Source organism: Pantoea sp. BJ2, assembly GCF_040255075.1.
In the GTDB taxonomy this organism is placed as follows: domain Bacteria; phylum Pseudomonadota; class Gammaproteobacteria; order Enterobacterales; family Enterobacteriaceae; genus Pantoea; species Pantoea leporis.
This window is the reverse complement of the sequence record NZ_CP158294.1, coordinates 173,015-230,685: the sequence shown is the minus strand read 5'-3', so window position 1 is coordinate 230,685 and position 57,671 is coordinate 173,015. Positions and strand designations below refer to the sequence as shown.

Genomic DNA, 57,671 nt, shown 5'->3' with positions numbered 1-57,671 from the left:
GTTAAATTTATTTAATAGAATATAATGTAAAACATGCTTATTTATTTAGTGAGGTCTTTGCCTGCGGTTATGATCAGAAATGGGTGCTCTTCTGGGCTAATATGGATCTCCTCATATGCAATTATTGCAACTTTAATTTCGAAATCAGCTATCAGATGACTTAAGTCTGCATCGTAACGCTGAATATCATCCCCGGTAAACCCGGATTAAATCCATACGTCTGATATATCAATTAATAATAATTCAACTTCTGCTCCCGCTTGAATAATAACCTCGCCTGATAGGTAAATGTCTTTTTACGCGCTTTTCAAGAGAAGGTGTGTAGCATGAGTGCAGGATTTGACCGCAGAAAAGGGTGATGAATAAGCAGATTACACGTTCAACGCTTTGCCTGCGCGTAAACAACATGCACATGAGCTGAACAGCTTTAATTTTATAAACTTTTTAGAACAGAATGGCCTGAATTAAGGGGGAGCAGACTGTACAGTAACGTCATGGCCAGTGGCTCTCTGATAAAAACCCGCTACAAGACTTAATTATCCAGTAATGATACCATGGTCAACGGCCAGCAAAGCTGAGTGAATTCTGAATTCATTGACCAGCATGTTAATGAATTTTTAAAGTAATTGGGACGATATGCACAATAGAATTAATACAGCGAGCAGGGGGAAGTGAGGGCTGGAGATTAAGCCAGTACAGTGGCTGATTTTTACCTCTTATTTCTCCGAAACTCGTGTTCGTAAATTCCGCCAGTGACAGGATTATAACCTTTACAACTTGCACTGAGCTGGGCAGAGTGCGTGATATTTCTGTTGATTAAAGACCGCCCTTTTTATCACAGATTCAGTCACGGGCATCGAAGGGCGGTCATCTGCAGCGAACTGATGGATTTATCAATCAGTAAAGAGTCGCACTGTAAGTGTTCCAGAAATATCACCTGCCGCGACTGACTCTCTGGTTTTTACATAAGTTAACGAATAGGGCAGCAAACTTTGATTTAAACCTCGTTCAAGTTTAACCTTTTCATTGGGCCTGATGCATTGACCAGCCGTTTGATCATAAACACAAATTGCCACTCCCGTTTCTTTTCCTTTAGATGGAACAATGAAAGCGCCATCACTGGTAAGGGTCGCACTTGTGAAGTCGATGTAGCTATTTTGCGTACCATTGGTAGTGACTTTGATACCCATAGATTCCGCATGCGATGCTACAGGTTGATTTATTCCCGTAAAGGCTGGAGCGTAGATTGCTTTCAGAGACACCGAACGGTTAAATGTCACGATATCTGCAGGAAAAGCCTCAAGTTTTCCGGTAATATAGACTGTTAATATGACTGCTCTGTCTGATTTTCGAAGGATGCGAAATAGCGGCTCACGATTCCATTCAGTTTTAGTCGGTTTATTTACGAGAAATTTAGCGCCAACTCCCATGCTAATTATTTTTTCTATTGAGGTAATGGAGAGGGGATGGCTCCCACGCCATGTCTGGGTATTGAATTGACTATTTATCCATCTGTAACTCACCGGGTAATCCACTTGCCAAGAATCTGGTATAGTTCCATTAACTCTTTCAAAAACAATGTCACATTTTTTATCCACCGGATTGAATAAAATTTCGCGTATCGGCTCGATGCTAAAGACTGACCATTCACCCAAATAATAGTAACCCGTTATGGTTCTTTCTATGGAAGTTTCTTTCCCGTTACTGCAGTCAGCCTTAACATTCGCGCTAACTACTAATCCCATTAGCGTGAGCATACTGAAGAATATTTTGGGTGCAACTTTGAGAGGATGCAGTAGATTCGTTATACATTTCATTTAATTTTACTCAAGTTGTTGAATTTCAAAAAACGCACGCGACCTATGTAGACAGGATTAAACACGACGGTCATTAACCTGATGTTATTTTTTACTTAATCCCGACGCCATAAACTAAAGCTCGTAAGTTTTGGTATTGTCTTATGGAGAGAAAGGCATGATGCGATATGCCGGGCCATACCGCCCGGCTTTTCTCCGTTATCTGCAGTTAAGCTCGGCCATGCGCAGTCTGGCGCCCTCATCCTGCTTTTTGAGCGTGACGGGCGCTTCACATTGCTGTCCGGATTCTTTGCCCCATGACACCTTCACGCGCGATGTCCCCTTCACTCCACTAAGGTAGACCTCACCCTCACTACCTACGATGCTATTGCTTACCACCTCGTCAGATTGACCTGACATAAGCGTTGCCATTGCTCCAAACGGTACCGGTTTTCCGTTATGTCGCAGGGTGGCCAGTACGCGTGCACCCACGGTCGGTTTAAAGTCAGCCAGTACCAGGGCGCCGTAAGTAGGGATCACCACCTGGGAAGTCTGCTCGATGTCCACGTTGTCTGGCAGACTCATGGTGTCAATGCTGACATTATTACGGCGATAGGGGGTGATATACGGAGTTGCTGTATAACCACGCCAGTCAGTTTTAACGCCCGTCTGATTTAGCACGCTGACACCCCCTGCCTCCGGAGCCCGTACCAGCGCTGCCGTATTGCCCAGCGACTGGGCGAGCGTAACGCCATAAGGGTGAGCAATCACTGATCCACTCATACCGGCACTAGCCTGACGACCGTTACCGTCATAGCTGTAGCTGGCATTGAGGTTGGCGAGCGGAGCATTCCAGCTTGCGTACGCTGAGCCGCTATTACCTTCACCTTTATTCGCCCAGCCTTCCTGTACGTTCCAGTTGAGGCTTCTGTCTTCAAGCGCCTGACCGCTCAGGCCAACCTGATGACGGCTGCGTCCCTCATTATCGTGATAGGCCGAGTAAGTGGCACGGCTGTTACTGAGCCAGTTGCTAAGCGGTATTGATACGCTGGCGTAGACGCTGCGGTCCGCTTCAAACTGCGGATAACGCGAGTCATTGAGGCTGATATTGAAATACAGGTTGCTGAACTCAAATGAATACCCGAGCGACATAGTACGTTCACTGCCAGACTCTCCCCAGTAATCCTGCTGATAAGCAGTAAAGGAGAGTGAGCCGTAATCGCCGAGTTGCTGACTGACCTGGGCCTGCAGCCGGTTACGTTTATTGTGCGTGCGTCGCCAGTAGTCAAACGGGTCGTCTTCATCAAATGTTGTCCCCTGTGGCAACCGCTGAGCAGCCTCAGTAAAGTCATAATAACCCGATGTAGAATAGCGATAGCCTGCCAGAACGAACGAGGTGCCGCTTTGTAAAATGTCTTTATTGTACTGTGCGCGTACTGACTGACCTGAACGCGCGGGACCGCCATCTAACTGGGTGTTTGCATGCGTAACGTCGAGGGACAAAGAGCCAAATCTGCCAAGCCCCTGACCCGCTCCAAGCATCGCCGATTTATAGTCCTGTGCAGCGATGGCTCCGCCGTAGACTGTCGTACCATCCAGGATGCCATATTGCAGCGTACCCTGCAGAAAGCCAGGTTCTCGAACGCTATCAGACCACGCACGGTATTTGCCGCCGGTTAATGAAAATCTCAACCGGCCTTCACGCTGCATACCGGGCACCGCGGAGAAGGGCTGAACAAAATTCGTCTGTGATCCATTCGCCTCTTTTACCGTGATATCGAGAGTGCCACTGCTTGCTGTAGGATAAATGTCCCTGATCTCAAACGGGCCGGGTGCGACGGATGTTGTATAAATAACTGTCCCATTTTGTCTGACCGTAACCGTAGCATTTGAACGAGCTATTCCCCGCACTACGGGCGCAAAACCGCGCAGGCTGTCCGGTAGCATGCTGTCATCAGAGGTAAGCTGTATACCGCGATATTGTATACTGTCGAACAAATCACCTGGCGTTGAAGAATCCCCGAGCGTGAGTCGCGCATCCCACGGCGCAATGTCGTGAAAGGCGTACGTATTCATGCTTCGCCAGTCGTTGACTGTTTTTTCCCGGACGATGCGTCTGCCATTTTCGTCGTAATATGGCTGCTGACCGGTGTTACGCGTGAATGATGAGTTGTTACGAAGCCGCCATCCACCTAAATTCAGGCCACTATCCAGGCGCAGAAAGAGATTGCTGTAATCACTGTCTGCCTCATTACGCCAGTTATTGTTGTAATTGAGGTTGTAGTTAACCATTGCGGCAGGAATGCCGTTATCGCGTAAGGCCGGATCGACAAAGTCGCGTGCACGAAAACGCAGTACAGCCTGCGGGATACTGATATCAAGCCGTGTGATGTTGTAGTCAAACGACGTTGTAATGCCGCTGATGTAACTGGCGGGATCCGTGATAACACTGTCAGCAGGCATAGCGGTCAGTTCAGCTGACGCTTCGGGCTTTAATCCCAGCGACATCCAGTAGCCAGTAGTGAATTCTGGCACGAGCGTATTATCGCGGCTGACAAAGGTCACATTGCTGGTTTCAATGTAATCGCCATTGACGTAAATGTCTGTTCGGTATTTTCCCGGAGGCTGTGTTCCATCATTGAACGCACTCAGATCAGCAACAGCTTGTGTACCTTCAAGGCTGGATAAGGCTGCAGGGTTAAACCATTCGCCTTCAGCAGATATAGCCGTGCCTGACAGGGCGAGTGAGCCGAGCATGCATCCCCGGGCAATCTGACGGGAGATGAAAAGTGATAGGGGTGTGAGCCTTGGCGTCCCCTGCGCTTTACAGGACATGATTTATTCTCATTTAATTGCGAAAGGATTTAGCCGGCGCTGCTCACTGAGCTGGTCATACCGCCACCGTCGTTAATGGCATTCCAGGTAAGGGTTCCGCGCGTTTTTGATTCAATGCGGATTTCACCATCTTTGCCGTTAATGGCAGGGGGGACCGTAATCGACTTATCAATTTTTTTATCGCCAGACATGAGCGTGCCGATTGAGATGTAATACGGTGTGCTGTTTTTCATTACGATAATGTCACCCTCGCGGGAGACTTTTAATTCCCGATAAGCCACTGCTGCTTTTTCACTTGTTAACGCGGCTGGACGATAAATGAGCTTGATAATGTTCTGGAAACTGATCTCAAGTGCGTTCGATGAGCTTTCTTTTTGGGTGCTGGGAATCGCCCTGACATTAATCAAAAAAATACTTTCCCGGTCTGAGGGCAATGCAGCCAGATCAGTGACCGTGAGACGCAGGCGGTTGGATTTACCCGACGCGAGTTTAAACAGGGGCGGAGTGAATACAAATGGCGTTTTAGATTTATTCGCTTCGTCAAAATTACTGACCCATGACTGAATTAGAAACGCTTTTTCTGCCGCACCTTCATCTGGCGCGTTTCTTACTTCAAGAGCGGTTTCTTTATCTTTTTCGTTATAAATGACACGCGTTGCACCAAGGCTTACGCCGGCGGTCGCGGTTTGAATGCTCGCCATAAATAGGGCGCATAAGATGAGTTTATTAAACAGGCGCATGTTCTTTGACCACTTGCAGCAAAAAAATAAACACCCGCGCAACAAAGCACGGGTGATATGAGAGGGTGATTACTTGTAAAGAATATTGACGACAGCTTGTCCTTTCAGATCACCGTTGTTTATGGTTTCTGCTGTCGCAACGGGCTTAGCCCAGAACTTCATTTCAATGTTCCCGCCCTGATCTACCGCCACTGGCTTAGATTCCGTGTTGAGATCGATTTTGGTGGTTTTATCTGCTTCATAAATAGCGAAAGCGACACCTTCTGCACCGTCGGTTGCGGTGTTAGCTATCAGGGTTTTATCTGTGCTGTCTGCCTGTCCATCAAATGTTGCGGTGGCCTGAGAAATTGATTCGCACCCAGAAAGTTTGATGGAGAACGGCACTTCGGCGCCCGGAGTACCAACACCTTTAAAGCTATCTGCTGCAATCAGGCCGAAGTTAACTTCCTGATCGCCACCGCTGCTTACGTCACAGGTTGTTGCGGTCACTTTGCCGGTGAAGGTAATAGTGGCATCCTGAACAGCAAAAGCACTGTTACCAACGGAGCTAAGAATAATCGCTGCAGCTAAGATAGATTTTTTCATCATTTAGATAATTTCCATTCAAATAAAAGTGGATAACGAGCCGTCAGTCATTCTTTGCATGGAGCAAAGAAATAAGCTCTAAAGTCAGACCAGGTCTGATACTTAAATTGTAACGTTTGCGCAAAAAATAAAACGGTTGAATATAAACAACGGGTGTAGAGTGTTGAATAAATAAACATGTCTGCGAAACGTTGCGGCGCATATTACAAATCCGGAGTATCCACTTCAAGGTTAAGGTTTGTTATTTAATCAGAAATCACGGTAACTAAGGGAGGGTTGTAGCGTGTTTTTATATTAAAATTGGCGTAATTTGCCGGGGTTTGTTATTTCATGCTTTCTAAGATCCCCTAATTTTTTAATGTACCATTATGGTTCTTTTGGCACGTGTTTGGCTGTGTTGTCAGTGACTTAATGCCTCATGTCGGATTCGGAGAAGGGGCAGATCTGCGCTGTTAAAATGGTGGTTTAATGGCTTGTTAGTTATTAATTAATTTTCGGAGTGATGGGTTTACTGATATGTATAAACACCACAAAGAAACCTTTCAGGCAGTCAGAATTTACAAAAGAGATTAGCTTTAAATCTGATAGCGCTTTCGCACTCAGAAAATCCTGTGATGAACCGTACACTGATTGCTATTCTTGATCTCACTGTCAAGGGGGCAGGAATATCGGGGGGCGACGGTTTACAGGACGCCGTCGTATTCCTGAATACGCTCATACCATAGCACGAGGATGAAGTATAATTATGCTGATCATCTGTAAATATCACTTTTAATAAAGGTAAAATCAACGGGCTAAAAATGAGAATGAATCGCCACGGGTTTAACAGACACCTCAGAGTCATTTAAGATGACTTAAAGAGAGGTGCCCATGAGCGGTAAGCGTTATCCTGAAGAGTTTAAAATTGAAGCAGTCAAACAGGTTGTTGATCGTGGTCATTCTGTTTCCAGCGTTGCAACACGTCTCGATATCACCACCCACAGCCTTTACGCCTGGATAAAGAATTACGGTCCGGATTCTTCCACTAATAATGAACAGTCAGATGCTCAGGCCGAGATCCGTCGTCTTCAGAAAAAGTTAAAGCGGGTTACCGACGAAAGGGACATATTAAAAAAAGCCGCGGCGTACTTCGCAAAGCTGTCCGACTGAGGTACGCCTTTATCCGCGAACAGCCGTTGCTGGCCTGTTCGTTTGCTCTGTCGGGTTCTGGATGTCCATCCGAGTGGATTTTATTTCTGGCTTCAGCAGCCACATTCACAGCGTCACCAGGCAGACCACATGCTGACCGGGCAGATCAAACAGTTCTGTCTTGAGTCTGGCTGTGTCTAGGGTTATCGCAAGATCCATCTCGATCTGCGTGATACCGGGCAGCCGTGCGGAGTGAACCGGGTCTGGCGGCTGATGAAGCGTGCCGGAATAAAAGCTCAGGTTGGGTACCGTAGCCCACGGTCACGTAAAGGCGAAACCAGCATCGTGGCACCCAACAGGCTCCAGCGGCAGTTCAATCCTGACTCACCGGATGAGTGTTGGGTGACGGACATAACCTACATCCGAACCCACGAAGGCTGGCTGTATCTGGCCGTGGTGGTTGACCTGTTTTCCCGAAAAGTTATCGGCTGGTCAATGCAACCCCGCATGACATAAGAGATTGTCCTGAACGCATTACTTATGGCGGTATGGAGGCGTAATCCTCAAAAACAGGTACTGGTTCACTCTGTCAGGGCAGTCAGTACACGAGCCATGAGTGGCCGTCGTTTCTGAAATCACACGGTCTTGAAGGCAGCATGAGTCGTCGGGGTAACTGCCACGACAACGCGGTTGCGGAAAGCTTTTTCCAGCAACTGAAACGCGAACGGATTAAGAAAAAAATCTCCGGAACGAGAGACGAAGCCAGAAGCGATATTTTTGATTACATCGAAATGTTTTATAACAGTAAGCGTCGGCATGGTTCTAGCGAGCAGATGCCACCGACTGAATATGAAAACTTATATTATCAACGACTCAGAAGTGTCTAGATTATCCGTGGCGATTCAGTGAACAGATTTAGCCGACGCTAATGAATTATGTGTATAGTTATTAAAACTGATGACGAATCATCTTAAACTGTATTGAAAGTCAGACTGCAATACCCGGCTCTGTTCAGCCTAAAAGCATTAAACAGGATCTGATGAACGGCCATCTCAGAGAACCGACCGCAATACACAAATTTCAGCAGCGCTACGTTATCTGAGGTTCGTAAATCTGACATGGCCTTGAGTTAAGTATACAAAACGTGATCCGGGCGAATGAAAATGGCAAGAAGGTATAAAAAACATGAAATATCTTTGGTTTGTTTGTCAATGATTTTTATTCAAATTGTTCATTGGCATTAAGCAATGTTGGGCATAGGTATAAATTCACATTGCCGCACTTTTAATTAGCAATCATTCATAACATGCAACACCACTTTATGACACCGAAGGTGAAATGAATCCAAGAAGTGGTCAGCCTCTTAGCATGCGTGGAATGAATCTCTATGAACGCAAATGGTGACATTTTGCACAGGGCACCCTCCATATGAGTTACTTTCGTTTGCAGTTTATTATCGTTGACTTACCATATTTTGTTAATTGGTAGGTGAAGCGTCATGTGCTGATTGTAATGAATGAACTTAGTTCAGTGATGATGTTTTTTTGAATCACCAATATTTGCATTCTTATTTGCCTTAATTGACGGTTGGCGTAATGAAATAATACCATTTATAAGTGTTTTTAAGCATGGGGCTTCCTCGGGTATTTGCGGAAAGTTCTGGTTTTACAGTCGTTACCAACACGCTGCAGTAAGAGGGTTGTAGCTTTGTGCGGTCCTGTTAATTCGTTAATATTCCCTCTGACAAACTTAGCGCCTTAAAAATAAGAGACGAGTTGCTATAAAAAGAGAGCTTACTGTGTTTAATTGATGTTTAAATAACATTGTCTGGTGTTGTTTTTTTCTTTAAAGGCATTACCATTCGCATCGTTAAACCGTACTTTAACTTGGTGATGTATTCCGGTCGTCAGAAGATGTAAAGGGCGACAGGTATAGAGCGCGTTTAATTCAGACAGGTAAAGCGTTGACATGAACCTCCTTTAATTAACAGGTGATTATCTGCAATGTTATTGCTTGATTAATTTCAGGTGGGCGTTTTGAGCAAAATCGTCTGGTCACACTATATTTGAATAGGAATATGAACATGTTTAAAAAAATTATGTTATCAGCAGCAATCGTCGCAGCCATGGGCACAACTGCTGTTCAGGCAGCAACCAGCGGAACTATCAGTTTTGAAGGATCAATTGTAGACGCTACCTGTACAGTGGATACAAGTGCCAATATTACGCAAACCGTGAATCTAGGTAAACAAGATGCCGGTGATTTTGATGGTGTAGGCACAACGGTGGGTCAGACACCGTTCTCCATTTCTTTAACCGATTGTAATACAGACATTGATGGCGCCAGCGTTACATTCTCAGGTGATGCCACTACTGATGGCACCCTCACTACAGATAATACGACCGTTGGCGTGGAGATCACTCAAGAAGATGGAACTACCGTGATTCCAATTAATCAGGCATCTGCTGTAATTTCTAAAAGTCCTGACAACAGTATTCTTCTTAACTTTAACGCAGCATATAAGGCTCTGGCAGCTACTGTCACTTCCGGTCAAGCAAATGCGCAGGCAACTGCAACTGTGAATTATAATTAATACCTTCACTCTCCCGGAATTACTTTCGGGAGAGTTATCAATTGGCATTTCACCGGTGAGATAAAAATGCGCCTTTTAAAAATGATTATTTTACTCATTGCATTGATTGCAAACATACAGGTCGCCAGGGCAGGAATTAACCTGAGTGGCACGCGGGTGGTTTACAGTGAAGGCAATAAAGAGGTGGCTGTTGCCGTTAATAATACGAATAAAAATGATGAAGGCAATGGCGTAGGCAATTTTTTGATCCAGCCATGGCTTGAACGCTGGCAGGCCGGTGACGAAACAGGTAGCCCTTCAGGTTCTCCGGTGAAAGACAAATCAACATTTATTGTAACGCCTACTCTTTTTACGCTTAAACCAGGTGAATCGAATAATCTTCGGATTACTGCGGTAAATACGCAAAGCCTTCCAAAAGATAGAGAAAGTGTTTTCTGGCTTAATGTGCTGGCTATTCCGGCCACGCCCAAGAATAACAATGGGAATACGTTCCAGATAAACGTTAATACACGTATAAAACTCATTTACCGACCTTCATCCCTTAGTGCAAAAGATGCTGCCGCTGCATATCAGCAGGTAAAGGTTTCGCGTGAGGGGCGCGATATATTACTGGCTAACCCCACTGCTTTTTATATCTCCATCAGCAAGCTGACAGTGGGAAGTAAAAAAATCGAATATCCCGTCACACTTGCACCGGGAGGTACTGTGCGCATTAAAAATACCACGCCCGGAACCATTTCCTGGAATGCTCTGGATGATTATGGCGCAATCACCTCTACTGTATCCCGGTAGGTTAAGCCCTGAAATAATAAGGAACGACAATGCCTAATAAAACTCAGGATTTACCGCGCCCTGCGCCGCTCTCTTTATTCGTTGCGCGACAGTTTGCTCGTAGCTGCATTTTATGTGGTCTCTCCCTTATAGGAACTACGCAGGCAGATACCGAATTGTGGTTTAACCCCGCGGCCTTATCAGGAGGCAGTGGTGATAAGCAAGCCGTGGCCGATCTGAGCGCGTTCAACGACGGTACGCAGCCACCGGGTGTCTACCATTCGGAAATTTATGTCAACGGCGCGTTTATTGGTGCTCGTGATGTGACGTATGTCAAAGCGGGCAAAACGCTGGCGCCGGCTTTTACTGCGGGTTACTGGCGTGAACTGGGCATCAGCCCGAAAGCCTCTGCAGCTCTTGAAGCGATGCCAGACGACAGCATCGTTGATGACCCGTCGAAATTTATACCGGATCTGACCACCGCCTTTACGTACAACCGTATGCGTCTGGATATCAGTATTCCTCAGTCGGCATTACGTTTTCGTGCCCGCGACTACATCAGTCCGAGCATGCGTGATGATGGCTTGCCATCTGCGATGGTTACTTATGGTCTGAATTACAATAACAGCTGGCGTGATCAGGCGGACAGCGATTACAGCAACCTGTTCCTGCGTCTTGGTAGCGGTATTAATCTGGGGGGCTGGCGCTTGCGTAATGATTCGACTTTTACGCGCAATACAGGCGATCAACCGTCCTATGACAATGATGGCAATCGTATTGTCCGTCAGAAAACCGAAACACGCTGGCAGAGCCTGAATACCTATGCGTATCATGATATTGCGCCGCTGGATGCGCGTTTGACTTTGGGCGACTCTTCTACGCCGGGCGACCTTTTTGACAGTATCACTTACCGCGGTGTGCGCCTGACATCTGACGATGGTATGTTACCTGACAGTATGCGCGGCTTTGCGCCCGTCGTGAGAGGGGTGGCACGTTCTAACGCACTAATTACCGTGCGCCAGAATGGGGCAGTAATTTATAAAACCAATGTTGCCCCGGGCCCGTTTGTAATACGTGACATTTATCCCACTGCGAACAGCGGAAACCTTGACGTCAGCATTCAGGAAACGGATGGCACGGTAACGAGCTTTACTCAGGCGTTTTCAGCGGTACCGGGCATGCAGCGCGAAGGACAGATGCGCTTTTCTCTGACGGGAGGTAAATATCGCGCTTATTCCGATACCACGCGTGAACCTTCTTTTATACAAGGCACACTGCAGTATGGCCTGTTTGATGGCACGTCGGTTTATGGCGGCGTTATTGGCGCAGAGGATTACAAATCTGGCATGCTGGGTCTCGGGCAGGGACTGGGCGAATTTGGTTCCGTGTCGCTTGATGTAACGCACGCCAGCACGCACCTTGATGGCGGGCCATCCCGTACAGGCCAGTCTTACCGCGCGCAATACAGTAAAGACCTTCTTCAGAGCGGTACGTCATTTGTGCTGGCAGGTTACCGCTATTCAACGGAAGGTTACTACAGCTTCAGTGACGCTGCCCAAAGGCTGCCTGCAGGAGCGGCCTATGATGATAATGACCCTTATGACTACTGGCGTCGCACGCACACCAAGCGTAACCGTCTGCAGGCTCAGATCAGCCAGCAGCTCGGCGACTATGGCTCGCTTTATGTCTCTGCCTACAAGCAGGATTACTGGGGTGAGTCAGGCACTGAGCGCACCACGTCGCTTGGGTATTCAGTTGGTATTAATGACATTTACTACAGCCTGACGCTGAACGATTCGCGCTATCCGCAGTTTAAACCTGACCGTAGTGCATATTTCAACGTGTCGGTGCCGCTTGACCGCTGGCTGAGTAAAACCCGTGTGAGCTACTCACTTTACAGTGACAACGACGGACGTACGCGTAACCAGGTGGGTCTTAACGGTACGGCACTGAAGAATGGAACCCTTGACTGGAACGTGCAGGAAGGCTGGGCGAATAAAGGGGAAGGAAACAGCGGTTCGGCAGGTGCGACCTGGTACACACCTGTGGCAAATGTGCTTGGTAGTTATGGATATGACGGCAATGGCCGTACAGCCTCAATTGGTCTTAACGGCAGCGTAACGGCGCACCCTTATGGTGTCACGCTGTCTCAGCCTGTGGGTGAGACAGCGACCCTGATTCGTGCACCAGGCGCAGCCGGGGTAGAGATTCAGAACCAGCGCGGTGTCAAAACGGACGGGCGTGGTTATGCGATTGTGCCGTATGCGAGTGCTTATCACCGTAACCGCATTGACCTTAACACCACCAGCCTGCCGGATAATGTCGACGTCCCGCTGTCCTCGCAGTTGGTAATCCCGACATACGGCGCGCTGGTACTGGCCGACTTCAAACCGAACGTCGGGGCGCGTGTACTGGCCACATTGACGCATCGTGGTAAGCCGGTACCGTTCGGCGCAACTGCAAGTCTCTTATCCGGTGATGAGGCCGCAGCAAATTCAGGCATCGTGGCTGAAGACGGTCAGCTTTATCTGAGTGGCGTCAAAGACCAGGGCGACCGTGTGAAAGTTAGCTGGGGTAAAGGCGCTGATGAACAGTGTGTGGCTCCGCTGCAACTTGCCGGAACGGATGAGCAGGCGCGTATACGCACCCTGAACGCGGTGTGTCAATAAGTCTTTAACCGGAGCTAAGATAAGCTATGGCTGCGAATGGACTTATCTTCATCATAAATGAGGAAGGACTAATGATGAATTACTTTAAGAGACACAATAAAACGCATTTTTTTGCGGTGTTGATGCTTATGGGACTCAGTGGAGCTCAAAAAGGTTGGGCAGATTGTGTCAGCTCTAGTATGACCAAATCTTTAATTGGCTCATATGGCGATATCGTTGGCCCTCCAAATACAGTTGTGACGGCTGTTGTAAATTCTGCTCAACCAAGGATTAGAGTTGCAAATACGGGTACATGTTGGTTAAGAACGACTATAGGCGCTGGACCAGTTGGTAGTTATTACATTTTATACACAACAGAGCCAAACGGTCCCGTTAAGTCTTTTTTCACCAGCAATGGCCTTGGAGTTGATATCAAAGCTTATGAAATTGTTGGCGTGAGAACTGACAATGGAATTATTACCTTTCGCTCTCCTGCAGCCGGAGAACAAGGTAGTTTTACTTGGGTTACACTATCTAAAGTAGAATCTCCCGTTTCACTAATATATGATGGTTATATAGACGGGCATTATGCTGTTGTTGCGGGTAATATCGACAGTCTCAACGAAACCATCACCTTGCCACAGGTGTCATCTACAGAGTTTAACGGTAAGGGGTCCGTTATAAGGGACAAAGCACAGACATTGGGACTTTCTGTGACTACAGTAGCAACGACCAATATTTCCCTGCGCCTGACGGGGAACATTGATAACGCCGGACTATTTATTCCTAATGAAGGCGAAAATACTGGCGTGGGTGTGTGCATTCTGAACACCGATAGTAATAACTGTATCAATGCGAATGAACCTATACGGTTAGCTAATAACCTGAAGCAAGAGCTCCTTAATTATTCACTGGCCTATGTTCAACGGGATGAGACGGTCAAATCTGGAAATATCCGAGGTCAGATCACCTTAAGCATAGTTAATCAATAGCGGTAAACCGGTAGATTCGCGGGCGTGAAGGTTACGAATTTGACCGCAGCTAATTAGGTCGTCGATCCCATTTCGGGCGGCTAGATTAGTCTGCGCTATTAGTGTTTAAAATATCTTTTAAATGTATAACCTATTGATGGTGTACCGATATAAATATTCACGCGCTTGCTCAATACCTTAAACGGTATTTATTAGATAATGTTTAGGTGGATGAAGGTGTTTCGAATCGATGAGCCTAAAAATTATAATCAGCCTTAAATACAGCTAATGGCAAGTCAAAAAAAAACTTTTTCTTGCCGGAGCACGAATGATTCCCCAATTTAAAGTGTGAGGACAAACAATATGTTGATTTTTTTCGAGGGGCGCGTGAAGAAAACACTAATGTTGTTATCATTATTTGCGGGGGGGGGGCCTGCGATGGTGTTGGCGGACTGCATACCTTCTGCGGGTTCAGGACTTGTAACAGTAGGTAGTTTTGGCGTTATTAGCGGCCCTCCCGGGGGCACTATAACTGCTACACTTTCCTCAACACCGCGTCAGGATTTTATTGCAAGAAATGGAGGATGTAACTTCACCGCTAGACTGATTTCAGGAACCCCTTTTTATCTTTTCTACACGGTGGGAGAAGGAGGTCCTGTGTTATCAAGGTTGATTGGTTTTTCAGCGACGTCTGTTCAGGCAAACGCAATTATTGGAGTAGGGTCAACTGCAGCATCTCTTGGTGGGCAGTACACATTTACTGCTCCTCAAACTGGAGGTATAAATAATTATACGTTGGCAGAATTTGAAAGCACACCAGATAATCCTGGAGGTGTCTTCCGCTATGAACCTATTATTAATGGTAATTACACAGTGATCGTGGGAAACATTGACAGCCTAAATTCAAGCATCAACTTGCCGCAGGTATCACCAAAAGAATTTAATGGTAAAGGGTCTGTTCTAAGAGATAAGGCTCAACCTTTGGGGCTTTCTGTCACCACCATATCTACGACCGATGTTTCAATTCGTTTATCAGGGAACATCGACAATGAGGGATATTTTATTCCTAATACCGGCTCAGAAACAGGTGTGGGTGTTTGTATCCTGAACACGGATACTAACAACTGCATCAATGCTAGAAATGGAATCCGGTTGGAAAACAACCTGACACAACAGCCACTTCCTTATTCTCTGGCATATGTCCAGCGTGGTGAAACTGTGAACAGCGGTGTCATAAATGGCCAGATCGTATTAACAATGACTAATCAGTAGCCATTTTAAGCAAAATAGTTTCTTTATGGACCAGTTACATTCTAGTAGCCTTTTTGAACGGCGGCTTGTTTGCTTCTGAACTATATAGTAAGGACTCTTGCAATGAATTATAGCGGGCTAGAGAAGGCTACCATTATTAATTCTTTATGTAGTCAACCATAAAGTTAGTTTTGAGTTGCTATATTGAAATATACTTGCATCTTATTCCGCAGAGCAATGGTATATATTGAAAATGTGCAAATTTTGACGTTTTATTTCATGATTATTTTGAATGCCTTCGGGTTATGTGAGATTACCTTAAATGCTTTTGATTAGGCTCGGTAAATAACTAACAATAAAGTGGTTTTTATCGCTGCAGTGGAGTTTTGAGATTAAGAATTGGTCAGTTGGGTTCTAAACCAGAGGAAATGCAGTTAATCTTGCTGCTCAAGATAAAACGTTACGTTGCGAATTTATAGCTTTTCTTATGAATTTCGCGCGCCATAAACATGATGTCAGGGATTTGCACCCCTGTATCAGAGCAGACTGAATAATAAAATATTTAGTCGATCCGCGCCCGTTTTCAATGGCGGGTCGGCTGGGGGACGCTTCTGCCTCGCCAGTTGCTTTGACTGGTAGTGCAAACCCCGTTCGATTCGCCACCCAAGGAGCATTCCATGCACGACGAGCAGCGTACTGAACAGGTGTTTGTGACCGGTACCGATAATGTCATACAAGTACCTGTAGCGGCGACACCTCCCCCTTGTAATGTTCAGTCCGGGGAGATCGTGAACACTTGTTCGGGGAAGTGGTAGATACTTACAACTAAGGCATAAGAACCCGTTTATGGAGTCGCTTATGCCCTGGGATGCGAGAGATACCATGTCATTACGTATTGAGTTTGTTCTGCCCGCCTCGCAAGACGGGGCGAAAATCCGCGAGCTGTGCCGCCGCTACGGCATTTCTCCCGCCACCGCCTATAAGTGGCTTCGCCGCTGGGCTGAGGAAGGGCCGTCCGGTCTTCAGGACCGCTCACGCACGCCCCATCATTCCCCCGGCAGGTCGCCCGACGACATCACTGACCTGCTGCGTATGGCGCATGAGCTTCATCAGCGCTGGGGAGCACGCAAGATTAAGCGCTGGCTCGAATAACGCGGACACCGCATGCCTGCCTTCAGCACCGTCCATAATCTGATGGCCCGCCACGGCCTGCTGCCGGGACTGGCTCCGGGTATTCCAGCCACGGGGCGGTTTGAACACGCGGCCCCCAACCAGCTCTGGCAGATGGATTTTAAGGGCCACTTTCCCTTTGACGGCGGCCGCTGCCATCCGCTGACCCTGCTGGACGACCATTCCCGGTTCTCGCTGTGCCTTGTGCACTGCGCTGACGAACGGCGCGAGACGGTACAGTAGCAGCTGGTCAGCGTCTTTGAGCGCTACGGACTGCCGGACCGGATGACGATGGATAACGGCTCACCGTGGGGCGACACGACCGGGACCTGGACCTGAACGGCAGTGGAGCTGTGGCTGATGGGGCAGGGTATCCGGGTGGGCCACTCCCGGCCTTACCATCCGCAGACGCAGGGCAAGCTGGAGCGCTTTCACCGCAGTCTGAAGGCGGAAGTGTTGCAGGGAAAGTGGTTCGCGGATAGCGGAGAGCTGCAGCGCGCCTTCGACCACTGGCGGCAGTCTACAACCTCGAACGCCCGCATGAGGCGCTGGATATGGCGGTGCCGGCGTCGCGCTATCAGCCATCATCGCGGCAGTACAACGCCCGCGTATCGTCACCGGAATACGACGAGGGCGTGATGGTCAGGAAGGTGGTTATCAGCGGGAAGCTGAGCGTAAAAGGCGTCAGCCTGAAGACAGGCAAGGCGTTCAGGGGAGAGCGGGTTGGGTTGAAGGAGACGCGTGAAGACGGTTACTACGAAGTGTGGTGGTACAGCACAAAGGTGGGGGTGATCGACCTGAAGAATAAGTCGATCACCATGGGTAAGAATGTTAAAAAGTGTTCACCATGTCCCTGAACACCCGTTTACCATGTCCCCGGACCGTACAGTAACTGGCACAGGGCCGATATTCTCTGTGCCATCCGGAAAGCCGGCAGCAGTCTTTCAGCGCTGTCCGGGAGGCCGGCTTATCCTCTTCGAGTTTATCAAATGTGTTTTATCGTCCCTGGCCCAGAGCAGAGCGGATCATTGCGGATTTTCTGAATAAGCATCCTGCAGATATCTGGCCTGAACGATATCGTTAATCAGCTACCCCGGAGAGAACCACTTCTCCGGGTATTGATATGGCTTTCAGAAGGCTTCCTGCCGGCAATTCAGCATTTCGAGGTTTTAAATTATGAGTGGTCTACGCCGGGCTGAAGTTAATTACCTTAATGGCTTTCGCTTCAGTAAACATAATTCCTGCTGGCTAAGACCTGCAATAATCCCCCTAAAAGGCTTATATCTTTCCCACCGGCAGTGTCAGTAGGGGATGCGATGTAACCAGTACTGTTCACTTTTTTCATACTGGCCAGGGAGCAAACAGTGATATCGAGCATTTCATCAGGATGCCGGCCTCACTTTATGCCCATATGAAAAGGTAACGTGCCAGCGCGGTCCTTATGCCGGACTTCCTGTAGTTATACACGTTTATTAAATCGCTCAGTGTACATCCTGCGGAAGGGTCTCTGGGTTAACTCTGACTGGTGTGCGCCCTGGCGTAGCTGCCCTAGTAAACGAACAAGAGGTTTTGATGCCCATCGACGCTGCCCACTCAGGTAAAACAAATTCTTTTTTCCTGACTGAAATCTTCACGTCCGGTCAAAAGACCCGGCAAGGCGATAAAATTGGGACGCTCACTCAGCAGCAGCAGAGCGAGCACCTGAACGCCTTATCACGAAAGCCTGGTCTCAATAGCGGGAACCCGCATAAACAACAGTTTTGGTATGCCGCTATTCAGACGCTTGCGCTGGTTATGAATACACAGGCAGGAGGTCCGGATATATCACCAGCGCGCACTGTCGGTTGCCCGTCAGATCCATTCGATGCATATCAGAGTACCTCGTCAAAACAGTATGTTTCAGCATTAATCCACGCCGGGGCTGTTATGCGAAGCGAGCCGGCAGGAAGTGGTTATCGCGTGAAACATCCTGTTTCATTGATACCTGCTAAGGTGGACACCGCCGGGGCTCCATTGCGGAATGAGCATGTTCAGGTGGAAATGAATTCTCAGGCCAGCCTGACGGTGATGCCTTCATTTAAGCCTGGAACCGATGAGTACATTGATGCCTTGAGGCGGGCACCCACAAAATCCGCTGCGTTATCCGAGCCTACCAGCCGGGGCGGTTTAGAAATCGTGAAAGTCTTTGAACTCCGGATCGCTAACGATACGGGAGACTCTGGTATAGCAAAATACTCTCCTTTTTACCTGAGCCTGAGAGATGGTTATTTTTACCGTGCACTGAGCGCTGACGTTATGGGTGAGGGGCCTTACGCTCTCAGGCAGGGTAGTACCGATACACTTGTGCGAGTGGATTTGCTCGATACGCCCGCACTGAGCGCTGAAGAAAAAGCAAATCTGCTGACATCGGTTGGCGTTCCGGGGCCTCACCATGCTTTATTTGACACACAGGATACTCCTGAACGAAAACCATTACCGCCTGTCGTCAATCAGCTCTGGATTGGTGTGAAAAAAATCCCGGAAAAAGTGCTGCGGATTGTCTCTGCGAACCATAAGAAAATGGCGCGTGCGCCATCAGCATTAAAACATATCATTTATCTCTCTTCCCGGAACGCAGAGGCGTTTAAATACAACAGAATGGAACTGAAGCGTGCAGCACCGGGTGCCGAGATCGTTGAGCTTGAAACCTCTCCGTTTATGAAATCTTTTCAGCAATGGAAAGGGGGAGAGTACGCGCAACTCGCCCGCGAACATGAGCGGCTGGCCGACCTGGGCGAATTCGGGCCGGCTTTTCAAAAAGACGTATTGATGCTTGGAATACTTGCGACTCACGATACCGGCTGGCATGGCGGTGGGATGTACCTTGACCTTGACAGCAGGATAGTTGGTGCTTTCACGCCTGAGAATCTCTCTACGGCTCCTGATGCACCTCTGGTGGGGCGCCTTTCTAAAACCCTGAATTTTGGCGATTCGACGTTCGTTTGTAATGATGCTCTCGGGGTACACGAGAAGGATCCTTTCCCTGAAAACGTTCTGGCTCTGGCAAGCAAGTACTGGGCAGCATCACCGGTCCCCCCCATGGACGACGTTGTAAAAGCCTCTAAATCTGCAAAACAGGATTATTTCATCCGGCTGGCAAAAACTTCAGCAGGCCCGGAGCTGTTTACTGAGACTATGATGACGCCCCTCATCACAGGGCCGTTACTGCAGTTTGCGCTAATGCCTTACCGGTATGGCGTGATGCTGGAAACCCAAGAACGTAATCGTTTCTTTAAAGTTCAGACTTTTGTTCAGACACAGGATGGTGAGAATAACTCATGGGGATGAGTAGCCTTCCTTGTAAATACCGGAAAAATACAACGGTTAATGTATTAAATGCCGTACTGGATAACGAAGGCTTACGTCCCTTACGAAGCTGCTACAGACGCGATTCACTCATTGACCGCTTCAAGTGTTACCGTAACCTGTTTTTTAAAATACACAGTTCATGCTGTCGTTTTTGATTTTCGTCAATCATAATCACTTCTCTGTTTTCACTCGCCTTCAGAAAGCCTGACACCGCTCATACGTGTTTTGTATAACCTATTTGCCGGCTATCATTAACGAAGCGTGTGGTGAATTTACGTTGCGAACGACGTCAGTTCACCGGCCCCATACACTGTAAAGCCACACCCTCCCGAACACCTTCAGGTGTGATTTGCGCCTCCAGGCACGGTTTACGATCTTTTGTGCGTTCGACACAAAATATCCGTTTATTAGTGATGCCCACATCATCCAAAAGATGGTCTTAACCCGTGCTGAGGTCAATGCTGGCTGTCGTGAGGGTGCTTATTATTGTAAAGCCTGGATAACGTTAATCCGGCGCAGGATACACGCAGCTTGACGAAAGCATCAGTCGCAGACGTTACGGCCAGCCTGGGATATTCATGTAAGTGTCAGGTGCAGTGCAGAAATTAAGAACGGGTTTTGAGATAATAAGGCTCAGGGAATGGGAAAAATAAAACATTCACCAATTGACTGCTACAGACTTTCTATCGGAAATGAATATGCAAAAAGAAATTCACTCACCCATGCACAGCCCGTGCAGAATACGCTCAATAGCATATCGAAGCAGTTCGGCAGCTCTGTAAATATTTTACGTGTAAGAAATGTGAGTGAAAGTTTAACCACAATTGCGGTTGTCCTCAGTGCCTTTTCTTCTGCTGAAGCCCTGACGCGTTCCTCCTTCAAAATGAAGGCCCTCAATGCCGTTCAAAATACTTTATCTGAAGGCACGGGTGTCGGGACACTGATTGACCGGGGATCAAGCGCAATGAATATGCCGCAAGCGTATTACCCGCTGGTCCTTGCATTCCCGGAGGGAAATGGCACCTATCCTGCTCAGCAAACAACGGGCGAGCCTTGCCACAGACAGGTATCAGCCGCCGCTGAAAGTGCTCAGCAGCAAAGTAAAGTGGGTATTAAAGCTGACTATAAACTTGCCATGAAGGTAAATGAGGTAACCGGAGAGGGTGATGATACACAGAAAGAGGCCTTTTATGACACGCTAAACGAGACGTTAAGGTCAGAATCGCTAAAATCTGCAGCGGAGAATCTGTATCATCAGATTGAAGAATTCTTATCGGTTAAGTTCAATACTCATGTCGCCAATATTCAGTTAATCGACTTTTTGCTGCTGACACTGGCAAAAAGGGATGAAGGCGTGCGTTACCCGGACTGGCGTGAATACCATCGCCAGCTGTTAACGATAAAAGATGACGCTTCTGTGCATGAATACCTCAGAAGTGGAGAAATCGCTAAACCTCATCTGAAGCACCGCATCCACAAAGACTCCCCGAAAAAATCCGATGATGGCCTGGATTGTTCAAGGCTAATCAGGTTAGCCAGAGACATGGCGCAGGGCGAGGAGCAAAAGCAGGCTGACTATTTTTCATTTGCCGGATCGCTTACGAGGGATGACTGGCTGCGACTCGTATCAGAAACGGGGGGCCGTGACCATCGTATCCTGCGTGTAGTGAGTTCCGTTCCTCTGCCGCAAAGCCGGCATATGAGCGACGTGGCGTTCTTTGACAAACTTAACGTGCTGGGCCGTGCACTGAGTAAAACTGAGCGCTATTTTCAGCGAGAGGATGTGCTTAAACCCGGGACAATGCGATGGAACGCGCTCAGCCAGAAATATCCTTCTTTTATGGTCAGGCAATTTGCTATCGCTCAGCAGTATGGAATGCCGGAAAATTCAGAGATAACAGATATACGTATCTACTACGAAAGCCTTATGGCCGAAAATGACCTGAAGAGTGAGGTTGAACTGAATGAGGCATATCTGTACTGGCTGCAGGTCAGGGAGTTAAACGCTGATGGAGGGCAGTCCTCCCGGCTCTGGGCTCCTGACATCATCGCCTTGTTTCAGGAAGACGCCGCCAGAGTGGCGCTTAACGAACTCACCCAAACGTCATTAAATAAGATTCTGAACCTGAATGCCCTTGCTGAACAGATCCAAAAGGAAGGAAGCGAGGTGCATTATGCCTCCTTCATTAATACTGCCTTGCAGCAACTGGACAACGAAATCACGCTGGCCAATGACCGGGTAAAGGCTTATCCCGCAGCGGCGTCTCTTATCAAAAAATCCCCCCATTCAGGATTTGAATCACTTCACACAAGGCGCATCCTTGCCGCTAAAATAGTGGCCCCCCGTTCAGGACAAAACATCAGCGATTATGACTGGCTTGACCGCTATGCTGAACTTCGTAATTGTGAAGAGTACAGCCTCGGACTCGTGCTGGTTGAGGCGCTTCTGTGCAAAATAGCGGCTCGGGTGAACACCACGTCCACCACCCACGCACAAACCCTTCACAAATTGCCCGGTTTTCCTGCAGAGGATATTGCCAAATTTTATGAACAGGAGATCGATGACGCGGCGAAGATTTATGGTTTTCGGGCAGACGACGTTCAGGATATCTTCTCCATTCGCTCAGTAAAATCACGAAGCAGTCTCAGTTACAACGATCGCGAATACCACGCTCAATTTGATCGTTATCTTGATGAGGGACATGTCGGTAAAGAAAGTGCACTGGATGTAGGCATGGCAGCGATATCACTGAACATGACAATAAGTGAACTAAAGTCCTCTCCCCGGCGCACTGATATAATGGCCTTTGGATATACAGCGCCGTATGGTGCCCATAAACTGACGGCCTATGGGCGTGTCATACTTATGCAGTTAGATAATGGAAGTGGCATTCTCATATCGGATGTTCTTGGCGATGATATTGTAAAAAGACTTAAGCCCGACGAAACGAATACCGTACTCAAAGTCCTGGAAAGTGCACAGGCCGTTTCCTACCACGATAAAAGTCGGTGGCATTTAACCTATGATCAAATCATTCAGGAAGACGCAATAAAAATTGTCACGGATAAGACATTCGAGCAAATTTTCAGGGATGTGCGGGAGCGTTCATCGCCGGTTGCGACACCTTTTTTACTGCTTCAGAAGCCCACGGTAAAGTCAGAGTTACCCTATGTATCGGGTAAAAATGTGCTGGAAACGCTCAGAATAGCCCGTGAAGCCGTCCTGAAAATTAACTGCAAATTTCTGAGAGCAAATCTGGCCACGCGTTCAGACTGGGAATCTTTGGGTGACAGATTCATTCCTTTTTATGAAACCATTACGATGAAATGGAACAACAGAGACTATGTGATTGATTTTGAAAGTGTGGCAGTGGATTTAGCTTCGCTCTTACCCGGGTTTGGGCACGCCATTAAAAGTGGTGCAATTACACGCCGCGTGTTAACGAAGTTGTATCAGTCCTCTGCGAGGAATGTTTTCTTTTCATCCATAAGGTTCCTGGCAAATAAGATGATTACTCATCTTCCTGCGGTTGCGTTTGATGTTATGTCGCCAGTACCGCGGGTGTCGTTGCCTAAAAAAACAAAAAGTTTGATTCCAATGAGATACGCCGATCCCGACGTTTATGTGCGGGACTTCCAGTATGTGAAAGAGCAAGGGGTGAAATTATTTAAACACTATAATAAGGGTTTTTATTTTATTCAGGATGAACAGTGGTTCAGGATAAGATGGGATGATTACGCTCACACATGGAGATTAATACCGCCCTCCAGAGGTTACGAACCTCCAGTCAGAATAACGAACAATTACACATGGCGCATACACGCCGAAGTGCCGGGGTTGGGCGGGGGGCAGGCGTGGTCCAGTCATAATCAGAGGAGAAAAATTTCACCCTATAAAAATATCATCGGGCAGGGGAACAGTGGTGATGTTGTTAATGTCAGCAAAAACAGGGTGAAGAAAATCTATCATGAGAACTTCCGAAGTGATTCACTTGAGCATCCAGTTGGAAAGCCTGACACTGATTGCGCTTTTAAGGCAAGGAACAATGCGCGTGGTATGAATCTGTTTTATGGAGAAAACACGGCAGTTGTGCGCTTGGAAACCATACAACGAAGGAGCAAAGCAGTTGTCGAAATGAACAGGATTAAAGGGTCGACATTGAAAAATATGTGTCTGAAAAACGATATGAACGCGCTCTTAAAAATGCGTAAAGCGATTAATGATTCACAGGGTAAGTTGATTGATGATGTTGTAGATAAACTTGTTGCGAATCGAATCGTTTATTTTGATTTCAATCCCGGCAATATCATTTATGACTTTAAGAGCAACAGAATTAATCTCATCGATTTTGATGATATTCAGCTCCAGACCGCAGCGGTTAACTCCAGAGATATCGTTATGATGCACGAGAGGATCCGAGACACCATCAACAATGCTTTAAAAAGAAAAGGGCTCACTGGCCTCGACACTGCGACTGATTTTCGAATTGAGTCTTAATTAAGAGTATGCAATGAAATTTTAAGCTCCACTTAATACTGTTCCATTGTTCACCGGACATTTCGGATCTCAAGCCGGATGTAATTTAAGAACTATTTTTACGTCAGCCAGAATAAAAAATTGTTGCAGTGTTTCCAGGCCAGCGTTGCGTCAGCACGCGCCCCGCAATTAAAATATTACTTCACTTAGAAGCCAATCAAACCCGGTATGATTGAATTCTTTGTCGCTGTCTTCATTCCCTCCTCGCCCGATAAGAACGGTTAACCAACGCCTGCCGGACTAAACGTATGTTACATACGCTTTTCAGTTACATCCCTGATAAGGTATTCAAATGGCAGTGACGAAGTAAGTAACAGTGATTTAAAGACTCTAAAATGCTGATCCTGATGAAAGCTGTTTTTCCTAAGCTGCAAATCTATGGATATAGTTGATATTAACCGCCGGCAGGGTAATGAGGTGTTCCAGTGTAATCATAACTAAAAACTGCGGTGACCTCTGTGCAAGTTGTGATGAGATATTATCGGACGGGGTAGCAAGTACTAATGGTTACGATAAAAAGACGAGCAAAAGATGAGGCTGCGGGTAGTTCAAACGCACTTCGGTAAACATCGGTTATCAGAGTCATTGGAACGGCTCAGGGATAAAGGCTCATGATATACATTGTACCAGACCTGTGTTCGCTTATCTGCGCTTGTACCACGGACTATTGCGCCTGAATAGCAACGATATAGCAAAGCTTCGTGAAGACGATAACAAGGGATGATGAAAGCATCGTGACATTAACGGACAGTCAGACGATAGGGATGATTCTGTTCGTGCCGAGCGGTCAATATCATAAGCATCCCATCACATAGTGCGGACGGTATACCCTTCACTAAAGGAGTACGTGCAGAAAAATTTTGTAGCGTAAGTTTTTTTGATACACAGGTCGAATCCATATACAGGCGGGAGGGTCTTGCGATGGTCAGGGGGCATCCCTTTCTAACGTAGCTATCTTTATAATGTTCAAAGCGATTTGATGTTTTTATTAAAAATAGAATGAATATTTAATTTTAATTGAAAATTTTTCGGAAATTCATATGAACTGACTACAATAATTTAGCTTATGTATGATTTAATGAAAAGTGCTTAACTCACACAGTCGGGCTTAAAAGGTTTATGTACCTGCAAAAGAAGTACTTTAGTCTGCGACACATGGTTATGTCAATGCTATCAATAAATTAGAGGTCAATATGTCAACCAGTGCTACTCTTAAAGCTGATACAGGCGACGTTCAATCATTAATAGTTGATATATCAGGTGGATGGGTTAAATCCGGCTTTGCTGGTAATTACGCTCCTCTTTCTGATATCAGATTGAGTCGTTCTGTTGCAGATTTTGCAAAGACGTTTGCTATAATTGCTAAAAAAGAACTCCGTATTGTACCAGAACAACATCCTATTCTCATTATCACTTCAGTGAACTATTTGACAAATGAAAATAAAAGTAGGTTAAGCAATGTCTTCTTCAATGGCTTTAAGGTTCCACTTGTTTTTTTTGCTTATGCAGGTCAACTTGCACTATATGCTACAGGCAGTAGGGAAGGTGTTGTAATATATATAGAAGAGGATTTATTAGAAGTCACTGCTTATCATGAGGGAACACTGATTGATGAGTCGGTCAGACAAGGTGAATACAGTGGAAAGAATGCCGTCGCTGATGGTCATGAGTTACATCTGATTAATAACATTTGTGAAACCGTAAAAAAAACAATGAACGCATGCAAAAGAGATTTACTTGCAAAGCTATTAAGCCATATTGTGCTGACCGGCAGGCTAGATATAAATAATCCTTTACCAGCCGATTTCTACAAAGCAGTCGAAGAAAAACTCACTTTGCAGCTAGGAGAATCTGTAAGTGTGATAATTAAGCAACCTTATGAAACAAGTTATCAAAGCTGGGTCGGTGGGAGTATTTTAGCATCCATGGATACCTTCAAAAAAATGTGGGTTTCAAACGTCAAATCTAGAGGTGTAAATAAGGCTATGTTTATAATGAAGAAGTTTTAAGAGAATATAAACAATGATGAGTGAGTGCTAATTGAAAAGTTTGTTTCACGTATTATTATTTCAGCATTAAAATGACACCAGCGTCCCAGTAGGCGTTCTGCATAAAGGTGACCTATACTGCTTTACTTTCGCGCAGCATTACTGGACAACTGAGGACTGAAGTTAAGGGTATTCACGTAGCTTCAACGATTCTAATTACGCTATGAATCAATTACAGGTGAAGTATCCTGCCTCTAGAATTAGACACAAGGCTAAGTTAGTAATGTCGGATCCTGACCCTGACCCGAAATCCTGCTCCATTCAGAAACAGAATTCAGGCATGATAATGACTCCCCTGAGCGGAGGTTGTGCCGATGAAAATGTCACGATTCACCTAAGAGACAGATTGTCTTTGCCCTGAAGCAGGCTGAGCTGGGTACGTCCGTGCCGGAAGTCTGCCGCAAGCTGGGCATCTCCGACGCCACGTTTTACATCTATGGACTACCTCTGTTTTGCAAGCACTGGGTCAGGTTTAGGTTGTTGCTAACATCTATCCGGCATCAGGAATATGCCTGTGCCCAAATGGGAAATCCGCACACAGTCGCCTCAACACTTGGACGGTCTCAGGGACCAGTATAAAAATCAGGTTCCGACTGTGCAGGTGCAACCTGTTACCATTTTCAGTACGCTGCAACTTTCATCAGGTAAGCCTTAATTCAATGCGGGTTGATATTCAGTTTCATGCCGTAGGATCGACCAGATAATCCGGGCGTTTTTGTTTGCCACCGCGACAGTAGTCTTATTGAAACCCCGTCGTTCTTTTAACTGATTAACCCATTGGTTTAGAGAACCATCATTGTTATTTGTTGCTACCCGGACAACTGCGCGGGCTCCGTGAATTAAAAGTGTTCTTAAATGTTTATCGCCTTTCTTAGTGATGTTCATCAGCACCTGTCTGTCTCCGCTCGAATGCTGCCGCGGGACAAGTCCAAGCCATGCCGCAAAATGACGGCCGTTTTTAAATTCCTGACCATTACCGATCGCAGCAACAACAGCTGTAGCCGTTTTCGGGCCGATCCCTTTAACTTTGGCTATGCGCTGACATTCTGCTGATTGCCTGAACACAGTTTCGATCTCCTTATCAAAAAAATTGATCCGTTTCTCAAGATCTATGAAAAGCTCATAAAGTTCAGCAATTGTCTTTCGCATTCTTATGCTTAATCCATTTTCACCATCTTCAAGTATTAATGGAACAGCACGGCGGGCTCTGGACATCGCCGTACCAATTGAGATGCCGCGATCAAGTAAAAGCCCTCGTATCTGGCAGATTGTTGCAGTACGGTGATTAACTATACGTTGTCTGGCCCGATGTAACGCCTGTATATCCTGCTGTTCCGGGCTTTTCGGGGGGACAAATTGCATTGTTGGTTGCATCAGTGCCACCGCGATTGCCTGTGCATCATTGCCATCGTTTTTTTGTCCGCGAATAAAAGGCTTAACATACTGGGGACTGATGATTTTCACTTTATGACCCAGTTTTTCAAATTCCCTTTGCCAGTAAAATGCTCCCGTACATGCTTCAATACCAATCAGGCAGGCGGGTATATTGACCAGCGTCTGAAGTAAAATTTTTCGCTCAACACGCCGGGTATAAACCGGCTTGCCTGCCTGATTCAGTCCGCAAAGTTGGAAAACATTTTTTGCCAGGTCGATGCCCATAAATGCGATGTTCATAGTCACACTCCTGCTGGATGAATTATGTTCAGTTAAGCGCAGAGGGAAGAGGTAGTCCATCCCATTACCTGGCGCAATAAGTACGGCGGGATTTCTCCTTCAGAGCTGAAGCAACTGATTAGCTTCCTGAGTGAAAGGTAACGTAAGCGAGTGCGGTAAATGCAGATGAGCAAAGTTACCTGTGTAATAAACGTTGTGTTAACCCGTGTTGACTTGATAGCTCCCGCAAGTGCACACACACATCCAAAACTATGGTCGTAATTTTATAATCATGCATAAAAAGAGTATTGATCTTGTCGCGATAAGCGTTTTGCACAGGATGTTGCACTTGGCTGGGACATAATTATACCGACAATCAAAGCCTGAGCTTTGATGACGGTATTTGTCCACTTACATTACGAAAGTAAATTGTGCATTAAGTCCTTTGGTTTTTGTTTTTTGGTTTATCAAGCCCAAACTTAGATGCATATTCATTGTTTCTGTCATATATCGTTTTGTACCAAACTTTGTTGGCATTTTGATTATCGAAGCTGCAGTTAATTAACTCATCAAGTGGAAAATCCCTGATAAGGATGTCTTTTGGCGTAATAACCCTGTCGGTCATTTCTGGGTTGAAGAGTTGAGAGGGAATAAAACGCTTACCTGACGTATCAGGAGGATTGATGCCCAGTGCTATTTCCTGAAGATGATAAACCATTGAGTAATAATGCGCAAAGTCGCGTTCATAATCTCTTTCTGGCGGGTACACATCCTGACTTACCATTTCAGAAAATTCATTTAAGACAAAGTCTAAATCCAACGTCACTAAATCATTGGGGGGCGCCGAACATTTAAAACAACCGTCGATATTATGACGATTATCAGGAAATTTCGCTGTAATATCATCAATCTTGAAATGTCTGGAAATCAGAGCGAGCTTCATATAATCATTTGTAGGCAGCTCTAAAATTGTTTCGCGCAGGCCAATGGTATCACTCAAGAAAAGAGAAACCAAAGGCGCATGTGAGTTTGCAGAAAAGCACAGCTTTGACTTTCGGTCATAAAGAAACTGAAGGCGTTCGTTGCTGTTTTGTAATTTACATTTTTCAGCTGCAATTTCAGATTCATAAAATTTTATAGCATCACTCAGATCAAGTTTTTTCGTAAGCTTAGCCAGTTGTAAATCATTTAACGAATCGGAACATCTACGCTTAAGAGTCGTTGAGCTATTTGTAACTCCTGTAAGATCCTGGCTCATGTCACAGGGCGGGGGATTTTCCGTTTGTGTAGCCACTGAGCATGTATTAACAACTCTGCCTGGGTTATTTATTACTGAAGGTAACATAATAGGCCTCATAAATTTATGTGTGATTGGGTTGTCACGATTAACAGCAGGGTATTTATCAATCTTACTAAGGTGGCGTTATTCCTCTATGTTAATTAGATATTTCCGCGTTCGGGAGCATTTATCCCTGGTTTTGAAATTTTTAATCTAAGGAGAACCTATGGTGAACACTACTGACTTGGTGGTCAGTACAGATGTAACCTTTTTGATAGGTTGTTTCAATTATCCATAATAATCTTGAGAATAATTAATTGGTACTTAGATATGTAATAAATGAATCATGAGCTAATGCTGCGAAAACAAAAAACATTATTAAATCATTCGGTCACTTACGATGTATTGCAAATGAAGATAAAAATGGCATTGCCGATGTGGTCAATTTTTAGTGTTAAATTATTGCTTTCTAATGTCAGGACATCCTCTCTCTATATTATTCAAAAAACAAGTTTTGTCTGAAAATATAACGTGAAGTGTATTAGTCGCAATTAATCAAATGCATCGCAGCTGAAGCTTGTAAACAAGTGAATAACATTCGATAAGAAATTAATATCTGGTGATTTTTTTGTTGGCGTTATCATCTTTAATTTATGAGTTATTTTATTTGTGAAAATATTTTAGTTAGGTAGCTATATGATGATTTGACACCATAAAGAGGCATGAAGAAACTACGCGTGTGTTTTCTTACCTGTTTAACGGATTGAAGCGATTTCTTTCCTGAAGAATCAATGAGCTTAAGTATCGCATCAAATGCCTGCGCAAGTTGCAATGGTATCGGAGCCGCCAGATCTATAGTCCGGGCGATACAAACAGTAGACAATGAATTTTGTAAGATCCAGAGTTATACTGGTTGGAGGGAATTTTCGATGAAATGGCTTTGCATAAAGTCACTATTATTCACGCGAGGGGAGGTATAACCCACGCAAATTTTGCATACGGCTAATTTAACATCATTGCATTCATTATTTTAAAATTTTTTTTGGTCTGCCTGATAAATTTAAAATGCATTACACGTTAAGCGAAATCATAGCTTTTCCGAATCAGAATGCGGGGAAGCAAAAATTAGGTGTTCTAAGCATGATTAATGTTAAACCTGATTGTCTTTAATCAATGTTTATGGTTCGTAAAACTCATAAAAATCAGTTCTTTGGATTATGTCGCCAATGGCATTTTATGAATGATTTCAGATATACGCTTGAAATGTTACGACTTTGTGATTATGGATGAAGTGCGCATAGTGATGGAATGCTTCTTTTTTATAATACAAGCATACAGGCACTGCTATAAGTTCAACCAACTTTTATACTTACGTACAGGCGCGAATAATGATGAGTATTATAACCAATGTTTTCAGCAGGCGACCGGTTGACGCGGCCCAAGCCTATGAAGTCGTGATAAAAAAAGTGAGAAATAATCAGAGAGTAAGTAACAGAAATCTTGCTGATCTCCTGAGGGCCATTAAACGGTCACCCGTAAACCTGACGGCTAATCAGTTTTATGTAATTAATAATTATAACAAAACCCTGCATAAAACGCTGGAGTTACAATCTTCAAAAGTAGAGCCTGCCAAAGAGGCAAAAATTAGCGATGCGTTAGTCAGAGCATACACAAAACTCCCCACTGAAGAGAGGGAGGCGTATAGAATCTTAAATAATAAAAAAACGCTTGACAATGTTGAGCATGTTGCACTGGAAATTCAAAGGTTGATTAAGAAACAGGATAGTATTGTTTCTGATTTAGTCACAGAGACTAAACGGGTCTTATCAGATTTAGAGGCCTCAATGCCTTTAGCTGCTAAGACGGCATCCGATTTGATTTCCGTAAGCAATTTTAAAGCATTCAGTGATAATACCCCTGAAACTAACGCACACTTCCCCGCATGCGGTGGGGCGGCGGATGAAGTTAACAATTCCCTGAATAATAAAAACCCTGGTAAAATTTACTGGACTAATTTAGGTAAATATTGTCAGGATCTCCAAAGGGCGGAGTCATTTCTTAAATCAATGGATAATTATCGTAACCATGAATTCAATTTAAAATACGATAATAGTGACGAGAAGTTTAACCTGATGCTTTCCTTACATCAAAAAGAGATGATGCTGTTTGCTGAAGATAATCTTATCAAGCTTCCGGAGGATTCAGGCGTCATGTCAACTTATCTGTAAAGACAATTATGGGTTTGCTCTCTGTGTTCTGCTGAGCGGAGACTGGATGTATTCATTTTTAATTAATTGATTCGTTGTTCTGGATTTGCAGGGTATATGGACTGGCATAGATTTACCGGTGTGCTTCCTCCTCCATTAGCGCTTGTCAGGCTCAATGCTACTGGTTAATTTTTTTTGGAGTGTTTTATCCCGGGCATAAGTAAAAAACACGCTCTGCACTTATGCCATCAGTTTCTGCAAAAGGGATTTTGCAGTGTTGCGGGTGTACGTAAGGCGTTAAGGCAGTGAACAACTGCAATCTTACATCTTAGAGTTCATTACTACTTCAAATATGCATGCCTTGCATAATTAACCGTTGTTCCGGCGGAGGCTGTGCAAGTTGCGCCTGACTTAATGTAGTATGCTGTTCCGCTAACGATTAAATGTTACGTTGCTTACTTATTGTCTTTGTTATAAAGTTTGCGCGCCATCAACAGGATGGCAGGGATTTGCACCCCTTACACAGGAAGGCAGAATGTTTATCATTCCGCCGGTCCGAGCTCGTCTCTATGGCGGGTCGGATGGGGGAGGCTTCGGCCTCACCAGTATCCTGTGCTGGTAGTGCAAACCCTGTTCGATTCGCCACCCAAGGAGCATTCCATGCACGACGAGCAGCGTACTGAACAGGTGTTTGTGACCGGTACTGATAATGTTGATAATGTACCGGTAGCGGCGACACCTCCCCCTTGTAACTGGCACAGAGCCGATATTCTCTGCGCCATCCGGAAAGCCGGCAGCAGTCTCTCAGCGCTGTCCCGGGAGGCCGGCTTATCCTCTTCGAGTTTATCTAACGTATTTTATCGCCCCTGGCCAAGAGCAGAGCGGATCATTGCGGAGTTCCTGAAGAAGGACCCTGCTGAGATCTGGCCGGATCGATATCGATAAATACATTAACCGGGGAACTTCGCTTCTCCGGTTAATTCTTTGTTCGCGACGGGTTAACTACAGTGTATTAACAAAGACTCACTTATCGCAGTCACCACTGGGCTTCATCTGTTCAGGTAGCTGAAGTTTTATCTGGCTCAGTGTAAACATATTTTTATCAATTTAATGCTGAATTGGCATTTGGAAAGAGTAATGCGATAACATGATCATGTTAAAAGCGTTAGTTACTGCTTATTAACATGCATTCTTAATGCCTCTCTCTTTAGCTTATACATACTGAACTTCATACGCTCGTTATGTGCTTTTCAAGTGTATATGACAGTCGGATTAACGCTAATGAATCAAATCTATATTAAGCAGGAAGTACCATATACGAATGCCCGTTCTGAAAGTGTTAAACAGATGAGTCACGATACGAAAGTCTGACACGTTAGATGAGAGAGAAACATTGCAGATGTTCAGTAAATAGTGTTATTGGCATTACTTTGCACGCATTACTAAACTTATGAGTGGATTAAAACACAATCATGGGCAAACCTATACTCACTATTAACTGACATATAGCGGCTATGAAGACTCCCTACGAATCAACGCTCACTGCGGCACTGACTAATGGAAAAAACCGGCAATATAAAAAAATGCATCTGGGTCGTGCTGATGCAGTCACGATGTTTTACAACAGAGAAGGAGCGCTGGGTTTTACCATCACGTTGCCTGATACAGACAAGTCGGTGGTTCAGTTTTATCGTTATGGGGTCAATAAACACGCCCCAAAAAAGCTTTACCGCTCAGAATGCCTTTATTCCCGGTGCGATAATTTTGACTATAACGACTGGCTTATCAAAACCATTACAGATGAGTTCACTGAATGTGATTCGGACCTGGAAGACATCATCGGTACTCCATGAGGGTTTAACCGTTGACTGGGGGAGGTTTCAGGTGAGTTGTGGTAGGAGCAATCCTGCCTTATGATGATATCCCCGCGCGTGAGGGAGGTATTTGAGGGCTTTTCAGATTGAAATTGTTACTGGCATCAGGCAGACGCTGCGGTAATAATCCAGGTGATAGATTGAAATATCGCGGCTCGCATCATTTCGACGTGAGGAATACGCCAGTGTTACGTGCATTCTGGTTTAAGAGGTCGGATGATGCTCCCCACTCACATTGATTGTAAGAGTTGCCGAGCGCGTTAATGCTGCTCAGCAGCAAAAAAGTTTCAAAATGCCTGGTGGCTTACCATTGAGACTGTCTACCATCGTATTTACGATATCAAAGTGGGCGCTTATATTACTCAACCACAGCCATCTCAGGCGTAACACTGCGGCTTTCGCATCCTCTCGGAAAATGAATCCCGCAGCATTCAACCTTTCTCTGTCAGGTTACATCGATAGGGCAAATCTGATTTATGGCTACGGCAAAACCGTTAATTTTAGTCGATTTTCTTTTGCCTGAATTATCGTAATACACATTATTGCTCATCCCTGTAAACTTCTTCCTGTAGTGATGCCAATCCCCGAAAGCGCAAATTGACGTCAATCTTTTACGTCGATGCCTGAGTCTTATCTGCGGGTGTTTACAGCGGTACAGCAACAATGTGATTGCTGCTGTACGATATGATTTCGCACTGCAAAAAAATGTAAACCGTTCAGGTGTCTCCTTACTTAAGGACGTACTGGTAAAGGGTATGCTTTTATGAATGCTCACTCAGATGGCGTTTGAGGCGAACATACTTCAGGACAAGCTCCGTACAGTGTTCATAAATGTGGATTGCGACTGACCTCTGCGACAGCATGCATTAAGCCGTGATTGACAGGTAGCGATTGTGGGCATCTGCATAGAGATCCTGGCGCCCCCGCTACAAAGCTTTCACGAACAGGTAACCTATTGAAGGAAACTCAGCCTGCGTTGTGGGATGTGAACAATAGTCAGACATGGCACATCACCTGGCGGACTGTGCGATGATGAGTAATGTGACCGTGTTCCGCAGTGAATGAAGCCTGATAGAAAAATCATCCATTCAATACAGTAAAGTTCATGACCAGCGGCTGAAACGTTCCTGAATCTATAGGTGAGAACGCGACAATATTTTCGCCATAACAGCGTTGCTTTGACCGTATGACTCAGGGATACGTATAAACGCGTTAACGCGCTATAGGGCCTTAAAGCTCCAGATTCTGTTATCCAGGCATAATGAATACTGGCCCTTTGAGCGTACGGGCGTCATTAAGATAGCTGAGCGTATTCTATCCTGAAGATTATTGTTTATCGCCGCTCCCGATGGCGTGAGGCACATTATCATTAAAAGCAGGGGAGATAATCGATTGTCATTTACCTGCATCTCAATACGTTGAAGGCTCAGGTAAGCTGGTTACATCTGGCGCAGTGCCCTGCCTGCTGCGTTACCGTGGCCCCGCCAGTAATATAAAATAGCCGTATTCAACGCCAAACTGGAGTGTAGCGATGCGATGCATACGGTATTGTGAGAAGAACCACGAAATCCCGTTCTTAAGCTGAAAATCGGGCAGGGCTAGCAGTTCCGTGGTCAGAAAAAGTTTTGTGACGTATCAACACAATAAATCTTTAACCTGCCTTAGCGATGCGCACTAGTAATGACCGCGTAAGAAATGCCAGCAGCAAATGTTCAGCATTGCTGGATTTGACCCTCTATATCCAGACGCATTTTCTCTCTTACGGTTGCGATAATTTCCTGCGTATAAATTCCCGCGGCGAACGATATCCCAGCGCGCTGTGCGGATGATGTTCATTGTAATGGATGAACGCCACTGCCAGATTGATCAACGCCATCTGGCTGTCCGTTTTTGGCATGATGCTGATGCAATCCCGTTTTATCGTCTTCACGAAGCGCTCTGCTATGCCGTTGCTCTCAGGACTGCGCACTCCTGTCGTGCAGGGTGCCAGCCCCAGCATCCGGGCGAACGCCCGCGTTTCATGTGCCCTGTAGGCCGAACCGTTGTCCGTCAGCCATTCCAGAGGCTCTGACGGCAGAGGCTGCCCGAAGCGGTTTTCTGCCGCACCCAGCATGACATCCTCCACGGTTTCTTTGTCATAGCCACCTGTGCCTGCAGCCCAGTCGATTATCTCCCGATCACAGCAGTCCTGTGCGAAGGTTACCCGCAACTTTTCGCCATTGTCCCAGCGGAACTCAAAGCCGTCTGAGCACCAGCGTCGGTTGCTCTCGGCTACCGCAACGCGTCCTTTATGGGCCCGCTTCCGATGGTTATCCGCAGGTTTTCGCCCAAGAAGAAGATGGTGAGTACTCATAATCCGGTACACTCGTTTTGCGTTAACTACAGGCTGCCCGTCCCGCTCAGATTCTCGTCGCAACAGTGCCCATACCCGTCGATAACCGTACGTGGGCAGGCTGGCCACGGACGTATTTATCCGGGACAACACCGCGTTATCTTCAAAACGGGATTGCCGCCGGTGATCCTGCCAGTCAGACAACCGGTGAACCCTGATACTCAGCTGCGCACGCGACACACCAATACTTCGGCAGACGTCGGTTATTCGTCGTCCCCGGGCAACAAGGGCGTATGCGCAATCCATTTTTTGCCCGGACGAACCCCACGGCCTCTTTAAGTATTTCAGCTTCCATCGTCTTTTTGACCAGAAGGCGCTGTAGTTCACGGATTTGCTTATTGGCGGCAGCAAGTTCAGAAGCAGGCACAACTTCTTCGCCTGAAGCCACGGCAGTTAGCGAGCCGTCTTCATATTGCCTGCGCCATTTGAAAATCTGGTTGGCATTGATGCCATGCAGGCGGGCGACATGAGACACGGTCATACCGGGTTCCATTGTCTGCTGAATAATGGCTATTTTTTTCTGCGGTGTACGGCGGCGACGCCGCTCAGGTCCTGATAACACTTCAACCATCTTATTATTCTGACTGGTGTTAAACATAGGTCTAAGACTACCTCTTATTTTAAGAGATGCGAAGTGTCTGGTGATCTATGAGGCTAGTCTAATTGCATATCAGTATGTCAATTCAGCTGAAAACACCCTATAGCTCGCAATACCATGACTTTTATTTATCTGTGAAGCCAAATCATGCAGTGCCGTATGAATGACAGTCTCTGGTTAAGGAAGATATATCAGTTGGTTTACTGGGCCTGTTAAAACCCTATCTAGCGTCTTTGGCTGGCACGGTATGACAACATGATCTGAAATCATAAATGCGAGGCAACGGCCGCAAGAAGCCCACCCTTATGAAAACAACGAGACCGTTTTCAGGGACATGTTTGCACTATTCTCAACTGAACACCATCACACTGTAATTGATGAATGTAAATATGTCCGTTGTGATAGATGAGTTATCTCTCCTCCAAATGGAGTAAGACTTCTATCAGCATGCCAGATGAAGTAATAAATAATTCTAAAACCGTTTGTGAAAATAACGATTTTTTTAAATTGCTTGTTCCTGTCCTGTGGATAAATGGTAAATGAATTACGTAAAACAAAAATGGGGTTTCTTATTTTATATGGCGCTTGCATTCTTATTCCGTCTTCCATAAATACATAAATGTAAAGTATCGCTGGAATAATTATCTTCAACTATCCCCTTGTCTCTTCAGCATGGCAGGTGCCATTGCAAGGCATAACAGTTTTCGGTCATTTCGAGGGAAAACCTTGCATAGATAAAGTATTCAGGGTTTCTCTGAAGTAGCAGCTCTCTTGTGATAACGGCTTGTTAAAAAAGTAAACAAACATGCACAAGTATCAGAGTTTTTCCCTTAACCTTTTTTATTGCGTCTTATACCTGCTTATAAAAGAAGTGTTCAGGCGTAAATATAGGACGTGTTGATGATCTCAATCAAATATTCAGCCTTTTCGAAAATATATGTTTTCTCAAAAATGAGGCTGATAAATAAATGTCAGATATTTTTTTTGAGGTTATTTATGGCTGATGGGCCGCATTATCGGATGTGGCTTGTTGAAATTTTTTTAATGATGCATTTTATGAGTTGGTTCGAATAAACATTCAGTACCTGATGGTTATCAATGAAAGCCAGTCAGTAAAGTACTTTTGGTTTTTACTTTCATCACAAGGGTTATTTATGAATTTAAGTGCGCATTTTTTAAAGAGCTCTGTTAATTTCGATTTCATTAATAATACAGGATTCACACATGAGGATACATCAAAAACAGATTTGTTTAAATATTTGAGCGGAGTCCTGAATGTGACATTTTCTCTGGGTTTTAAGCCCAGATTTTGCCAGAAGGAGTCTTTTACTTATAGGGATCCTTACGCCACAGAAAAAAAATATGCTTATGCAGAGACAATTACAATGCGGGCGTCCCATACGCCCTTTGAAAAGGAAATAGTCGAACATTTGATCGGAAAAAGACCTGCAGAGAAGGCTTTTGTAACGGTGAATATTTCAAAAATCTGTACCCCCATGATAGATGAGCACGGTAAGGAGGTTATTGTATACAGCACATTTTACAAGGCGCGTGGTATAAGAGGATGTGCAACCATCATGCCTGATGGAAAAGTTGATACTTCACTCGATCAACATATGAGGGGGAATATGGTGATGGGAATGGAAAGAGATGGTGTATCAGAATTTGCTACATATGCGATTCCGAAAGAACACATGACGTTGCCAAAAGAAAAATTTACGCATTACGAATATCCCAAATAAGTTATCTTTAATAGGGGCTTGCAATAATTCTCGCTACTCTCTTTGCCAGATAAATTGCCGCAGCTGGTAACGGGAGGGTATGTACTGTCATGAGAACGGCGCATAACAGGTGCGACAGGATGCGGCAATATTTATGTTGCCTGCGCACCTTGTGAACAGGCGCGCCACAAGCATATCACGTGTCGGTTTGCCGTCTGGCGTGTCTGCTAAATGACCTGAACGTGAGTCACGGAGTAGCAGCTACTAAAAGCTGCAGCTGCAGCTGAAAAAAGGAGCTGCTAATCATAGTCGACTGTGGGTGTAACTAGCAGAACACCAGGCAGACATTCAAACTTATGGAATTGACGGAAGATCGTTTTCAGAAGGAAAGCTCAGCAATCTTCAGCAGGTTGCGGGTGAGTGAGTAATAGACTGAAGAGCAATCCAACGGTGGCGGAAGCGCTAGTGCATATCCTCCTGCACAACGGACTTCCTTCAGGGCAAAGAGTAGTGTCGTTGCGCAAATCCATCATCATGGCTCAAACAGAGTAACGAAAAACCGGTGCGGAAAGCGTGATCGAATCGTCGGGGTACGTGAATCACTGGAAAATGCAGTGACAGCCCATGGGGCCTTTAACACAATATCGAATCAAATCTTAGCTGTTGCCAATTCCCTTCATCTTAATCAGGTAATGAGATTTTTCTACCGAGGGCAATTTAAATTAGTTATCCTTGAAGCGTGAGTAATTACACATAAAAATAGAATGGATAAAATGGTAAGGTTTTTGGGGCGAGAGGGGTAGTGTATTGCTCGATGTGTAAGTAATTATAATAAGCCACAGTGCCATGCCGCCTGAATAACTTGCGAGTAGTTCATTTTACCAATTCCCATCATTATGAATCGTCGTTATTTTATATCTGCGCTATGTGAATGCTGCTAGAGATTATTTCATTAAAATAATGGTAGGGTGGGTGTTTAAGTGAATCATGAGTTTTCAGTAAAAAGCAATTCAATTCTTATCGCCTGTGCCAGCGCTGTTAAAGATGCGGAAACCAGAGGGCATGTAATAACACGAAAATTAAGTATGTTAATCAAGCGTGCTTTACTATCTCCGGATTTATATAATGAACACATAGTCAAAGTCTTTTAATAAAGAATTGTTAAAGCTTCATGGCTTTTTTATTGAATTCAAATTAAAGAAATTACATGAGAAGGCTAATAAAACTGAGGCAATAAACAGGATTGTAGAAGAGAGATGTATGTTTGCTAACTGGCCTTTAGGTGCTGAGACTTTGGATATCTCATCAAATGAAAGTAAAGCTAACGACTCACGTATCATTGCGATGAAACATAATTTAGCCAATCCTGTTTCAAGATTAGCATTGCTGGTAAGTCATTTACCCGAGGAAAACCAGTCAGAAGCAAAGAATAAATTATTGAGTCTTGATACTGAACAATTTACTGGATAAATAGCTAATGCGAAAATTATTGGAGAATTTGTTAGGGCTCAAATTGGAAGAGTAAAACAGAGGCAGTATCAACAGAGCAGGGAATCCAAAACCTGGGTAGACATAGGTGTAGAAGCCAAAGCAATCATCAATAGATTGGTCAAAGCCGAAGAGGAACAATTTTGTACACGAAAACCCATCACCAGACAGATGGTAAGTTTTAGATAATTACTATTTACTAATGTTCTGACTTTAGAAAAATCTAACTGAAGTGACCCCGTTTCCGTAGACATTTACTATCCCCATGACGAGGTCTTTTTTAAAGACATCAGGACTGATGCTTTCCAGGTTGGAGTGGCGTTGTGTCCGGTTTCAGAACATTTCGTTATCAAATATATTAGGCAGGACCATGTCCCCGGTTTTTATATATCCGCTTTCTGCTAAGCTCTTTTCTTTGGTGATCTGAAGAAAGATTATGCCACGGCTTTATCCCGGCAGTTGACGCGCCAGCTCATGCTGGGTAACAGGTTTTTAACCTGGCAAAATCTTCGAAAGTCATCGCTGCCATGCAGACTGCCCTGGAGGACCTTCTAAGAGTCAAGCCATTATCGGGATGCTGCCGAACTGCCAGTTTTGATTTCATAGTAACCTATAAACTAATCGAGATATGTTGTTTTAGGCGCCGTATTGTTTCCTTTTTTATATGCCTTCGGCTACTCGCCGGGCGACATAATACTTAATTTTGCTTCAGTTTAAATCGATTCATGGCGATGATATGGAGTGCATTATTCGCAGCTTGAACTCCGCCCTGGTTGAGTCGTATACAGTTCATTTTTCCCAAAGAGACAGGAACAGGGCTAAAGCCACATAGTGCTGCAGATAATGATTCAGAACTGAGTCGTTGCAGATTGTGTCCGGCAGTGATCAGCAACTGCGTAGTACTTTTGTATCCAGCGACATTACGTTTTATCAGCTTAATCGCCGGTTTGTTTACAATAGCCGCAATCATGACAACCAGCTCAGCGATTTCGTCATGTAACTCAAGATAGCGTCGTAGCCATTACTGGCCCAGCGTTGCGGCCGTCGTGCACGTAAGTCCACAGCCTGCCGGTTTTATTTTTCCTTGCCCGGCAGCAGCAGCAACACGGGCGTATCGTCGGCGTGCAGCTTGACCTCGGTGAGCACGTAGCGCGAAAGCGCCTCGTCCAGAGGCGACAGCAGCTGTCAGAACGCGTTCACCCATCCCGTCAGTGGCGAGCGGCTGAGCGTGACGGCCTGACGTTTGTATACATCTGACTGCCGGTTCAGCAACGAGTGCTACGCATATTTTGACGTCAGCACCCGCGCCAGAAGACCGGTACCGGCGAGGCCGCGCTCTTGACCTCGCGCGCGAGGCAAATCTGGCCTAAAGAGCCAGTATCTGCAACTGATGTTCGGCCAAACCTTTTTGAGGAGGGAAATGTCGACGGGGTTATTGTCGCTCATGGCGGGCAAGCTACCAGGTTGCCCGCCATGTGGCCAGGATAAAGCAGATTACAGCAAGGTGAGTGGCGACAGCAGGCGTTTTGGATGGCTCAAATCGATGCCCTCCAGCAGTATTGCTGTTACGCTCCGGAGACATGGTAAACGGGTGTTCAGGTACATGGTGAACACTTTTTAACATTCTTACCCAAGGTGATCGACATTTTCTTCAGGTCGATCACACCCACCTTTGTGCTGTACTACCCAACTGATGCGTGGTCGACGAACGATCTTTGTTGGGCGGGCTTCAGTTCCCACAGCCCTTTATATGTCCGCTCTGGTAGAAACAAGACACAATCCTCTAATTAAAGAATTTTACGAATGTCAGGTTGCTGCAGCAAAGCACAAAATGGTCGTATTAGCCTGCATCAGAAAACTATAGACCATTCTGAATGAAATACTTTAAAAGATTAAAGCATGGGATTCATCGTTGGTTCACCATGTTTCGTAATGAGTGATTAAAGACAGTTGCGATGCTCAAAATACAATGTAGATTTATCTGTCGCTCTGGGGTTCTTACCAGTTGCATTATAAGGTAAAGCGGGGGTATTCCATATTCGTTATAAATGGGGTGGTCGCTGATAGTGTCAAAGACGACTATATAATGAGGGAGATTGATAAATTAATATTCAAGAAATTTGGCAGACATGAAAAGTAAACATTGTTGTGACATGCCATTAACATTTTAGGTTGTAATTCAGGAACGGCTACAATCCGATGGTTTGAAATTATCAACATTGCACCCGACCATCCCGATTTTAGCTTTAAATTTGTCGAACATTATGATAAATCATCGTTTTTTGATGTTTTTAAAAGAATTTTTGCTGTATTTTTATCAAAATTATATAAATCATCTTAGGTTTACATCTAATGCATACGCTATCACCATTATCAAAACAGCATTTACATATTTTTGTACGTGCAGATCATGACGCACTTAATAATAAGAAAGTGACTTTTGCATCACTGAAAACTCTTAATCGAGTAACTCAATCAAATGTCAAATTACCTTCTTCTTTACATAAACAGGCAGTAGAAACAATCAATTCACTTAAGGAAACGCTTAAGGCTCAGAATTCAAAAGTTCTGAATAAAAAAATGGCTAAGCTGAATGACATCCTCACTTCTGTTAATAGGAATTATGATTCACATGCTTTTGATCCTGCATCGCTGAAACTTGAAAGTAACAAAATTGCCGCTGAAAATGCCCTGAAAAGCGCACTTGAAGCCATGTATATGACACCCGGGGATGATATAGGAAAAAAATACACTAACGGCAGGGAAGCGTTAAAGAACTCTTTGAATGAATATTTTCATCGCGAATCCGGTGATAACAATAATGTGTACGAAAAAAGTTTTTCATCTGATTTTTATGACATACATTCTAATACATTTATGGAACACCTCGCCGAAAATTACAATGATTACGCTACGAGGAAGTTCGAGGAAAAGAAACACAATAAGTTAGTACGGCAAGAAAGACGAAAAGAGAGAGAGAAGTCAGCAACAAATCCTTCACCATCTGTGCAATCGACAGTAGCGGTGTCAACTTTAAATACATCAAAATCTAATTCTAATATTCCACGCGGTCTCATAGCCGCTTGGGTGTTGCACTCTGATAAAATTCAAAATAGATCTGATAAAATATTTAATGGCAAAAATGCTGCTGACGACCTGGCAAAACTCGTAAACGAAGGCGAATATAAGAAACATCGTATGCTTTCTAACATTCCTGAAAGCAAAGGAGGCTTTTCAGGATTGAAGCAGTCATTGAAAAATTTGGATGGTGAAAATTTCCGCCAGCTAGGGGACGAGCTCAACCAAACCATTAACGAATCTGGATATATCATCGGTAATAATCTTTACCGCGGCGTTAGCAATTATGAAGCCGATCTCTGGAGGCGCGCAGGGGAAGGAAACGATTTTAAGCCTGAACGTTTCAGCTCATTTTCATTTAATGAAAAACGAGCGGAGAACTTTAGCTCGGGGTGGGTTATAGTGAGTGATAAGACCCGCGGGATTAGGGTGAATAATTACTATCCTGGGAGGGATGAGGAGGAGTTTCTTACTAGTCGCTCTTCAATATTTACCATTAACCAGATCGACAACGAAACAAAAAGAATTTTTGTCAGTCAACATTAATTTGTTAATCCATAATAAAACAGGCTATCGCAATATCCTGCGCTAGTCTGTTTAGCTTTCGAGATGCCCTATGTTATTAATGTTAGTGCTGAAGTTATATAATGAGATCTCATCATGATGAATCGGAAGCGTATGACTCGCGAACGGCGTCAGCATATCCATAATCTGTGGCGCTAGAGTGGGAGGAGCAAAAGTCAGTATGCCAGTCATCATGGCATCAACATCAAAACCTTTGGCAACCTCTGCCGCGCGCTGCCTGATGAGTACAACGCCGAGACATTCCCCTAATTGCCACCTGCCTTGCTGCCCGCAGACATCCGACCTGGTGCGGCTTCGGCATTGCAAAGCATCAACCTCCGTCGCGTCAGCCTCACCTGCTCTGTGACCGCCGACATGCGCGCCGGCATCGTTATACTCACGACCCAAAACCACACCCGTATGTAGCTGCTGCTGTGGGACCGCTATGGCGTCTGGCTAGCTTCCTGCCGGCTCCTCACCCCGGAGCAGTTCACCTGGCTCACCGCCGGCGTCGACTGGAAGCGGCTCGCCGCCGGGCCGTTCGTCCCCCGGGCGGAGTAAAACGTCTGCTGCAGTAAAATGACGCACCATCAGGATATTATCCCGGCATCCTGTGATAATCCCTGGCATGACAACCGAAACTGCTCTCCACACAGAACCCCGATGAACTGCTTCGGCTGGCGCAGCGGCTGGTGGCTAAACAGCCCTGCCGCTGTGAAGACCGTATCACCACCCTCGAAGCCCTCCGGGGTACGACACGAAACACACATCCGCGACCTGGAGGTGAAGCTGAAGCTTTTTGTGCACTAATGGCTTTGGGCGTAAAAGCGAAAAACAGATCTACGTGCCGGCGCGCTTCACGGTGAAGCGCACCGTCCGCCCTCTGATGAGCTGCGGTGCAGAACGCGGCGCTGCCGCCGTTGCTTGTTGAAAAAGGTGCAGCCGATGCCTTCCTGGTGGCGCATGTCAACATCGCGAAGGTGCTGGGCCACCTCGCTGTACCGCCAGCAGAGAATCTACGCCCGCGATGGGGGACTGTCCGGCTGGTTCAGCGAGGTGGGTACGTGACTGGCGCTGCGGGAGGCGGCGCTCAGGGAAGAACTGCGGCGCCAGCGGGTCATCCACGCGGACGAAATCCCGCACTAGGTGCCGGACATGAAAAAGGGTAAGGGGGTCAGCGGGTACCTGAGGACGTACGTCAGCGCGGCGGGGTCGGACCGCGACGTGGTGGTGTACGACTACCGGCCGGGTCGTCGCGGGGGGGACGCCCGCGCGATGCTGACCGGCAGGTCGGGCCGATGGTTGCGGACGGGTATGCGGGCTACGGCGCGCTGTGAGGGCCCCCTGGCATCCGCCATCCGGGAGGCGGGGCGCTGGTCGCACGTGCGCCGGAAATTCATGGCGCTGTATAATATGAACGGTAGCCCGGTGGCGACCTTCCATGACTGGCTGCTGGCCATGCAGTTAGCGACTAGCCCGGGCGACGCGCTGCACAGAGCCGTCACGTACGCGCTGTAGCGGTGGCCGTCGCTGCTGGCATATCTGAATGAGGGGCTGGTGCCGCCGGACAACAACCGGTGTGAGCAGATGATACGTCCGGTGGCGGTGTGCAGGAAGAGCTGACTGTTCGCGGGCTCGCTGCGGGGTGGGGAGCGGCTGGCGGACCTGCCGTCGTGGCCCCGGTCAAAACTGCGTGAGCTGCTGCCGTACCCGCCCGCATCCGGACGTTCAGCACTGGAATCAGAACTTTAACCCACGCTACTGACTTACGCTGCTGCGCAACATGAGTTTTCGGACGCTAACAATAATGTGGCGTTTGCAGGGGGCTTTTGGGTGCCTGAAAAATGAGTTGTACAAGCGTCATAACGGGTCTGAGTATTTATGCAATAAGTGGGGCGATATTCGTGGAAATAATGGTCATTAGCATTGTGCCGATGCCTGACGGAGTCAGGGCGCAAACCTGGCGGCAAAAGCTCGACTATCAATGATTAGGCAGTCCAGTAAATAGTCAGCTCACATGTATTCGATGAGGCCACTTTAAAACAGTGAAGTTTGTATCATTTAAAAAATCTTTCTTCAGGCGTATTATATCCGAAGCATAAGCGGGCTAAAGGACCCCAAATATATATAAGATGTGAATCCTGTGACATCAGAGAGGGACAGTAATTGACCATAAGACAACGAGATAAATCAACGTGGATTAGCAAATAACGTATGCCTGTATTCTCACAAGGCCAAAAAAAACCCGCTGAGCGGGTTAGGCCAAAAGAGCCCGGAATTTCTCGTGCGCGACAGCGCACAGGTATTTTGCAGTAATATTCTACCAGTAAATTATTGCGTGTAAACAGGGTTCGTAAGCATCTGTATGGATGAATTTATAATTAAGTACATTAGAAAAAAATTTAATCCATAAAGTTGATGTATTTAAATGTAGTAAGATGTGAAGTGTTTACATTGGTTATTATTGATTTTCAGCAACAACAAGCTTTCGCAATGGGGTGTGAATTATGATTGAATTTCAATGGGTTGCGGGTGCTGTTTTTTGCGCTGCAAAGGCTGCTGTACAACCATTAAAGCTAAAGTAAATATTTGCAATCTTAATTTAAAAGTAACAGATAGCTCTCTTTTGCAGACAGATAACTCGCTTTTAATTATAAATGAAAGTCGTTGCAATTTTTAGAAAACAGATTTTAAAAATTGCAAATGCCAGATTGTTGCAGATTTATCTTTTTTTATAGTTAAGTGTGTGCTATAGCTGTAAGCTGTTTGTCGGTCCGTATGCGGCATATCAATAATGAATATTTGCAAGTGCCTGCATAACACGAAATTTTAAACTTTTTATAATTAATTGATTGGCGAAACGTAACTAGTTAACAGTGTTTTGGCCTCGATATCTTAAAGCTTATAAATGAAGCAATCATCCATTACAGATGATGCTTTATATGAATAATAGAGAGCTTGTAATTTGGGACACATAGGTAAAAACACGAGTTTCTTAATAGGCCGCCTTTAGGGCTGGTCATGATAGTAGTGGTCATTGCTACGCAGTGACCACTAAGTGAAACTCACTCTTGAATTGTCATTTCTGTTTAACCCCCAACTTTTGCAACATTGTGTGAGGCGGGTATGTGAAATAATCTCTTAGTCTAATACGTGAGTAAATGAACTATTTGCAGGAAATTATGCGCGCTTTCATCCCGAGATAACTTCATTAAATATCTCTCTCTCGATTCGTAACTGTGTCGTTTTGATTTAAGTGGCTATCTTTTTCATACATTGCCTTCAAGCCGGTTATGCCTGATGTCTGAATGAGCAACCTTTTGCGCTAAGCGGGTACAGTAACAACAAGCATTAGAGTACATCCTGATAGCTGGTAATGAAAAATTTATCGCTCAGTTGACAAAATGGTGGCTGGCGTCAGCGATGATCAGGGCTTTAAAGTGGTAATTCATCGTGCAACATAACAATTTTTAAGGGCGCGCATGATCGATAACAGAAGCAGACAGCATAATGTCTGCGTAAGATGACGTGCTAGGCTGTAATGATTTGTCATTGCCTGCATTACTATGCGCAATTGCTCAGCGCTTCAACGTAAAATCTATCATTTCCTGGAACCATGTCTTAACTGAATTTTGTCATTATATGCTGGTAAATGGCAATGAAACCTCCTGTGATCTGACCAGATGCCAGTTATGCTTTGAAGCGACTTAAGATGTTACATGATGAATTTTAAGGTTAAACATTGCACTCCAACATTTATCCGGGCAGGAAAGTTCTGGAGTAAGCAGTGCGTGTAAATATTTATTTACATTAGTTGGTGCTCTCAATAAAGCATGTTAGGTCCAGTTTAAACTAAGGTTATTCATGTTAGTGCCGATATACAGGTAGTTAACCTGGAGGGACAAACGATGAAAGCTTTATCCTTAGTGATTATGCTGTCCACAATTTCTCAGGGTGCATTAGCTGCCCAGGGAGTAATACATTTTACGGGTTCAATAGTGGAGTCGGCATGTAAGATGAATGCTGTAAATAAAACTGTTACTGCGCATTGTATGCGAGGGGGCGTCAAAAGCGACAGGGTGATTAAGCTTACAGGACAAAATCAAACGCTCCCTTATTCTTTGGGTGATGTCAGTATAAAAAACAGAGCTAATATCAGAACCGTCACAATCAGCTACCGTTAGGGTTTGAAGTGAAAGTATGCTAAACAAGGTACAAATTAGCCGATTCAAGTAAAAAATGGGTCAGGGATTGACCTAACAATTGAATGTGTACGAAATATCAATCCCTCTTATTGTCTGTAATATCATTACGTTAATTATGTTGTATTCGACTGGCAGATCTTAATTGTCAAATGTTGGGTATGGTAATGTATGGGTTCTTAGGCTTATCACAATCGTGCGCGCGTAACTCAGAATTTATTTCAATAATGACTTATGCCAATCGTCTTGCAAAAAACGCTCACGCCAAAAAAAGACATATGCAAAGCTGCATTCGCCCACATCAGGAATAAAAAGTTTTTTATCCTTGAGGCTTAGTTACGCGGGCTTTTCGCCGTTCTGATAAACTTATATCTTACGTTTATAACTCCATCATGATGTGCCTCTTAAAATCTGACATTATCGATTTGTGGTCACTATTAAAAATGACCAGACTTAATTTTCAAAATTAGCCTGTATTAAATTGTCATGCGTGAAATTCTATTATGCAAGCTTTAAAGACGACATGGAGAACCTGACAAGTTTTGGTACTTCGTATCACATCGCCTGACAAAGCGGATTTTGAACATGGTCAAAGTTGTAATATGTCATTCCTTACTGGATCTTGGCCTGCAGTATTTGTCGCTGTCTGCTTAAGGTTATTTATATTTACACCAGGAGTTGTATATGACGGTATTGACTGTTTATTTTTGCGGTACTGGATCTAACAAATTCGATGACTCAAATCCTAATTTTTGGAACGGTGAGCTTATATCAACACTTGCATCAAATAATCTGGGGCGTGAATTTGCCGAATGGATTATCATCGACGGCCCTGGCAGTGGTAATCTGCAGGATGATGACCTGTGGGTAAAAAGCGGTGAACATTATGGATGGACGGGCAATGCATTCGGCGCGGGCTGGTATGAAAACATAAATCACGCTCTGCACATGATTAAAGGAAACTTCAATTGGAAGCGTGAAAAATTATCCGAAAAACAGTATGAACTTTTGAAAAAATCTGGGATTAATATTAATAATGTTGAAGTTACCGGATCGTTGCTATGGCGGCATTATGATTACGGTGATCGTAAGCTTTCTCAGCAGGATGTACAAAAGCAAATCATCAAAACCTTCCGGAAAGATGGATTACTTCCCAACCGGGTTAATCTGGTGGGCTGGAGCAGAGGTGGCATAAGCTGCCATATGCTTGCTAACGCCATGTTGGCTGACCCAGAGCTGGCCGCTATTCCAGTGAATATATTTACTGTAGATCCGGTTCCCGGGCCGTTCAATTTTCAGGCGGATAAGACGTCACTAGGCAAAAATGTCGAAGAGTATGTCGCCTTTTATGCCAGAGATGAGCGTTCTAAAGGATTCAGCTGTGTCATACCCGAAACGGACGCATCTACTTTAGTTCATATCTATCCACTTGCTGGACGCCACGCCACATTGGTCGGGAATGCCTCTATCGATGGTGCTAGCGAAGGAAGAGCTCTATATGAACCTGGAATGATTGTTCGTCACTTTGCCGAGGTATGCTTAGCGAGATGGGGGGTAAGTTTAAATAAAACGCTGAAATTGAACAATGCTCAGCTGCACGGGTTACATGAGGCAATGCAAAAAAATGCTGACCTCTATACCAAAATGCAAAGCAATTCATACACTATCATTACAGAAAGTTATAAAGGAGAACGGAGTATATCACATGGCACTCTATCTGCCCCTTTTAGCACTGTCCAAGGTGAAAAGTTTATTCCTGTATCAGGTCTAAACTCCGATTATATGACTGATAATACTATCTATTATTGTCTTCAATAAGTAATCAGAAATCTAACACCCGGCAATGCTCATTTGCCGGGTGTTAGATTTAGAAATTAAAAATGTGAATTTTCATTTTAATTGCTTTAGTAAAGGCTATAACGGAGGGGGTGTGAAAGTATCGGCAGGAATTCAGCTTCGACTTCAAAGGGCATCTAACCGAGAGAATGCCAATCGTAATTATGCATTAATCAGCTTAAAGCGGGTCAGGAATGTAAATATTTCTGCAGAGCAGAGAAATAATCAGGAGTTACGAACCTTATCATGCAGAGCCCTTCCAAGGATGATAGCTGCGCTTTATGAATTTAATAAACATACAGGAGACAGTGTTCCTGTCGAGTGGGATATAATTGATTCAAAACTGAATGGAGTACTTGATGTATTAGAAAAAGATTCGAAATTAAATTTTTTGGCTTTTCAGAGATATATAGATGCTGCGAGTGATAAATGTGACAGAATTGCAGCATATTGTGATGATTTTAGACCTGTATTTAAATTGTTCAAAAATGGAACTATAAAAATGTCAGAGGCGAGTAAAATAAACAACTCAATTAAACTTCTGCGTGAACAATCCCTTACTATGAGCGTACCAGTGAGCGACGCGAGCTTGAAGTTTGCCAACATTGAAAAAACAATTGAAGCCCCGGACGGTATTAATCCTACAAAGGTTAAGAAAAGCCTTAAGGAACTTCTGTTGTTATTAAAGAATGTTAATGAATGTGAGGAGGGTATTTTGCGTTCCGCTTCAAAACTTCGCCGGTCGCTGTACCGAACCATTTTGGATACGACTGATATTATAAAAAGGTGCTAATAGCTGCGTCTGACACCGCTTTATCATGTGTACCTCCCGGGAATGGAATTAGGATTCAATAATGTGGTGAACCTTTACTTCTACTACCGTATTGCACGGGACTGATGGTTTCGCGTTATGATAAAGTGAAGCTCAAGTTATTATCGTCTAAAAGGACCTCCCTGGATCACCAGACACAGCACCTCTTTTAAGGTAAAGGGGGTTCAATACCTGTGTTTTAAACCAATCTAAATATTAAAATGGTAGACGTGTAATTTTGAACTGAACGATTCTGTCGCCCTACAACTCACAAATAATAGCGCTTATTCAGCATATAATGGGACACGGTATGACCGTGTCTCACATTCTGCGCCTGCACGGCATCAAAGCAAAACAGATTTCCAAATGGCTAAGACAGCTCGGCAACTACCGTTGCCTTTAGCGGAGAAGTTGTACCAGCTTTTGAACTTGCTACCGCTAATTTAATAAATCTTTAAACTTCATAAATTTCTTTGCACAAAAAACTTTTGAAGCTGAAAAAACTGTAATGGGTTGTGGAGTATGTCCAAAAATAAAATGTATTACGCATGCGCCATCGTTGCCCGGTGATGTCGAATAACCAACGTCTGCCGGGACATTGGTATGTGGTGTGTGCAGTTGAGTATCAGGGTTCACTGGTTGTCTGACTGGCAGGGCTTCATATGACAATCTTGATTTGACTATAAAGTGGCTTTGTCTGAGATAAACACAGCCGTGGCAGACCTACACACGCATGGTTATCAACGCGTTAGGGTTCTGTTGTAAGAAATTGAGTGGAAAAGGCAGACTGTTGTTAAAGCAAAACGGGTCTACTGCATTGTGAGTATCCGTCATTTTTTTGCGAAAACTTGCTGGTGACCACCATAAGCGAGACACAAAGGACGCTTAGAGAGGTTGCGGTAGTGTCGTTTTACGCCAAACAACAAGCTCGGCAGCAGGTAGTAGGCGTTCAACGGCTACTGCTTGTAAATAACATTCTGTTAGTCATTTTATTTCTTGTTGGTCCACACTTCAGCAGAATAGCTGATATTCCGCTGGAGTGTGAGTTTAATATGTTCGCGTAATAAAGTGCACATGTGATCAAACGGCCAGCGGCGGTAACACACGGTGGATAAGGATTTCAAGGCCATCATTACATGATATCGTTACTAGTTAATTCAGAGCTCGATGATGAACTCTTTAAAGCAAAACACTCTTGCGACATCGCTTAGTTCGGTTGACGATGCTGGGAGTGTAAGCAGATCGCCAATCCGGGTTAAGTTTCTTTAAGTGGGTTAGTAGTTCGCGTTGCTAATTAATGAAGCTGAATTTCCCTAATAGTTAAACCATAGTTGCTAACGTGTACTTCACTGTAGGTAATGGTATCATCTCCTAACTTAAGAAGATTTTCTTTCTGATTAAGTCGCATAAGCGTGCCATTTGTTAAATTTAAGTGACTCTCGATTGTTGCAGCATTGAAGTTGACATTATTCTCAAGAGATACCCAAGGTGAACCATTGGTACATATCTCAAACAATTTAAATTGTTCAAGCTCTTTCTTTGCAAAATAAATCTCATCATTTATGCTATGAGATGCAATCAAAACATTTGATGATTCAATCATTCTTGGTATTCTTTGAAAGTCGTCAATCACTAAAAATTGACCGTTTTCAAAGGGAATACCTGATCTTTCTATTTCTGATAAGCTCATAGCCCGATACAATTTTATAATATCCGTGCGCTGGAGTAATCCTAAGCTGTTAATACTTACACAGGATTGATCTGGACTTATCAGTTCATCGACCATAACAGTATTGCTTAAGTTATGATTCCGCTGAACGGGCGTTTCATCAAATTTTTTTCTCTGGAAATCATCATGTGTCACATTATAAATACATACTAGTTCAGCAAGACTAACTCGCTTTACTGCCCTTAACAATGAACTTTGCGGTAGTACTTGTGTTTCACAGTTGTGTATGGCTTGAGGAGTATAAAATGTTTGCCGGTTTACGCTCGTCAGATGGGATGTTTGAGTAATATTGGGGGTGTATTGTTGAAAGTTTCTTACAGGGATCATTATATTATCCTTTGATAATGTTGCTACGTTTTTATTTCTCTATCCAGCCAGCCAGCCAGCCAGCCAGCCAGCCAGCCAGCCAGCCAGCCAGCCAGCCAGCCTGCCCGGCCAGCCGGTTAGTATCGTGCGGGCGTACTCCCTACGGCGCCCCGGACGGCAGTCGTACACCACCTTGTCGCGGTCCGACCCCGCCGCGCTGACGTACGTTCACAGGCACCCGCTAACCGTCTTGCCCTTTTCTAGTCCAGCACCTGCAGTGGAGTTTCGTCCGCGTAGATGGCCCGCTGGCGCCGCAGGTCTTCCCTGAGAGCCGCCACCAGCGGCGCCAAGCACGCGCCCGCCTCGCCGAACCAGCCGGATAGCGAGCTCACCGGCAGGCTCACCCCCTCGCGAGCGTACATTTTATGCCGGCGGTGCGGCAGCAGGTGGTCCGGCACCTTCGCGATGCTGACCGGTGCCACCGGGGAGGCGTGACAGGTCTGCGCTCAGCACCGTGCCGCACGCCGACACGTACGTCAGCTTCTCGCTGACCTCGTCGCGCAGTTGACGCAGCGCCGCTGCAGTCCGGGCAGCAGGCAACGTCAGGCATCAGCGTGACCGTTTCGCTTGGCAGAGAGTCAGGCAGCGCCAGGCGTACCGGCCTTACCTGCGGCTCAGCGCGCCGGCAGCTGTTTTCTCTTCCGCCCGAAGCGCTACTGCTGCGCGAGCTTCAGCTGCTCCTCCAGGTAGCGGCTACGCGTTTAGTGCTGCGTTCTGGGGGTTCCAGCGAGCCGATCCGCTGCTCGTGCCTGGTATTGAGATTTTCGAGGGTGTAGATGCGGGTCGCCTGCTTAGCCAGCAACCGCTGCTCAAGTTCTCGAAGTTCGTCGAGGTTATGTGTGGAGAGCAGGATATAGGGTGTCATACCGGGAATGATGACAGGATGCAGGGATAACATCCTGATGGTGCGACTTTTTGCTGCAGAAGATGTTTTACTCCGCCCGGGGGACGAGCGGCTTGGTGGCGAGTTAGTCGAACTGCTGCGGGGTGAGGGCCCAGCGCTCGTCGTCGTGGCGGTCCCACAGCAGTAGCTTCATGCGGTTGTGGTTTTTGCCTTTGAACAGAAAGGCGTGGTTTTGCACGTGAGGGGTATCGATGTCGGCGCGCGCGGACCAGCCAGAGCCGTTGAACGCTCAGCAAAGCTTCAGCTCGCGGATAAGGGGAGCCAGTGCCTACGGCGAACCGGTGAGGCTCGCGCGCGGCAGGGTTGAATTTTATGCTCTCCGTCGAAGCGGATCGGATGTCCACTGGCAACAGCGCCGGTGGAGGTGAGGGTCTCAATCTGGCTTTGTGCTAGCCGGCCATCGCGCGGCAGAGGTGGCAGAAGGTTTGATGTTGATGCCGTGCTCGCGGGCGTTCTGTGCATTATTCATGCCGCAGCTGAGCCACTGCTGATAATGGCGCTGACGCTATTCGTAGGTCATACGCTTCCGGTTCGTCATGATGAGTTCCCATAATATAAAGAAGAGAACGCAGAATGGCGATCGGCGTGTAAATCAACAAGGTGAGTTCACCAGACGCTTACACACTTTCGGGATGAATGCCGGAATAAGCACTGTTTCAGCGATGTTCTCCATGGCCGTAAAATCATAAATGACTGATGTTATGACTATAATGAGTCCAAGCCTCATTATATCAGACGCCGGCGGAATTTGCAGCAGGCTGGAGGAATGGAAAATTAAATGGTATATAAATAATGACTCTTCAGCTCAATTATTCGGTTTGGTGTTGTTTCTACCTCTTGTAATCATTTGCACTTAATCCATAAAGTTAACTTTTTTCACATAAGCCGTAACGTTTAGGTCTTATGCAATATTAAATGTATGATATGGTTAATAACCTATTTCCATCGGGTCTTTTATAGAGTTATATTTTCACATCATTAATACCTTCTTCATCCATGAGGTGCTATAAACCCTTGATCTCTTATACTCGGCAATGTCGTTGATGTCGTACTGGTAGTCGTTGTTATTATGGTCGTCGTTAATCGGTTAATTTCACCTTCGGCTGCAAAAATTGCACTGTCAGAGCAGACACATCGCGATCGCCCATTTGTTATGATAAGACTTTCGGCCTCTGGCTGATGTTCCCGAAGCTGACGCAGCTGCGAGGTACAGGCTTTTATAAAAGATTCTCTTAAGCAGGCGCTTAATATTTTCGTTTCTGTGCGGCTTTTCCAGGCATCTGCGTGTGGTATTTGCTCTTCTGTCAACGGTGAGTCGCCTGTTATTAGCTTATAGCCCACATATACGCCTGCAACCAAAGCTGACGCTTTTATTAGTGTCATGCAAATGCCATTTAAGCCGTTCCAGTTTGAATGCGGTTGTTCTTCACTTCGGAATAAAGTGTCCAGACATAAATTTCTTTCAGATCTGGCTTCTCTGAACGTCTCATGAAGCGAAACGTTAGTGTTAGTTGTTCCAGATTCAACAGGTATTGCTGTGTATGCAGATGTACTGGGATTGGAGGACACGGGTAACATTGGGCTTTCTCATTCCATGATATTTTCATTACTTTTCCATCATTGGCTCTGTGGTGCTATCAAAAAAAAACTGTTTTATTGTGAATTCTGATGCTTACGATTATTGATGCTGTTCACAGTTTGGATTGCTATGCGTGAAAAAGGTGACATCTGGAACAGAACTACACTGATTTTCCTCCTCTCCACGCGCATGCGTATTACGTAAAATTTAAAACATCATTGAGTCAGCTTTTCACCATCGTGCTTAACCCCATATCATGCCGCCGCTCTCAGGATCAGTGCTTGCGGCCCAGTCGGCGAGTTGTCTTTTAATCGCTTGATTAAGGGCAACTGTTGCAATCTGCGCGTCAGACTCCGCGGTAGCGGGGGTAAACGTAATCCCGGGCAAATCCAGCGTCAGCCTCACCCATTTCGCCGGCGGCGGAATGTCATTGATCATGTCATCCGGAACGGCGAGGCTTTCATGCCCCACATCACCGGCATGAACAATATCTTCCTCATCCTCTTCTTCCTCTTCGGTTTCGGCGCCATCAGTCATGTGATGTTCAGATTCAGAACGTGCTGACGCGTAGATGCGGCTTCGGACCTCGTGGCTTTTTGCTTCCCATTCGGGGTCCGATTTTCCACCGGGTAGCGTCTGCGCGAGTTGAGGTAACGCATCCCCTAGCATGGCGCGGGCCTCGCGCGTCAGAGTAAATGTCGGGGCAAGTCGGCCTCCAGGCTTCACGTCATCTTCTGTCGGTAGTATGCGTAAGTACAGGGCGCCGGTAAGTGAAACGGTAAGCCGTGCATTCTCCGCCGTCGAACGTATCTGAAAGTCCATTCCGTGAGCACTTATGCGCACAGGATCGGCTTCTTCGTCCCCTTCGCGTTCTTCTGCGGGCATGGGCACGATAAACTCTGACAGGAGAGCCTTGACAGGTTTGGTGCCGTAAATGACGGTATAAAACTCGCCCCGACCGGAAAGTCGTGCGGACAAACCGTTCAGTAAGCTGTCGACAACGGCCTCTTTGAAGGCGGGATGAATACTGCGCGGGTCCTCACTGAGAACAGGCATTCATTGGATCCTTTTTATTGGTGGCTACACACGCCGACGGTGGGATCACGCGTTCGACTCTGGACACGCAATGGAGGGCATCCTCCTGAAGCGAGCGCAAAGTTTGCACAGGAACCTTCCGATAGATAACGGCACTTTCCGGCTGAAAAAGAATCTCGGCATAACGAGCTGACAGTTCACAACCCATGGTTTGATTCATGCGACGGGCGTTCTTAATAAAATGCCAGTGTCGTTCTGCTGCGTCATCATTCATCCCAAGGGCTTTGCAAAAGATCCTGAAGTACTGCGCATCTTTTGATGCATGAGGTCGTGTACCGTGGTGGGTTAACGGCGCCAGCCAGTAATACACGCGCCCGCTGCGGCAGTGAAGGCACAGGGGATGAAGTTCAACCATTCGGGCGCGTATTTCACGTGCAAGGGCCGCGCGCTTAAGTGATCTGAACAACAAGCGACAGCGCGTCTGAACATCATCATGATAGAGTTTCAAAAGCATGCGGGCGGGATCCACAACGGATGTCATTGTTTCCCCCTCCTGCATCAGCGACGACTCGAGTTTAGTGCGCAACTCATCGCTAAAAATGAAGATAAAATCACCGGGCTTAATAGCGCTGGCAGCGATACGTCTGAAAGGGGGATCTTCATCATGCTCGTACCGGTAAACCCAGCCACTGGCATAAATGCGGGCATGATCTTCCAGCTCAAACGTGTAATACGATGAATTGGGACCTTGACGCTCACTCACATGTTCCCCAAACGTGAACAGCATGGAGAAGTCCCGGAGTTTGCCAATGGCGACAGGGTTAGGAATTTCATTGAGCCGGCGTTCAATTTCTTGCATTAACAATCCAATGCGGCCCCGATACGCTTTGAACGCCTCAATTATCTTCATTCCCGTTAAGGTTTTAAACAGAGAATCCGCCTGACGGTAGGGCATCATAACTAACGCTCCGTGGGGTATTTCCGGGTGCGTTAGCAGGACCCGCACCAAATCAGGGCTTACTCCGATAAAAATCCAAGATCCGTTCTTACTTTTATCAGTGAGTGATTTGACAGGGTGCTCAGTGTGTGACATTTGAGCTTAAATTCGGTTGCTGGCCACTCATCACTGTACTGTCGTTCAAGTAAACGATTTGCGAGAAAAATGTAATGCCGATAAGGTAATACAACAGCTAACCGCGGACATCCTGCGGTCAGATATTTTTTTTTCAGCAAGCAGGCGGGCAGCCATTGGCGTCGCATCATTCCAGTCTTCAATGAGCTTATCGGCGCGCTTTACAGCCTGTTCAATGGATGCCCGCAACAGACTCAGCATACCGGAGGCAAGTGCATCCAGAAGTGCAAGTTTTATGGGGGGCCAGGCATTAAGGGTGTGACAGTACCCCTGTCCCGTACTGTCGGCTGACGCCATCGTCAGGTCGGTATAACCTGCCGGCATGTTTGATAATCGCAGAACATATAGAAATGCCTGAAGGAGCACTCTATATTCGGGGCTTTCTTCATTGCCGGCAGACGCCATCAGGTGCTGGAAAGTCAGCGCAAGACGTGATGCCTCCTGATCTACGATACTGACTTTGATATGAGCATTGCTTCGCGGAACGGGCGCCCAGTCAGTCTCCTTCGGATGAGGCGAGAGCAACACATGAGCCGCTTCCGCCGCGAGGACTTTCGTTAACAGGGGGCCGGATTCGACAAGCTGGGCACGTAAGCTAAAGAATGTCCGGGGATCATCCGTCATGATAAAAGTTCCACATTCTAAAAGGCCGCTTTCTCTCACCAGTATCAGATATTCAGGGATGCGCCGGATAGCGGAGTAGTTTTTTTGCTGCCGCTCAGTAGCATCAAACAGAATAACATCCGGTTTTCCTTCATTTGTTAATGCTGAAGATTGAAGGGCTGCGCGCCAGACCTTTTTC

General features: G+C 45.6%; 30 protein-coding genes and 10 pseudogenes (1 of these 40 cut by a window edge). 25 read left to right on the top strand and 15 right to left on the bottom strand.

From position 1 onward, the window contains the following. Positions 1 to 893 precede the first annotated feature (893 nt). The 4 genes from AAF463_RS24305 to AAF463_RS24290 form a co-directional block, all read right to left on the bottom strand. Positions 894 to 1,745, bottom strand: a complete 852-nt coding sequence (locus tag AAF463_RS24305; protein WP_350262474.1) for a hypothetical protein — start codon at positions 1,743 to 1,745, stop codon at positions 894 to 896. Positions 1,746 to 2,015: 270 nt separating this feature from the next. Next, positions 2,016 to 4,553, bottom strand: coding sequence for a fimbria/pilus outer membrane usher protein (locus AAF463_RS24300; protein ID WP_350262473.1), 2,538 nt, complete (start codon positions 4,551 to 4,553; stop codon positions 2,016 to 2,018). A 107-nt stretch (positions 4,554 to 4,660) separates the two neighbouring features. After that, positions 4,661 to 5,371 (bottom strand): molecular chaperone, encoded by a 711-nt coding sequence (locus AAF463_RS24295; protein ID WP_350262472.1) that lies wholly within the window; start codon positions 5,369 to 5,371, stop codon positions 4,661 to 4,663. Between the two features lie 69 nt (positions 5,372 to 5,440). Beyond that, the gene (locus AAF463_RS24290) at positions 5,441 to 5,959 is read right to left on the bottom strand and encodes a fimbrial protein (RefSeq protein ID WP_350262471.1); all 519 of its coding nucleotides are present in this window, start codon (positions 5,957 to 5,959) and stop codon (positions 5,441 to 5,443) included. Positions 5,960 to 6,826: 867 nt separating this feature from the next. Between AAF463_RS24290 and AAF463_RS24285 the strand changes: the two are divergent. The 12 genes and pseudogenes from AAF463_RS24285 to AAF463_RS24230 form a co-directional block, all read left to right on the top strand. Then, positions 6,827 to 7,971: pseudogene (locus AAF463_RS24285) on the top strand (IS3 family transposase). Positions 7,972 to 9,167: 1,196 nt separating this feature from the next. Next, positions 9,168 to 9,677 carry a fimbrial protein gene (locus AAF463_RS24280; protein ID WP_350262773.1) on the top strand — a complete coding sequence of 170 codons (510 nt, stop codon included), beginning with the start codon at positions 9,168 to 9,170 and terminating at the stop codon, positions 9,675 to 9,677. A 66-nt stretch (positions 9,678 to 9,743) separates the two neighbouring features. Beyond that, positions 9,744 to 10,469, top strand: a complete 726-nt coding sequence (locus AAF463_RS24275) for a molecular chaperone (protein WP_350262772.1) — start codon at positions 9,744 to 9,746, stop codon at positions 10,467 to 10,469. A 29-nt stretch (positions 10,470 to 10,498) separates the two neighbouring features. Next, positions 10,499 to 13,117: a fimbria/pilus outer membrane usher protein gene (locus AAF463_RS24270; protein ID WP_350262771.1), complete on the top strand. Its 2,619-nt coding sequence runs from the start codon at positions 10,499 to 10,501 to the stop codon at positions 13,115 to 13,117. 71 nt (positions 13,118 to 13,188) lie between these two features. Continuing rightward, a complete protein-coding gene (locus AAF463_RS24265; protein WP_350262770.1) occupies positions 13,189 to 14,088 on the top strand; it encodes a hypothetical protein in 900 nt (299 codons plus the stop codon). Positions 14,089 to 14,430: 342 nt separating this feature from the next. Then, positions 14,431 to 15,339 carry a hypothetical protein gene (locus tag AAF463_RS24260; protein ID WP_350262769.1) on the top strand — a complete coding sequence of 303 codons (909 nt, stop codon included), beginning with the start codon at positions 14,431 to 14,433 and terminating at the stop codon, positions 15,337 to 15,339. 825 nt (positions 15,340 to 16,164) lie between these two features. Continuing rightward, a pseudogene (locus AAF463_RS24255) lies at positions 16,165 to 17,315 on the top strand (IS481 family transposase); the annotation flags it as partial. Positions 17,316 to 17,396: 81 nt separating this feature from the next. Next, positions 17,397 to 17,572, top strand: a pseudogene (locus AAF463_RS24250) (helix-turn-helix domain-containing protein). A 488-nt stretch (positions 17,573 to 18,060) separates the two neighbouring features. After that, positions 18,061 to 19,815, top strand: a complete 1,755-nt coding sequence (locus AAF463_RS24245) for a hypothetical protein (protein ID WP_350262768.1) — start codon at positions 18,061 to 18,063, stop codon at positions 19,813 to 19,815. A gap of 661 nt (positions 19,816 to 20,476) precedes the next feature. Continuing rightward, complete coding sequence (locus AAF463_RS24240; RefSeq protein WP_350262767.1) at positions 20,477 to 24,334, top strand: hypothetical protein; 3,858 nt, start codon at positions 20,477 to 20,479, stop codon at positions 24,332 to 24,334. Positions 24,335 to 25,566: 1,232 nt separating this feature from the next. Beyond that, entirely contained in the window at positions 25,567 to 26,382 is an 816-nt protein-coding gene (locus AAF463_RS24235) for a hypothetical protein (RefSeq protein ID WP_350262766.1), read from the top strand. 353 nt (positions 26,383 to 26,735) lie between these two features. After that, positions 26,736 to 26,853 (top strand): annotated as a pseudogene (locus AAF463_RS24230) (transposase); the annotation flags it as partial. A gap of 219 nt (positions 26,854 to 27,072) precedes the next feature. Here AAF463_RS24230 and AAF463_RS24225 read toward each other — a convergent pair. Continuing rightward, on the bottom strand, positions 27,073 to 28,095 hold the full coding sequence (locus tag AAF463_RS24225) for an IS110 family transposase (RefSeq protein WP_350261167.1): 1,023 nt from the start codon (positions 28,093 to 28,095) through the stop codon (positions 27,073 to 27,075). 415 nt (positions 28,096 to 28,510) lie between these two features. Continuing rightward, positions 28,511 to 29,419: a hypothetical protein gene (locus AAF463_RS24220; RefSeq protein ID WP_350262765.1), complete on the bottom strand. Its 909-nt coding sequence runs from the start codon at positions 29,417 to 29,419 to the stop codon at positions 28,511 to 28,513. A gap of 1,322 nt (positions 29,420 to 30,741) precedes the next feature. Between AAF463_RS24220 and AAF463_RS24215 the strand changes: the two genes are divergently transcribed. The 3 genes from AAF463_RS24215 (at position 30,742) to AAF463_RS24205 (ending at position 33,413) form a co-directional block, all read left to right on the top strand. Next, positions 30,742 to 31,581, top strand: a complete 840-nt coding sequence (locus AAF463_RS24215; RefSeq protein ID WP_350262764.1) for a hypothetical protein — start codon at positions 30,742 to 30,744, stop codon at positions 31,579 to 31,581. Between the two features lie 672 nt (positions 31,582 to 32,253). Further along, entirely contained in the window at positions 32,254 to 32,505 is a 252-nt protein-coding gene (locus AAF463_RS24210; protein WP_350262785.1) for a helix-turn-helix transcriptional regulator, read from the top strand. Positions 32,506 to 33,074: 569 nt separating this feature from the next. Beyond that, complete coding sequence (locus AAF463_RS24205; protein WP_350262763.1) at positions 33,075 to 33,413, top strand: hypothetical protein; 339 nt, start codon at positions 33,075 to 33,077, stop codon at positions 33,411 to 33,413. A 1,780-nt stretch (positions 33,414 to 35,193) separates the two neighbouring features. Here AAF463_RS24205 and AAF463_RS24200 read toward each other — a convergent pair. Further along, positions 35,194 to 36,397 (bottom strand): IS3 family transposase gene (locus AAF463_RS24200; RefSeq protein ID WP_350262762.1). Its coding sequence is split into 2 segments (ribosomal slippage): positions 35,194 to 36,076 and positions 36,075 to 36,397, totalling 1,206 coding nucleotides; the frame shifts between segments, so codons are not numbered across the junction. A gap of 1,181 nt (positions 36,398 to 37,578) precedes the next feature. On the opposite strand from AAF463_RS24200, the gene AAF463_RS24195 reads away from it, so the two are divergent. Together AAF463_RS24195 and AAF463_RS24190 are read left to right on the top strand one after the other, a co-directional pair. Next, complete coding sequence (locus AAF463_RS24195; protein WP_350262761.1) at positions 37,579 to 38,166, top strand: hypothetical protein; 588 nt, start codon at positions 37,579 to 37,581, stop codon at positions 38,164 to 38,166. Positions 38,167 to 39,405: 1,239 nt separating this feature from the next. Further along, positions 39,406 to 39,615, top strand: coding sequence for a hypothetical protein (locus tag AAF463_RS24190; RefSeq protein WP_350262760.1), 210 nt, complete (start codon positions 39,406 to 39,408; stop codon positions 39,613 to 39,615). A 354-nt stretch (positions 39,616 to 39,969) separates the two neighbouring features. On the opposite strand, the pseudogene AAF463_RS24185 reads toward AAF463_RS24190, so the two are convergent. The 3 pseudogenes from AAF463_RS24185 to AAF463_RS24175 all read right to left on the bottom strand — a co-directional run. Then, a pseudogene (locus AAF463_RS24185) lies at positions 39,970 to 40,175 on the bottom strand (IS3 family transposase); the annotation flags it as partial. Positions 40,176 to 40,233: 58 nt separating this feature from the next. Then, positions 40,234 to 40,648, bottom strand: a pseudogene (locus tag AAF463_RS24180) (IS110 family transposase); the annotation flags it as partial. Position 40,649: 1 nt separating this feature from the next. Continuing rightward, positions 40,650 to 40,983: pseudogene (locus AAF463_RS24175) on the bottom strand (transposase); the annotation flags it as partial. A gap of 343 nt (positions 40,984 to 41,326) precedes the next feature. On the opposite strand from AAF463_RS24175, the pseudogene AAF463_RS24170 reads away from it, so the two are divergent. The 7 genes and pseudogenes from AAF463_RS24170 to AAF463_RS24140 form a co-directional block, all read left to right on the top strand. Beyond that, positions 41,327 to 41,494: pseudogene (locus AAF463_RS24170) on the top strand (IS110 family transposase); the annotation flags it as partial. Positions 41,495 to 41,985: 491 nt separating this feature from the next. After that, a complete protein-coding gene (locus tag AAF463_RS24165) occupies positions 41,986 to 43,257 on the top strand; it encodes a hypothetical protein (protein WP_350262759.1) in 1,272 nt (423 codons plus the stop codon). 1,173 nt (positions 43,258 to 44,430) lie between these two features. After that, a pseudogene (locus AAF463_RS24160) lies at positions 44,431 to 44,637 on the top strand (hypothetical protein); the annotation flags it as partial. Between the two features lie 21 nt (positions 44,638 to 44,658). After that, positions 44,659 to 44,793, top strand: coding sequence for a hypothetical protein (locus AAF463_RS24155; RefSeq protein WP_350262787.1), 135 nt, complete (start codon positions 44,659 to 44,661; stop codon positions 44,791 to 44,793). 39 nt (positions 44,794 to 44,832) lie between these two features. Continuing rightward, the gene (locus tag AAF463_RS24150; protein WP_350262784.1) at positions 44,833 to 44,898 is read left to right on the top strand and encodes a hypothetical protein; all 66 of its coding nucleotides are present in this window, start codon (positions 44,833 to 44,835) and stop codon (positions 44,896 to 44,898) included. Positions 44,899 to 48,161: 3,263 nt separating this feature from the next. Further along, positions 48,162 to 49,295 (top strand): hypothetical protein, encoded by a 1,134-nt coding sequence (locus tag AAF463_RS24145; RefSeq protein ID WP_350262758.1) that lies wholly within the window; start codon positions 48,162 to 48,164, stop codon positions 49,293 to 49,295. Positions 49,296 to 49,407: 112 nt separating this feature from the next. Then, the gene (locus tag AAF463_RS24140; protein WP_350262757.1) at positions 49,408 to 50,106 is read left to right on the top strand and encodes a hypothetical protein; all 699 of its coding nucleotides are present in this window, start codon (positions 49,408 to 49,410) and stop codon (positions 50,104 to 50,106) included. Between the two features lie 1,312 nt (positions 50,107 to 51,418). Here AAF463_RS24140 and AAF463_RS24135 read toward each other — a convergent pair. Together AAF463_RS24135 and AAF463_RS24130 are read right to left on the bottom strand one after the other, a co-directional pair. Beyond that, on the bottom strand, positions 51,419 to 52,180 hold the full coding sequence (locus tag AAF463_RS24135; RefSeq protein ID WP_350262756.1) for a hypothetical protein: 762 nt from the start codon (positions 52,178 to 52,180) through the stop codon (positions 51,419 to 51,421). Between the two features lie 239 nt (positions 52,181 to 52,419). Further along, positions 52,420 to 52,641, bottom strand: a complete 222-nt coding sequence (locus tag AAF463_RS24130; protein WP_350262755.1) for a transposase — start codon at positions 52,639 to 52,641, stop codon at positions 52,420 to 52,422. 1,107 nt (positions 52,642 to 53,748) lie between these two features. Between AAF463_RS24130 and AAF463_RS24125 the strand changes: the two are divergent. Beyond that, a pseudogene (locus tag AAF463_RS24125) lies at positions 53,749 to 53,912 on the top strand (IS3 family transposase); the annotation flags it as partial. A gap of 1,033 nt (positions 53,913 to 54,945) precedes the next feature. Here AAF463_RS24125 and AAF463_RS24120 read toward each other — a convergent pair. The 3 genes from AAF463_RS24120 to AAF463_RS24110 all read right to left on the bottom strand — a co-directional run. After that, positions 54,946 to 55,758, bottom strand: a complete 813-nt coding sequence (locus tag AAF463_RS24120) for a hypothetical protein (RefSeq protein ID WP_350262754.1) — start codon at positions 55,756 to 55,758, stop codon at positions 54,946 to 54,948. Continuing rightward, positions 55,742 to 56,695: a hypothetical protein gene (locus tag AAF463_RS24115; protein WP_350262753.1), complete on the bottom strand. Its 954-nt coding sequence runs from the start codon at positions 56,693 to 56,695 to the stop codon at positions 55,742 to 55,744. The genes AAF463_RS24120 and AAF463_RS24115 overlap by 17 nt, the downstream gene beginning before the upstream one ends. Positions 56,696 to 56,875: 180 nt before the next feature. Continuing rightward, on the bottom strand, positions 56,876 to 57,671 hold the 3' portion of the coding sequence (locus AAF463_RS24110; RefSeq protein WP_350262752.1) for a hypothetical protein. The gene runs 518 nt beyond the window's last position; 796 of the gene's 1,314 nt are visible here — the last part of the coding sequence; the start codon falls outside the window, past its right edge — the gene reads right to left on this strand; its stop codon occupies positions 56,876 to 56,878.

Bases quoted from the DNA above. Each gene is read 5' to 3' on its own strand.
- AAF463_RS24190 (WP_350262760.1), top strand. From the start codon at position 39,406: ATGTTTGCTAACTGGCCTTTAGGTGCTGAGACTTTGGATATCTCATCA.
- AAF463_RS24145 (WP_350262758.1), top strand. From the start codon at position 48,162: ATGACGGTATTGACTGTTTATTTTTGCGGTACTGGATCTAACAAATTC.
- AAF463_RS24300 (WP_350262473.1), bottom strand. From the start codon at position 4,553: ATGCTCGGCTCACTCGCCCTGTCAGGCACGGCTATATCTGCTGAAGGC.
- AAF463_RS24120 (WP_350262754.1), bottom strand. From the start codon at position 55,758: ATGCCTGTTCTCAGTGAGGACCCGCGCAGTATTCATCCCGCCTTCAAA.
- AAF463_RS24270 (WP_350262771.1), top strand. From the start codon at position 10,499: ATGCCTAATAAAACTCAGGATTTACCGCGCCCTGCGCCGCTCTCTTTA.
- AAF463_RS24205 (WP_350262763.1), top strand. From the start codon at position 33,075: ATGAAGACTCCCTACGAATCAACGCTCACTGCGGCACTGACTAATGGA.
- AAF463_RS24260 (WP_350262769.1), top strand. From the start codon at position 14,431: ATGTTGATTTTTTTCGAGGGGCGCGTGAAGAAAACACTAATGTTGTTA.
- AAF463_RS24165 (WP_350262759.1), top strand. From the start codon at position 41,986: ATGCATACGCTATCACCATTATCAAAACAGCATTTACATATTTTTGTA.
- AAF463_RS24115 (WP_350262753.1), bottom strand. From the start codon at position 56,695: ATGATGCCCTACCGTCAGGCGGATTCTCTGTTTAAAACCTTAACGGGA.
- AAF463_RS24135 (WP_350262756.1), bottom strand. From the start codon at position 52,180: ATGATCCCTGTAAGAAACTTTCAACAATACACCCCCAATATTACTCAA.
- AAF463_RS24275 (WP_350262772.1), top strand. From the start codon at position 9,744: ATGCGCCTTTTAAAAATGATTATTTTACTCATTGCATTGATTGCAAAC.
- AAF463_RS24265 (WP_350262770.1), top strand. From the start codon at position 13,189: ATGATGAATTACTTTAAGAGACACAATAAAACGCATTTTTTTGCGGTG.
- AAF463_RS24295 (WP_350262472.1), bottom strand. From the start codon at position 5,371: ATGCGCCTGTTTAATAAACTCATCTTATGCGCCCTATTTATGGCGAGC.
- AAF463_RS24290 (WP_350262471.1), bottom strand. From the start codon at position 5,959: ATGATGAAAAAATCTATCTTAGCTGCAGCGATTATTCTTAGCTCCGTT.
- AAF463_RS24280 (WP_350262773.1), top strand. From the start codon at position 9,168: ATGTTTAAAAAAATTATGTTATCAGCAGCAATCGTCGCAGCCATGGGC.
- AAF463_RS24245 (WP_350262768.1), top strand. From the start codon at position 18,061: ATGCCCATCGACGCTGCCCACTCAGGTAAAACAAATTCTTTTTTCCTG.
- AAF463_RS24225 (WP_350261167.1), bottom strand. From the start codon at position 28,095: ATGAACATCGCATTTATGGGCATCGACCTGGCAAAAAATGTTTTCCAA.
- AAF463_RS24215 (WP_350262764.1), top strand. From the start codon at position 30,742: ATGATGAGTATTATAACCAATGTTTTCAGCAGGCGACCGGTTGACGCG.
- AAF463_RS24195 (WP_350262761.1), top strand. From the start codon at position 37,579: ATGAATTTAAGTGCGCATTTTTTAAAGAGCTCTGTTAATTTCGATTTC.
- AAF463_RS24220 (WP_350262765.1), bottom strand. From the start codon at position 29,419: ATGTTACCTTCAGTAATAAATAACCCAGGCAGAGTTGTTAATACATGC.
- AAF463_RS24235 (WP_350262766.1), top strand. From the start codon at position 25,567: ATGTCAACCAGTGCTACTCTTAAAGCTGATACAGGCGACGTTCAATCA.
- AAF463_RS24305 (WP_350262474.1), bottom strand. From the start codon at position 1,745: ATGGGATTAGTAGTTAGCGCGAATGTTAAGGCTGACTGCAGTAACGGG.
- AAF463_RS24240 (WP_350262767.1), top strand. From the start codon at position 20,477: ATGGGAAAAATAAAACATTCACCAATTGACTGCTACAGACTTTCTATC.